The organism is Shimia aestuarii (assembly GCF_900114635.1).
Taxonomy (GTDB): Bacteria; Pseudomonadota; Alphaproteobacteria; order Rhodobacterales; family Rhodobacteraceae; genus Shimia; species Shimia aestuarii.
This window is the reverse complement of record NZ_FOTQ01000005.1, coordinates 53,872-110,321: the sequence shown is the minus strand read 5'-3', so window position 1 is coordinate 110,321 and position 56,450 is coordinate 53,872. Positions and strand designations below refer to the sequence as shown.

Here is a 56,450-nt window from a genome sequence, read left to right as displayed (position 1 = left end):
TGAGCTGGAGATCCAGCCCGTTGACCTCGCCCAGCAGCACGGCGCGCCCGTCACCCAGTTGCGGGTTCCAGTGGCCGAATTGGTGGCCTGCATAAAGCTGCGCCAGAGGCTCGGCGCCATCGGGCAGGCGGGAGCCGGAAAACACCTCTGCGAGCGTGGTGTCATCGTCGATCCCGGCTAGGCCAAGCTGGCTGGCAAGTGCGTGATTGAAGGCAACAAGGCGCGGTGCGCGGACGGGCGTGGGCTCTTGCCGCGCGAAAAGCTGTTCGGGTAGGCGGGCGTAGCTGTTGTCGAAGGGAATATGCAGATCCATGCCGCAAAAGATAACCCTTGCATGCAGGATTACCAGAGCCGGGTTAACATTGTGTCAAGCGCGCCTCATACCATGCGGCGCGACATCAGCATGAAGCGTTCGCGGGCCCGGAATCCAGCGCGCAGGTACAGCTTTTGGGCGGTGGTGTCATCGCGATCAACTTCGAGGTGAAAGGCGCGGATTCCGGCGTCGGCCAACGCCTTGGGGAGGGCAATCAACACGTCGCTTCCCACCCCGCGTCCCCGGATGGCCGGGCGGATGAATATCTCGTCGATAATGGCGTCCAGCCCGCCGAACTCAACCGACCAGCCAAAGGTGACAATGACATAGCCGATAGGCGCTCGGGCGGGGCCAAGGAGATAGGCGACACCGTAAGGGGAGCCCTCGAGGAGGGGGCGCAGGGCGGCTGCACGCGTGGCGTCGTCCTGTGCAATGTTCATCTCGCCATGGAAGGCCGCTACCAACCGGTCCAGTACGGCAAAATCGTCGGGTCCGGCAAGGTGCAAGGCGGTGCTCATAGGCGGGCAAGCCTTTCTGTCAGAAGGGAAAAGAAGCCGTCGGCATCCAAGTCGCCGATGAAAAGCGCATTGGGGGCGCGGTCGGTGACGCCCCACCAGTCCGCGACAGTCATGCCCATGGTCAGTTCCGAATGGGTTTCGATTTCCACATTGATGTGGCGGCCCGAGAAGAGATCGGGGTTGATCAGGTAGGCGGTGACGCAGGGATCATGCAGCGGAGCGCCCTCGGAGCCGTATTTCTCCTTGTCAAAGCGCTCAAAGAAATCAGTCATTTGCGCCACAGCAACGCCGACCTTGGTGCCCAATGCGCGGAACGCATCGTTTCGGGGTTTGGTCACGAGAGCCTTGTGCGTGACATCCAGGGGCATGACGACGATGGGCGCGCCGGAGCGGAAAACGATATTGGCGGCCTGAGGATCGACATAAATGTTGAATTCAGCCGCCGGGGTGATGTTGCCAACCTCGAAATAGGCGCCGCCCATCAGGACAATTTCCTGAACCTTTTCAATAATATCCGGGGCTTTCTCAAAAGCCATGGCGATGTTGGTCAGAGGGCCAAGCGGACAGAGCGTGACGGAGCCAGCGTCATGGCTGCGTAATGTGTCGATGATGAAATCGACCGCATGCTGCTCCTGAAGCGGCATGGCCGGGTCGGGCAGGTTCGGGCCGTCGAGCCCGGTCTTGCCATGCACATGTTCGGCAGTGACAAGGTCTCGTCCCAGCGGACGGTCGCACCCGGCAAAGATCTTTACATCAGCTTTGTCTGCCAACTCACAGACAATGCGAGCGTTTTTGCTTGTCAGAGCAAGTGGAACATTGCCTGCGACAGCAGTAATTCCAAGTACGTCGATATCCTCGGGGCTGGCCAGGGCCAGCAGGATTGCGACGGCGTCGTCCTGTCCCGGATCGGTGTCGATAATGATTTTGCGCGCGCTCATGTGGGTCCCTCGTGATGTGGGGGCACAGTGTCAATGGTTGCGCGCAATGGCAAGCGCCGCTCGGCTCAAGGGCGGAAATCCGCGTTCGGTATCACGTCGGTATAACGTCGGTATTGCGTCGGTATTCACATCGGACTCCGGCGCACTGACGAAAAAGGCGGCCCCCGAGAGGACCGCCTGCTGTTTCTTGCATGAGCAGGTTGTGATCAGCCGTCGAAATCAACTTCTTCGGTGATCTTGAGCGCGGTGGCGCGGTGGCCGGCCAGCGTCATCAGGTTGGTGTTGTCGGCAGTGAATTCACCCCAGCTTTCGACCAGCGGATCAGGCTTGGTACCCGGAGCGATCGGGTATTCGAAGTTGGCCTTCGCATAGATTTCCTGTGCTGCAGGCGAGGTCAGGAATTCCATCAGCTTCAGGGCGTTTTCCTTGTTGGGGGCGGATTTGGTCATGGCCACGCCCGAGATGTTCACGTGTGTCCCATTGCCTTCGAAGGTCGGGAAGACCACGTTCACGCTCTCGGCCCATTCTTTCTGTTCTTCGTCGGCCAGCATTTTGCCCATGTAATAGGTGTTGCCGATGGCGACGTCGCACTCCCCGGCCCAGATCGCCTTGACCTGAGCGCGGTCGTTACCCTGCGGTTTGCGTGCGAGGTTCGACTTGATGCCTTCGAGCCAAGCTTTGGCGCCTTCTTCGCCGTGGTGTTCGATCACGGCCGAGGTCAGGGCGATGTTATAGGCGTGGGTGCCCGAGCGGGTGCAGATGCGGCCTTTCCACTTGGGATCAGCGAGGTCTTCGTAGGTGGTGATTTCGCCATCCGCCACGCGATCCTTGGAGGCATAAACGATACGGGCGCGGGTGGTCAGGCCGTACCAGTGTCCTTCGGGGTCCTGGTATTGTGCCGGGACATTGGCCTTGAGCGTTGCGCTGTCGACGGGCTGGGTCAGACCGGCCTCGACGACGCCGGACAGGCGCGAGATGTCGACGGTCAGCACGACGTCGGCGGGCGAGCGTTTACCTTCGGCCTGCAGGCGCTCGACCATGCCCTTTGCAAGGTAGGCGACGTTCACGCGGATACCGGTTTCGGCGGTAAAGGCATCGGTCAGCGGCTTGATCAGCTCGGGCTGACGATAGGAGTAGATGTTGACCTCGTCGGCGAGGACAGGGGTGGCCACGGCAAGGGTTGCGGCGGCGAGGACGGTTGTTTTGATCGAGTCGAGCATTGCTGGTCTCTTGTAGTTGCAAATCAATTGCAGCGACATAAACCCGACTTTTTTACTTGGGTCAATACCTGAATAAAACATTCAGGAATTTGAGTCTGCTTTCTCCTCGGCCTTAACCTGATCCCAGAGCGCGTCCATTTCTTCGAGTGTCGACTCCTCGGGGCGTTTTCCGCGTGCGGCGAGGTGGGCTTCAACTGCTTCGAAACGCCGGATAAATTTCTGGTTCGTACGGCGCAGCGCGGCTTCGGGATCGACATTCATGTGGCGGGCCAAGTTGGCCATGACAAAAAGAAGGTCGCCAAATTCGTCTTCGATCTCGTCCTGAGACAGGCTGTCGCGGGCCTCGGCAAGCTCGTGTGCTTCTTCGGTGATCTTATCGAGCACATGGGTGGCATCGGGCCAGTCAAAGCCAACCCGGGCGGCGCGTTTTTGCAGCTTGAATGCGCGCAGCAGGGCAGGAAGACCCACGGCGACGCCGTCAAGGGTGCCTTTCTGTGCCTTTCCAGCGCGTTCGGCGGCCTTGATCGTCTCCCAGTCGCGGGTCTGCTGTTCGGCCGATTTGTCGCGCGATTCGTCGCCAAAGACATGCGGATGGCGGGCGACCATCTTGTCGGACATGGTGTCGGCCACTTCGTCAAAGGTGAAGAGCCCCTTCTCGGCGGCCATCTGCGCGTGAAACACCGATTGAAAAAGAAGATCGCCCAGTTCGCCCTTGAGTTCGTCCCATGCTTCGCGCTCGATCGCGTCGGCCACTTCATAGGCTTCTTCGATCGTGTAGGGCGCAATGGTCGAGAAATCCTGATCGATGTCCCATGGACAGCCATTCTCGGGATCACGCAGGCGGCGCATGATTTCCAAGAGGCGAGGCATGCCCCCGTGGGGATCAAGGATCAGCGGATTTTCGGCCATTGCAGTGCGCTCCTTTTTGGTTTCTGGTGCATGGATAGGAATGTTGCGAGGGGAGTCCAACCATGCCTGTTGTTAACCGGATTGCAGATTATGCGGAAGATATGAAGACTTGGCGCAGGTATCTGCACCAGCATCCGGAATTGATGTTCGAGTGCCACAAAACGGCGGACTTTGTGGTCGAGCGCCTGCGCGAATTCGGAGTTGATGAGATTCACGAGGGGATCGCCACCAGCGGGATCGTGGCCATCATCAACGGGCAGGGCGAGGGGCCGACGATTGGATTGCGTGCGGACATGGACGCCTTGCCGATGGATGAAACAACCGGGCTTGAACACGCCAGCACGGTGCCCGGGATGATGCATGCCTGCGGGCATGACGGACACACGACGATGCTTTTGGGGGCGGCGCGATACCTCGCGGAAACGCGCAAGTTCTCGGGGCGTGTGGCGTTGATTTTCCAACCTGCCGAGGAAGAAGGTGGCGGAGCCGACGTCATGGTACAGGAAGGCATCATGGACCGGTTCGACATTGGCGAGGTCTATGGAATCCACAACATTCCGGGCGTCGAGGCCGGGCATTTCCTGTCAACGCCGGGGCCGGTGATGGCGGCGGTGGATACGTTCGAGGTGTATATTCAGGGCCATGGTGGGCACGGGGCGTTTCCGCAGGATACGGTTGATCCGGTGGTGGCGGCGGTGGCTATGGTCAACGCGATCCAGACTATCGTCAGCCGCAACCACGATACGCGTCAGGAAGTGGTTGTTTCCGTGACACAGATCCACGCGGGAACTGTCAACAACGTGATCCCGGATACGGCCTATCTCAACGGCACGATCCGCACGTTCGACAAGGGGGTGCAGGAGATGGTGCACCGCCGTCTGCGCGAGGTCGTGGCCGGAACCGCTGCGGCCTATGGCGTGGAGGCGCGGACCGAAATCGAGATCGGATACCCCGCGACGGTCAATGATCCTGAAAAAAGCGCCTTTGCCGTCGGCGTGGCGCGCGAGATTTCAGGCGAGGACGCGGTGGACGCGGACGCACAGATGGAAATGGGCGCCGAGGACTTTTCCTACATGCTTGAGGCGCGCCCCGGGGCGTATCTTTTCCTTGGGACGGGCGAAGGGGCCGGACTGCACCACCCGAAATATGATTTCAACGACGAAGTGGCACCGGTAGGGGCGTCGTTCTTCGTGCGACTGGTCGAGACGGCACAGCCCGTCTGACGGAAGCCTGTGGCGGGGCGAGTGGGCCCCCGCCTGCTTGCGTGTTCGCCGGCCTGCATCCGAAGGGGCTTGACCTCTTTTCCCGTATATGAATAATTTGATCAAATTATCTGACTGGGAGTGCAAGTCATGGCGTTGGAGGATGCAAAGCACCAAGTGGACACGGCGTTCACACGGGAAAACCTTCGTGGGGCAAGCTTTGAAAACACGTTTGGCGGGGCAAACTCGTTCCTGCGCCGCAAGTATACGAAGGACCTTGAGGGCGTTGATATCGCGGTAACCGGGGTGCCGTTTGATCATTCCGTAACCAACCGCCCCGGTACCCGCCTTGGGCCGCGCGCCATACGAGAGGCGAGCGCCCTGCAGGCATTCGATCCGCCCTATGGCTGGGATTACGATGCATTGGAGGAACTGCTGATCGTGGACTATGGCGACCTCGCCTTTGATTATGCGCGGGTCAGCGATTTTCCCGACACGCTCACTAACCATATCCGGGGCATTCTCGAGGGCGGCGCGGCCAGCATCACCCTTGGGGGGGATCACTATATCAGCTTTCCGATCCTGAAAGCCTATGCCGAGAAATACGGGCCACTGAGCCTTTTGCAATTCGACGCGCATACGGACACCTGGCAGGACGATGACATGGATCGCATTGACCATGGCACCATGTTCTACAAGGCGGTGAAGCTTGGGCTGATCGACCCGAAGCGGTCGGTGCAGGTGGGCATTCGCACCCAGAACCCGGACACGCTGGGGATCAACATCATTGATGCACGCGAAGTGCACGAGACAGGTCCGGCCGCCGTGGCCAGGAAGATCAAGTCAATCCTGGGCGACAACCCGACCTATCTTAGCTTTGATATTGACGGGCTGGATCCGGCCTTTGCGCCCGGCACCGGCACTCCGGTCTGGGGCGGGCTGACCAGTGGACAGGCGAGCATCATCTTGCGGGATATCGCCGGGATCAATCTTGTGGGGGGCGACATTGTCGAGGTGTCCCCGCCTTATGACACGACGGGTGCAACGGCGATTGCCGGAGCGCATGTTGCGACCGAGATGATCTGTTTGTGGGGCTGGACACGGCGCAAGAACCGCAAACCTAACGCGGTGTAAGGCTTGATCCCGCACCCGGTTCCCGTGCAGTCTGCGCGCATAGATTGAAGGGAAAACGAGGTTTGCGCGCCATGTGGATTGTCTGGATCGTTCTGGGGCTTTTCGTGGCCCTGTTTGCCTATGTGCGGCTGGCCCCGAGTGACCCGGCGCGCTGGCACAGGGTTCCTGAAGTTGTCGGGGACAAGACATTCCGCAACGGGGCGACCCGGATCGTGACCATTGGCAAGGACGGGTTGCGACGTCTCGCAGCGGTGGCCGAGGGCGATCCGCGCACTCATGTTCTGGCCGGATCGGTGGAAGAGGGGATGATGACCTTTGTCACGCGCAGCCGCACCGTGGGCTTTCCCGATTACACGACGGTGTTTCAGGATGGTGAGGATCTTAAAATCCTCGCGAGGTCACGCTTTGGGCGGCGTGACATGGGGGTCAATGCCGCGCGGGTTGACCGTTGGATCGAGGCTTTGACCGCCTTTTAGATCGGAACTGACGCAACCGGGCGCAATCTCGCGCCAGATCGGCACATTCAGTGACATCTGGCATTGGGCCATGAACATGCGCCCGTCGACCTGAAGACAGATGGTTTCCCCGATTTCGATCCTCTGCCCCTTGGAATCGGTGCAATAGCAATCGATCGGCACACCGTTCATGAACCCGTCCGACAAGGCCGGGGTGGCGACAAGGCAGAGTGCTGCAAGAAGCTTGTTCATGCGCCGATGATACACCCTCAACGGCCCTTGACCAAGACTGCGGATTGTCCCACTTAACCGCATGGTTCCAATAGAGCGTCTTGAACAGATCACCCAGCGTTTCGAGTTTCTCGAGGCGCAGATGGCCGAGGGGGGCAGCGCCGATATCGCGGCGCTGGCCAAAGAGTATTCCGAGCTGAAGCCGGTGGTCGAACAGATCGCTGCCTATCGCCGTTTGCTGGGCGATATTGACGAGGCCGAAGAGATGTTGGCCGATCCGGATATGAAGGAACTGGCCGAAGAGGAACTTCCCGGGCTGCGCGCGGCGGTGCCGGACGCGGAACATGCGTTGCAGCTGGCGTTGTTGCCCAAGGACGCGGCGGATGCGCGGCCCGCGATCCTTGAAATCCGTCCCGGTACGGGCGGGGACGAAGCGGCATTGTTCGCCGGCGATCTGCTACGCATGTATCAACGCTATGCCGAGGCGCGGGGTTGGAAGCTTGAAATCCTCGAAGAGCAACAGACCGAGCTGGGCGGGATCAAGGAAGTGGTGGCCCACATCAAGGGTGAAAATGTCTTTGCCCGCATGAAGTACGAATCCGGTGTGCACCGGGTCCAGCGTGTGCCGACGACGGAAAGCGGCGGGCGAATTCACACGTCGGCGGCGACGGTGGCGGTGCTGCCCGAGGCCGAGGATGTGGACATCCAGATTGATGCCAATGATCTGCGGATTGATACGATGCGATCTTCGGGCGCGGGTGGCCAGCACGTGAACACCACGGATTCGGCGGTACGGATCACGCATTTGCCGACAGGGATTGTCGTGACCAGCTCGGAGAAATCTCAGCACCGCAACCGAGAGATCGCGATGCAGGTACTCAAAACGCGGCTTTATGATCTTGAGCGGCAACGGATCGACAGCGAACGCGCCGCCGACCGCGCGGGGCAGGTGGGATCGGGTGACCGGTCCGAACGGATACGGACCTATAACTTTCCACAGGGAAGGATGACGGATCACCGGATCAACCTGACGCTCTACAAGCTGGACCAGGTGATGCAGGGTGATCTGGACGAGATCATCGACGCGCTGACGGCGGATGCGCAGGCAACTGCGCTGGCGGAGATGGACGGGTGACCCTGCGCGAGGCGCTGGCGGCCAGTATCGCCCGGCTGAAGGACGCTGGGATCGAGGGCGCGGCACGCGATGCGCGGGCGCTGGTGGCCGAGGCCGCCGAGATCAAGCCGAGCATGGTAACGTTGGAAGCGGATATGGTCCTGGCCGACCCTGATGCGCTTGAGGCTTTGGTGGCGCGACGCGTTGCGGGAGAGCCTGTTTCCAAGATCATCGGGCGCCGGCAATTCTGGGGGCGGGATTTCGTGGTGACGCGGGATACGCTGGACCCACGCCCCGAGACAGAATGCCTGATCGCGGCGGCGCTGGACCTTGGTCCGGTGGCGCGCTTTGCCGATCTGGGGACCGGGACCGGGATCATCGCGATCTCTCTTTTAGCCGAGTGGCCAGAGGCAACGGCATTGGCAACAGATGTCAGTGGGCCTGCGATTGCGATTGCGGAGTTGAACGCCATTGGACAGGACGTGCGCAAGCGTCTTGAATTCTATCGTGTCCGTAAGGCGGGGGAGTGGCTGCCGGACGGGATCGGGATGTTTGACATGATCTTGTCGAATCCACCCTATATCTCGGTCCAGGAAATGGCCGAGTTGTCACGCGAGGTACATGACCACGATCCGCACGAAGCGCTTACTCCGGGCGGCGACGGGCTAATGCCCTATCGGGAGATTGCCGCCCGCGCCGGGGCGCATCTGAACGCGGGTGGACATGTGCTTGTAGAGATCGGATGGCGGCAGGGAGGCGACGTTGGGGCAATTTTCAAAGGCGCTGGATGGCGGGATGTGCGCGTTCTTCCTGACCTTGACGGGCGGGATCGCGTGGTTTCGGCAAGGAAACGCTGAGGAACTTGCGATATTTTTGCAAAATGGCGCCAAGAAGGACGAAATGCACTTGTGCCGGGTGGCAGGGGCGATTAGTCAGAAGGTGTCCTTTTGGTGGATGCCCTTGTTGGCGGTCCCATGGGACGCCAAGCCAGAAATTGTCGCAACCGGATTGAGCACACGAGGTGCAAGACAGGGTTAGCGACTGCAATTGACCAAGGCTGGATTGCAAGGATTATGAGATCTTCCAAGTCACGTTCGCGGAACAAGTCGAATCGTAACCGCCCCTCGGGCAACATTGTGAACCGCGTGTTCGACAGCTCCGGCCCCGAGGGCAAGGTGCGCGGCACGCCGCAGCAGATCATCGACAAGTACAACCAGTTGGCGCGGGACGCGCAGCTGGGCAATGACCGGGTTGCCACGGAAAACTTCCAGCAGCATGCCGAGCACTATCAGCGCATGCTGAATGAAGCGCAGCGCGAGCAGGAGGCCCGCCGCGAGGAACAGGACCGCCAGAACCGGGAACGCCAGGCAGAGCGGGATCGCGAACGTCGCGAGCGCATGGAGCGTCAGGAACGTGAATCCAACGGCGCGGATACGCCTCAGCAGGATGACGTAATCGATCCGTCGGAAGCGGATCAGCCTGACCTCTTGGTGGATGCCCCCGAAGCCGAGTTGGTGGAAACACCCGAGAGCAAGGTCGAGGATAAGCCGAAAGCGCCGCGCAAAACCACAACGCGCAAGCGGACATCTACTCCGCGCAAGAAAAAGACCGAGGACGCCCCGGCAGAGCCAGCCGCAGCTGCGCCCGAAGATAATGCCGCCGAATAATAGTGGTGCTCATGAATTGAAGAAGGCCCGTTCCGGTTGGAACGGGCCTTTTTTCCTTCAGGTGTCAAGTTCCCGGGCCAGTGCACAGAACTGTTCAAGACTGACCTGTTCGGCGCGCTCGGTAGGTTTGATCCCGGCGGCAATCAGGCGGTCCTCAATGTCAGGCGCCTGTCCCTTGAGCGCAGCGCGCAGCATCTTGCGGCGCTGATTGAACGCCGCGGCGACCACGCGGGACAGGGTCGATGCATTGGCCGGAAAGCGCGGTTCGGGCAGGGCCTTGAGATGCACCACGGCTGAGCTGACCTTGGGCGGCGGGGTGAAGGCGCCGGGGGGCAGGGACATCACGATCCGCGCCTCGGCCCGCCATTGCGCGAGGATGGCAAGGCGGCCATAGGCCTTGCTGCCCGGTTGGGCGACGATGCGCTCGGCCACTTCGCGTTGAAACATCAGGGTGAGGCTCTGCCAGAAAGGTGGCCATTCCGGCGGGGTCAGCCAGCGCACCAGAAGCTCGGTGCCGACATTGTAGGGCAGGTTGGCCGCGACGTGGATGGGCGGTGTCAGGTGGGCGAGCGGGTCGATCTCAAGCGCGTCGCCATTGATGACTTCGAGTCGTCCGGGATAGGCGTCGGCAATCTCGGCCAGCGCGGGCATGCAGCGGCTGTCTTTTTCGATGGCGAGCACCCGGCGCGCACCTTCGGCCAGAAGTCCGCGCGTGAGACCACCGGGACCGGGGCCGATTTCGAGCACGTCCGCCTCGCTCAGATCTCCGGCCTGTCGCGCAATCTTGGCAGTCAGGTTGAGGTCAAGAAGGAAGTTCTGCCCCAGAGACTTGCGGGCCGAAAGACCATGCGTTGCGATCACATCGCGCAGCGGGGGAAGGGAGTCGATGGCGCTCATGGAACGGGCCTCTGGCATGCTTGGGTTGGGCGGTTTTCGCACAGCGTTCGCGCGCATACAACGGGCAAGCGCGGATGGATTATTCCTGATACCACCAGAAAGCAGGCATCCATTCGGCCCCGTCGCCATAGATCGGAAGTGTGTCGGGGTAGCGCAGTTCCTTGCGATGGGCGATGCGACCGACGGCATAGGTCCAGATCGGAATCACGTGGCGCCCGGCCGTCAGAACACGGTCCAGCGCGCGGGTGGCGGCGGTGAATTCTTCCTGAGTTTCGGCGGTGAGCATGGCGTCGATCAGCCTATCCACCACTGGGGATTTGAGCCCCATCAGATTGCGCGACCCCGGTTGATCGGCGGCGTCGCTGCCCCAGTACAGATGTTGTTCATTGCCGGGGCTAAGTGACAATGCCCGGCGGAAATCGGTGAGGTCGAAATCGAAATTGCTCACCCGTTGGGTATATTGGGCGTTGTCCGTAAGCGTCACGGTCACCGTGATACCAAGGCGTTCGAGAGATTTGCGGTAGATGTCGATGATCGCTTTGTCCTGCGTGTCGCTCTGGCGCAAGAGGATGTCGAGGGTGAACGGATCACCCTGCGCGTGCTGCAATTGTCCGTCTACCACGTCCCAGCCTGCATCTTTGAGAAGTTTCATGGCGCGGCGCAGGTTCTTGCGGTTGCGCGCCGAGCCGTCCGATGCGGGCAGAGTGTAACCCGAAAGTGTATCGGGGGGCAGATCATCCGCGAAGGGCGTCAGGAGTTCGGCCACGCGCCCGGTGGCGTCGCCGGGTTGCATGGCAAGTTGCGAGCCCGAAAAGTAAGACGTGATCCGGGGTTGGCGCGCGCCGGTGAGCGTGTCGTTGATGAATTCGAAGTTAAAGGTGTGAATCAGCGCATCACGGACGCGGATGTCATCCAATGGGGCGCGCCGGGCGTTCATCACGAAGCCGGTCATGCCCGAGGGCTTCTGGTGCGGGATCTCGGATTTCACGACGTTGCCCGACAAAGCGTCCGGAAAGCCGTAACGATTGGCCCAGGCTTCTGCGTTGAACTCGCGCATGTAGGACAGGGCGCCTGCCTTGAATGCTTCGAAAAGCACGTCGCCATCGCCGTAGAAGTCGACGCGGATCTCGTCGAAATTGTGCGTGCCGCGTCGCAAGGGCAGATCCCGGCCCCAGTACGCCGGATTCCGGGTCAGGGTGACGTGGCGGCCCGCCTCGAAATCGGAAACGACGTAGGGGCCGGTGCCGATCGGAATGTCATTCAGGGTGGCGGCGGTGAAATCCCTGTCGGACCATTGCGCCTTTTGCAGGATCGGGCGCATGCCTGCGATCAGGGCGAGTTCGCGGTTGTCGGTGTTGAAGGTGAGGCGCACGCTGCGCGGACCCGTCGCCTCGATCCGGTCGACCTGGGTCCAGAAGCTGAGATAGCGGGGGTGACCCAGGGTGCCCAAGGTCTCATAGGACCAGATCACGTCTTCGACAGTGACTGGGCTGCCATCGGAAAAGCGGGCCTCAGGGCGCAGGGTAAATTCGACCCATGAGCGGTCAGGCGCAGTTTCCACGGTTTCGGCCAGAAGGCCGTAGAGGGCGAATGGTTCGTCCCAATTGCGTCCCATCAGCGACTCGTAGGAAAAGAATCGGAGCTGCCAGGGGGAGGTGCCTTTGCGCAGGAACGGGTTGAGCGAATCGAATCCCCCGGTGTTTCCGGTCACGATTCGTCCACCCTTGGGCGCGTCGGGGTTGGCATGGGGCAGTGCGGCAAACCCGGGCGGCAACGCGGGATCGCCGTACATTGCGATTCCATGGGCGGGTTCGCCGAAAGCCGGTGCAGCCAAGAAAACAACGGCTAAAGCTGCGCGGATGGCCCCTTGGAGGGGGAAACATACTGATGTCATTGCCCGAACAATCCTGCTTTGCCCTTGTTTTATTGCCCCCAGAAGTAACCGGGGATTCGTGGGTTATCAAACTTTTAGCTTGGAGGTCGGCACCGGATTGCTTATAAAGGAGTCACTGCTCGATAGGTTTCTTGCCTGTATGAAACCTGCCTCAATAACTTTACGCCCGCCTTGTGCGGGCGTTTTTTTTGTCCGTGCGCGAGGTTCCGTAAGACTACGTATCGCAGCGCTTTCCTCTTATTTTGCTGGTGCAGCATTGCTATGGTGCGCCAAATCATTTGAGGAAGGATGAGGCATGACGCTTTCTGGAAAAACGGCAATCATCACCGGGTCGAACTCGGGAATCGGTTTGGGAATCGCCCGCGAGATCGCCAGGGCCGGGGCCGCTGTGGTGTTGAACTCGTTCACGGACCGCAAAGAGGATCACGCGCTGGCCGCCGAGATCGCGCAGGAATTCGGTGTCGAGGCGCGCTATATCAAGGCGGACATGTCCAAGGGCGCGGAATGTCGGGACCTGATCGAACAGGCGGGCGGCTGCGATATCCTCGTCAACAACGCCGGGATTCAGCACGTTGCACCGATTGACGAATTTCCGGTGGACAAGTGGGACGCGATCATTGCGATCAACATGAATTCGGCCTTTCACACCATTGCTGCCGCGTTGCCGCACATGCGCAAGCGGGGCTGGGGGCGCGTGGTGAATATCGCCAGCGCGCATGGTTTGACCGCGTCGCCTTTCAAGGCCGCATATGTCGCCGCAAAGCACGGGGTTGTGGGGATGACCAAGACCGTGGCGCTGGAGACGGCGGAAGAGCCGATCACCTGCAACGCGATCTGCCCCGGCTATGTTCTGACGCCGTTGGTGGAGGCACAAATCCCGGACACGATGGAGAAATACAACATGGGGCGTGAAGAGGTGATCAAGAAGGTCATGCTCGAGCGCCAGCCGAGCCGGGAATTTGCCACGGTTGAGCAACTGGGCGGCACGACGGTGTTCCTGTGTTCGGACGCAGCGGCGCAGATCACCGGGACGACGATCTCGGTGGATGGTGGCTGGACCGCGCTCTAAGGGCGCAGGTCGGCGAAGGGGTGACGTGGGGGCCAGCCCCACCCCCCCGGGATATTTCAGGCAAAAGGAAGAATTGGGGGCAGGGCTTGGCCGAAAAGAAGCGGATCAACCTGGCACTGCAGGGTGGGGGCGCGCATGGTGCTTTTACCTGGGGGGTGTTGGACGTGCTGTTGCAGGACCCGGGGATCGAGATCGCGGCTATTTCGGGAACCTCAGCCGGGGCAATGAACGGGGCGGCGCTCAAGGCAGGATTACTGGAAGGCGGGCCGGAGGCGGCGCGGGCCAACCTGGAGTGGCTCTGGGGGCAGCTTGGCGCAGTGACTGCTCCGGGGGCCGAAGCGTGGTTGCGGGCCTTTGGGCCGGGGCCGGGGGCCGTCAGTCGGGCGCTTGAAGGCAGTTGGCCCTTCATGATGGCGGACCTGACGCAGCGGATGATGACGCCGTACGTCTATGGGCCGTTCTATGCGCATCCGCTGCGCCGTGTGGCGGAGCAGTTTCATTATGACAGGGTGTGCGACCTCCATGGGCCGCAGCTTTTCATATGCGCCACAAATGTGCGCAGCGGCAAGGCACGGGTGTTTTCCGGGGAAGAAATCAGCACGGACGTTCTTTTGGCGTCGGCCTGTCTGCCGACCCTGTTCCAGGCTGTGGAAATCGACGATCCAAAGACGGGGCGCCGTGAGGCGTTCTGGGACGGGGGCTATACGGGAAACCCGGCCTTGTGGCCTTTTTTCCGCCCCGAGTTGCCAGAAGATGTGGTGATCGTGAATATCAACCCACTTCAGCGGGCGGCCCTGCCGGTGACGCCTCAGCAAATCGCCAACCGGGTCAACGAGATCAGTTTCAACGCATCCTTGATGAGTGAGTTGCGCGCCATCGGGTTTGTTCAGCGCCTGATCGCCGAGGGGCGGTTGTCGCGTGATGAAAAGCGGGATGTGAAGGTGCACATGATCGCCGATGACGGGTTGATGAACGACTTGTCGGTCGCCACCAAGACCACGCCGGTTCCTTATGTATTGGCTGAATTGAAAGTCGCGGGACAGGACGCCGCGCGCGCTTTTCTCAAAGCGCATCGCGCGGACCTCAATCTTCGGGGCACAGTCGATCTTGCCGGGATGGTGGGCTGATCAGCTTTCGACCGGCTTTGTCGGATCCTTGGCATTGGGATAGACCAGCCCCGCCGAGATCACGAGCTTGGCCGCGTCTTCGACGGACATGTCGAGTTCGATCACGTCGTCCTTGGGAAAGAAAAGCAGGAAGCCGGAGGTCGGGTTTGGCGTGGTGGGGACAAAGACACTCATCAGCGCGCTGGATGTGGCCGCGGTTTCTGCCACCTCGCCTTTGGCATTGGTCGAGATAAAGCCAATCGCCCAGATACCTCGTCGTGGATATTCGATCAGGCAGGCTTTTTCGAAGCTGCGTTCGGTCTGGGCAAAGACGGTTTCGGCGATCTGCTTGGCGCCGGAATAGATCGAGCGCACCACGGGCATGCGATTGACCAGACCTTCGGCCCAGAGGATCAGTGAACGCCCGATCAGCCCCTTGGCCACCCAGCCGACAATGATCGTGAACACGAGGAAGATGATCACGCCGACACCGCGCAGGTTGATGCCGATGTATTTCTCGGGCTGGATCGTGTCGGGTACCAACGGCAGAACAAAACCGTCGACCCACCCCATCAGTGTCCAGATCAGCCAGATTGTCAGGCCGATGGGCAGGATCACAACAATCCCGGTCAGAAAGCTCGACCGAAGGCCGCCGAAGAAACCGGAGCGGTGCTTGGGAGGGGGTTGGTCGTCAAAGGGTGTGGTCATGGGCGGGTTCCCGGTAAGGCCTGTTTCTAGTTAGGGCTTTCCCGGGGCGTGTTCAACGGGATTGCGCATCCTTCAGCCGCGTGATTTCAGCGCGCTGATTTCATGGGCGATTTCGGCGGCGAGACGGGCGTTGTTGCGGACCAGTGCGATATTGGCGGTAAGAGAGCGCCCCTCGGTGAGTTCGAAGATGCGCTGGAGCAAATAGGGCGTCACGCCCTTGCCGGTGATGCCGTGTTCAACCGCGTCGGCGGTTGCGCGGGCGATAATCGGGGCCATGGTCTGTGTTGGAATCTCGTCGGCTGTGGGGATCGGGTTGGCGACCAGCTGGCCGCCGTGAAGACCGAGCTTGGAGCGCAATACATGCGCTTTGGCGATGCGGGTTGGGGTGTCCATGCGCAGGGGCGCGGTGAGATCGGATCGGGCCGACCAGAAGGCAGGAAAGCTGTCCTGTTGATAGGCGATGACCGGCACACCGTTGGTTTCGAGCATCTCAAGCGTTTTCGGTACATCGAGAATGGCCTTGGCGCCCGCGGCGACAACCGTCACAGGAGTCTGGGCCAGTTCGGAGAGGTCAGCGGAGATATCAAAGCTGTCTTCCGCGCCCTTGTGCACACCGCCGATGCCGCCAGTGGCAAAAACGTCGATCCCGGCAAGGTGGGCGGCGATCATGGTGGCGGCAACCGTGGTGGCGCCATTGCGCCCCTGTGCCATGCAAACGGCGAGGTCGGCGCGCGACAGCTTGGCGACGTTTTCGGCCTTGGCGAGCTGGTCAAGTTGGCCGTCGGTCAGACCGATATGCAACGTCCCGTTCAGAACCGCGATGGTCGCCGGGACAGCGCCTCTTTCTCGGATGTCGGCTTCAACCTGACGGGCGACCTGGACGTTTTGCGGGAACGGCATGCCGTGGGTGATGATCGTGCTTTCCAGCGCGACGACGGGGGTGCCATCGGCCAGAGCGGCAGCGACTTCGGGCGAAGGAGTGAAGAGGCTCATGTGGCGTGTTCTCCGGAAACATAGGCGGCGGCGGCTTGCAGAGCGCGCGAAAGGGCTTCGTCGCGCGCGCATCCGGCAGCTTCGGCGGCGATGTGGGCCGCCATGAACGTATCCCCGGCGCCGGTCACACGGGTGACCAGAACAGAGGGTGGGGTTTGAGTGAGTGCGCCGTCGGAAGTGGCATCAGAAGCCGAATTCCCGCCATCGGTCACGAGGGCGCGCCGGGCACCACGTGCGACCAGAGCCTGAGCGGCGTCACGCGAAGATGCGAATTCGGTTTGGCACAAGAGCCCGGCCTCTTCGAGATTTACATAAAGCACCGCGCGGGCGTGGGTGAGGAAGGGGAGCAGACGTTCGGCCTTGCCCGGAGAGGCGGGGGCGACGCGCAGGTCGGCGTTGTCAAACAGGGGTGAGCGCGCGATCTGATCCAGTAGGCGTTGGGTCAGGTTGCCGTCCAGCGCAATGAAGCCGGTATAGGGGCGTTCCTCGTCGCCCAGCATGCCGTTTTGCAATGGACGCAGGATCTTGTCGCCAGCGGCTTCGAGTGAATGGGCGTCAGCAATGGCCGCGATCAGCCCGTTGGCGCCTTCAACGGCCATGTATTTGTCGGTGGGCAGATCGTCGGAGCGGTAAACGTGATCCGTGATCATGCCCATCGCCTCACAGGCGCGCATTAGCTCGTGGCCCTCGTCATCCTGTCCGATCGCTGTCAGGAGCGCGGGGCGCAGGCCGTACCGGGCCAGTGTCATGGCGATATTCATGGCCACGCCGCCCGGCAGGCGCGTGATACGTCCCGGTACGTCGGAGCCTTGGCGCATGTGGCTGGGTGAGCGGCCAATCACGTCCCAGAGGACGGAGCCAATGCACAGGATATCAGGATCATGAGTCATGGGGTTGGTTATGATCGCAAATCGCGAGGCGGCGCAAGGCAGGAGATGCGGTCAAGTGCCAGGGCGTGAGAATGTCATACTTGCCCAGAGGGTTTCCCAGACAATGTTTGTGTCTTTGGTGCGCTCCTGCTCCGGGGGGCGCAGGATCACGGCGTTGAGCAAGTAGTCATGCCCCGGATTCAATGGCACCTCAACGATCCCGGAGGCATCGGTGCGCAAGTGGTGACGGGTGACCGTCCGGTCCGGCGCGCGTTCAAAGATGTCGACCTGTGTGTCGGCGCGTGGGGCATTGCGATAGAGCAGCTGCACGGGCAGGGTGGTGGCCTTTGTATCGGTGTAGGGGTTGGCAAGGGCGACCAGTTCAAACTCCATCCCCTTGTGGCTGTCTGCGCCCGCGCCGTTTCCGATCGCGACGAGCGACTTGACGAGCCGGGTGTAGCCTTCCTTGAATGGTGGGGCGGGCAGGGCGCGCGCATCATGAAGGGTGCGGGCATCCCCAAGGCCCTTTTCGGTGACAAAGGCGGCGAAAGTGTCCCAGTCCCGATAGGTCACGACGTTCTGGGTGGTTTCGTGCAAAATGATCATCAGGCCCGGTGTGGGCGCCGAAAGTGTCAGGGCCGGAACATCCCCCGCGCGCCCGGTGTTGGGGGTAATGGTGCCGTTCAGATGGTGTTCAGAGCGCAGCACGCGGCTGTCGAACCACGCAAATTCCGTGCCTTGGAAAGTCTGACCGTTCTTGAGGTCGGCAGAGAAAGTGACGCCGGGATCCACTTGAAAGATGTGTGGTTCGATCCAAAACTCGTGGCAGAGAGCGGGGCCGCTTGCTAGGAAGGCGATGCAACAGGCGAGCAACAGGCGGGGCAGGAGCATGAGAAAACCATTTGGTTGGACCCGGGTGAGGCTGCCTGTCGTGTTGGCTTTGTCAAGTCTGGTTTGGCTTTGGGCACAGCTTGCCAATGCCCATGAGGTTCTTCCGACGATTGCAGATCTGGAGGTTGCAAACGGCCAGGCGCAGTTGAGCCTGCGTATGAATGCAGAGGCTTTTGTGGCCGGGCTCAATCTGGATGAGATCACCGATACGGACGAAGTGACCGGGGGCAATGATTACGACGCGCTGCGGGCGCTATCGGTTGCCGACTTCGAGGCCCGTTTGCGCGCGGCCTTGCCGGATGTGCTGAAGGGGGTGACCCTTCGGGCTGGCGAATTGTCGGCGGTCTGGGAGGTTGTCGAGGTGCGGGTGGCACCGTTGGCGGATCTCGAACTTCCGCGCGCGACCGTCGTGGCACTGCGCACGGATGTTCCTTCGGGGACGCAGCAGGTGACGCTGGTCTGGCCCGAGGGGCATGGTGCGCTGGTGTTGCGGCAGGTCGGGGTAGAAGACCCCTATACCGGGTTTTTGAACGGGGGGGAGACCAGCCCGCCGATCTCGGTAATGGGGGGCGATGCCTTGTCGGGTTGGCAAAGCTTTCTTGCCTATGTGCCGGTGGGGTTCGATCATATCCTGCCCAAAGGGTTGGACCATATCCTGTTCGTATTAGGGCTGTTCTTCCTGTCATTGCATCTGCGTCCGCTGATCTGGCAGATCAGCGCCTTCACGCTCGCCCACACGGTGACGCTTGCGGCGGGCGCGCTTGGCTGGGTCAATGTGCCAAGCGCAATCGTCGAACCGCTGATCGCGGCCTCGATCAGCTTTGTGGCGATAGAAAACATCCTGAGCCGCGGGCTCAGCCCGTGGCGGCCGGTGGTTGTTTTTGGCTTTGGCCTGCTGCACGGGCTTGGGTTCGCCTCTGTGCTGGAAGAATTCGGGCTGCCTGAAGACACCTTCATCCCGGCCTTGTTGGGTTTCAACGTCGGTGTCGAGCTTGGGCAGTTGACCGTGATCGCGCTGGCCTTCTGCGCGGTCGGCTTCTGGTTCGGGAAAAAACCATGGTACCGGGCACGGATTGCCGTGCCCGCCTCGGCGGTGATTGCGCTTATTGGCGCGTGGTGGTTCGTGGAGCGCGTGTTTTTCTGAGGTGTCAGAACGCGGCCCGGAGAGCGCCGAGTGCGGCCACCGGATCGTCATGCCGCCAGATTTCCTCGCCAATGCCGAAAAAATCGGTGACGGGGGACAGGCGGGCAATGATGTCGCCGTCCAGCGCGCCTTCGGCGACGACGGGCACTTCGATCATCTGGGACCACCATTCGAACAGTTCGTGTTCGGCGCGGGTGCCGTCCCACAGCGGCGTTGCGCCGACCGGGCCGAAACTGATGTAGTCGCATCCCAGCTCGCCGGCGGTCATGCCGTCATGGCGCGACGCGCCGCAGAAGGCGCCGACGATGGCGTCATCCCCCAGATCCTTGCGGGTCTTGCGGACCGAGCGCGAACCGTCGGTCAGATGCACCCCGTCGAGACCCAGCCGTTCGGACAGCAGCACATGCTCAGAGATCACGATGGCCACGTCGCGGGCATGGGTCACTTCGCGCAGCGCATCCGCCGCGCGTGAGAGGCGGTCTTCGTCACGGGTGGCCAGCGCAAGGCGCACGCAGGCGATCTCGGTCGAGTCGAGCACCCGCGCCAACGCGTCGGGAAAACGGCTGAGTTCGATCTCGGGCGGGGTGATGAGATAGATCTGGGGCAGCTCGGTATCGGCCATCTTCGGGCTCCTTGAAAGGTCTTCGCGCCGCTATAGCGCGGATTCGCGGGCTTGGCTACTTGGCTGGCAGGCTGGTCACGAAATTCAGCGCCAAGGCCATGACTTGCCCGCGCCGTGTGTCGTCGGCCATCACGTCTTCATCCACATCGACCATCCCGCCCATCGGGCGCCCGGTAAAGGCCATTGGGCTTGCTCCCTCGATGGCGAGTGCGGCGGTATGGTTGTCCTTGCCCACCCGAAACATGCCGCCCCCCTTGTGCACACCACAGAGCATGTTGCCGTCGAGCATGAAGCAGAGCCCGCCGAACATTTTCTTTTCGGTCACGTTTTCGCGCTCGGCGAGGTCGTCGCGCAGGATGCTGGCAAGTCCTTCGTCATAGGCCATTGGTTGTGTCTCCTGTTTATACAGATGATTCTAGGCCTCCGGCGGGAGTATTTGTAGCAAAATGAAGGATGGGCGGGTTGTTTGTGGCGCGGACGGGCGGTATCAGCGGCCAGATTTTCGTGGAGAATGACATGCCGAGCGACACATCTCAGCCCGCCTTTGTTCTTGTGCGTCCCCAGATGGGGGAAAACATCGGTGGGGCGGCCCGTGCCATGTTGAATTTCGGGCTCGACCGGATGCGTGTGGTTGCGCCGCGCGATGGCTGGCCAAACGAACGGGCCGTGGCCATGGCCAGCGGCGCGGGGCGCCTTCTGGACGAGGCGATGTTGTGTGACACGACCGAGGAAGCGTTGCGTGACTGCCATTTTGTCTTTGCGACCACCGCGCGGGCGCGCGGATTGACCAAGCCGGTGGTGACACCGGAACGCGCCATGCAGATGGCGGCGGAAAAGATTGCCACTGGAGAGAAGGTCGCCGTGCTTTTCGGGCCGGAGCGGGCCGGGTTGGAAAACGAGGATATTGCGCGGGCAAGCGCGATCATCAACGTGCCGGTGAACCCGGAATATGCGTCGTTGAACCTTGCGCAATGCGTGTTGCTGACCGCCTATGAATGGCGCCGGGCCAGTGCAGAGATCGTGGCCGAACGGGTGGATATGGCCAAGACCGACTGGGCCAATGGCGCCGAGATGGAAGCCTTGCAGAGCCATTATGAAGATCGCCTGGAAGAGGCTGGGTTCTTTTTCCCACCAGAGAAGGCCGAAGGCATGAAGATCAACCTGCGCAACATGTGGAGCCGGATGCCGCTCACGCGGGCCGATGTGCAGATGTTGCATGGTGTCATGCGGCAGATGGTGCGTTGGAAAGACCGCGCGGATTAAACGCGTAAGGGGTGGTTGAAGGCGCGCCGGGTCGTGCCTAGTGTCGCTATCAAGTTCCGGGGAGATACCATGAGCCAGAAACGCAGTATTTTCGAAGAGGTCGGCAGCGAGGCGCCCAAGGAGGCCCCGAAGGCTGTTGGGGTGATCGACAAGGGCGCGCGTGGTGCGCGGCGTGGGATCCGGCTTTGGTTGATGGCGTTGTTTGCGCTGGTGGTGATCATGATCGCTGTGGGTGGGCTGACCCGTCTGACCGAGAGCGGCTTGTCCATCACCGAATGGCGCCCTGTGACCGGAGCCATTCCGCCGATGAACGCAGTGGATTGGCAGTCGGAATTCGACAAGTACAAGCAGATCGACCAGTGGCGGATCGAGAACCAGTGGATGACGCTGGCCGATTTCAAGACGATCTATTGGTGGGAATGGGGCCACCGTCAGTTGGGCCGGGTGATCGGCCTTGTCTGGGCGTTGGGGTTCCTCGGGTTTCTTGTCGCGCGCCAGATCCCGACGGGTTGGACCGGCCGGCTGTTCCTGATCGGGGCCTTGGGCGGCGTTCAGGGCGCCGTGGGCTGGTGGATGGTCGCATCAGGGGTAACCTCGGGAGAGGGTGTGACGACGGTCGCGAGTTATCGATTGGCAACACATCTCGGGCTGGCATTCGTTATCCTCGGGTTTATTGGCTGGTACATCCTTTTGCTGGGGCGGAGCGAACGGGATCTGATGCAGGCGCGACGCGGCAAGGAAGACAAGTTGTTTTCCATGTCTACGGGGCTCATGCACATGGGATTGATACAGATCCTATTGGGCGCGTTGGTGGCCGGGATTGATGCGGGGCGGTCCTATACGGATTGGCCGCTGATGGGCGGGCAGGTTTTCCCACCGGATGCCTTCATGATCGAGCCGGTTTGGCGCAACTTCTTTGAAAATCCGGGGTTGGTGCAGTTCATTCACCGGATCTGGGGTTATCTCTTCGTGATCTTTGCGGTTGTTGTCTGGCGGCGGAGCCGGGCGTCGGCCCATGCGGGAACCCAGTTCGCGTTCAATACGCTGGTGTCCGGAGTTGCGCTGCAACTCGTGATCGGGATCGCCACGGTGATCTATGCAGCCCCTGTCGAGATTGCGATCGTGCACCAGGTGATGGCAGTTCTGGTCTGGACCCTGATCCTCAAGGCGCGGTTCCTGGCGCATTACCCCGTTGCGACCTCTATTCGAAAAGGATGATCCATGTCTGCCTATGATGAGTTGATGGCATTCCAGCATCAGACCGAAGCGCTGGCGCAAGTGGCCGGGCGACTGGGCTGGGATCAGGAAACCATGATGCCCCGCGGGGCTTCCGAGCAGCGCGCCGAGGAAATGGCGGCGATGGAAGCCGTTCTGCATGCACGCCGGATGGACCCGAAAGTTGCCGATTGGCTGACTGCGATTGACGACGCCGCGCTGGACGTGGTTGGGCAGGCGCAGATGCGCCATATCCGCAAGAGCTTTGCCCGGACACGCAAGGTGCCCGGTGATCTGGCCGCCGAAATTGCCAAGGTGACAAGCCGGGCGCAGGGCCTATGGGCGCAGGCGCGGGCGGATGAGGACGTTGCCGCCTTTCTGCCGGTGCTGGACGAGGTGGTCCGTCTCAAGCGACTGGAGGGACAGGCGCTGGCGGATGGCGGTGATGTCTATGACGCCATGATCGACGATTACGAGCCGGACATGACGGCGGCGGAACTGGCTGCGATGTTTGATGCAATGCGGCCCCGTCTGGTGGCTTTGCGCGCAGCGGTTCTTGCCGCCGAAGCGCCCAGGGCACTTGAGGGGCATTTCCCGGCGGACAAGCAGATGAAGCTGACCCGGCAGCTGGCGCGCGCGTTTGGATATGACATGAGCCATGGACGCGTGGACAAGGCGGTGCACCCGTTCTCGTCGGGCTCTGGGTTGGATGTGCGGATCACCACGCGGACCAATGAGCTCGACCCGTTCAACTGTTTCTATTCGACGATCCATGAAGTTGGTCACGGGGCCTATGAGCAGGGGATCGACCGCGCCTATCTGCTGACTCCGCTGGGGCAGGGCGTGTCGATGGGTGTGCACGAGAGCCAGAGCCGGATTTATGAAAATCAGCTGGGCCGCAGCCGCGCCTTTACCGGGTGGCTATTCGGGCAGATGCGCGATGTTTTTGGCGAATTCGGCATCCCGGATGCGGAGGCATTTTACGGTACGGTGAACCGGGTCCACGACGGCTATATCCGAACCGAAGCGGACGAGGTACAATACAACCTGCACATCATGTTGCGTTTCGATCTTGAGCGGGCGCTGATGGCAGGGGATCTGTCGGTGGATGATCTGGAAGCCGCCTGGAACGATCGGTTCGCGGCGGATTTCGGCTATGCTGTGGACAAGCCAAGCAACGGCGTGTTGCAGGACGTTCATTGGTCGGTCGGGTTGTTTGGTTATTTCCCGACCTATTCGCTGGGCAATGTCTATGCGGGTTGTCTGCACGACACGTTGCGCCGGGCGGTGCCGGACCTGGATGCGCAATTGGCAACGGGAGATACGTCGGCGGCGACATGTTGGCTTCGGGAAAACCTGCAACGGCATGGCGGATTGCGGACACCGCGCGCAACGATTGAACATGCGAGCGGGATCGTGCCTTCGCCCGAGCCGTTGCTAAGCTATCTGGAAGAGAAGTTCAGCCGGATCTACGGGCTGTAGCGGGGTCTCATGGTGCGCCCTTGCGGGCGCGCAGGTTGGGCGCCCACGGCGTGGGGGGGCGCTGCCCCGTCGCGCGGCGCGGGACTCCCCGGGATATTTTTGGCAAAAGGAAAAACGGGTCTGCTAAGGTTGTCTTGGGAGGAGACCTCATGCAGCAGATCAGTCTGGAGAACCCGGTTTTTGCTACCTATGTGATCGCCTCTGCCATCATGGTGCTTAAGATCATGGGACAGGGGTGGATGACGGTATACCGGATGCTGAAAAGCGATTCCGGGTTGGCGAGTCCGGAGGATTTGCGTCAAACCCTCCTGAACAGGTCGCCGCGTCCTGAGCAGTTGGAGGTCAACGACTACGTGGATCGCTCGCGCCGGATGCATCGCAACGATCTTGAGAACATCCCCGGTTTCTGGATGGCGGGGTTTCTGTTTGTCATGGTGTCACCGCCACTGTGGCTGGCGCAGGTCTTGATGTACGGGTTCGTTGCAGCGCGGGCTGTGCATGCTGTGGGCTATGCCACCCGCCAGAACCATGAGTTCCGCGCGACTTTCTATACGATCGGGTCGCTGATCGTGATTTTCATGGCGCTCTATGTGCTGGGCGTGGTGATTTTCTGAATCTTTAGCGGGAGATGCAGACCATCGCCTTGCCGTCTGCGCGGGTCACAGTCAGTGACCCGTCGGGATTTTGTTCGACAATGCGTTCCGCTCCATAGCCGTCCGAGCTGAGGCGGCCGTTGGAGGTGATCTCGTACTCGGCTGCCACGGTCTTTCCACGAACAACCGCCGTGTAGCCCACGGTGGTGGCATCAGGCGAAATTTCTGAGACATGCCATTCCAAGGGGATTTGCCCCTGAACACAGTCGTAACTCTGGCCGCTAATCATGGTCAGCAGAACCGCGCCCGTAATTTCGTTGGCCATCACGGGAAAGGCACAGAAGCTCGCGCCGGTGAGGGCAAGGGAAAGGAGGCTGTGTTTCATGCGAGTACTCCAAAGAAAACAGGGGGCAGTGAATGCCCCCCGTCTTGTCAGCTTTCGTCTGACCCGTCGCCTTGACTTTCGTCATCTTCGGACTGTTCCGCGATCCATGCGACCGAGACGACTTCTTCGCCCTTACCGGTGTTGAACACCTTGACGCCCCCAGCGCTGCGCGAGCGGAAGGAAATGCCATCGACGGGCACCCGGATCGACTGGCCCTTGGAGGTGGCGAGCATGATCTGGTCGCCCATTTCCACGGGGAAGGAGGCGACGAGTTCGCCACCGCGCATGGCCTTGTCCATTGCGGCCACACCCTGACCGCCCCGTCCGCGCACGGGGTAGTCGTGGCTTGAGCTGAGCTTGCCCGCGCCACCGGAGGTGATCGTGAGGATCAGGTTCTCAGCGGCGGACATCTCGGCATAGTCGAATTCCACGGACCCGTCAGCGATGGTCTCCTCTTCGTCGACACCTTCGGCATCGTCCGTCAGACCCGCCATTGCGCGGCGCATCTTGAGATAGGCGGTGCGTTGCTCGGGTGTGTATTTCGAATGACGTATGATCGACATGGAGACGACCTCATCATCGCCCGCCAGCTTGATGCCGCGCACCCCAACAGAAGCGCGGCTGTTGAAAACGCGCACCTCAGTCGTCGGGAAGCGGATCGCGCGCCCCGAGCTGGTCACGAGCATGACATCGTCGTCTTCCGAACAGATGCGCGCATTGATCAGCTTGGTGGCTTCGTGTTCGCCCTCGAACTTCATCGCGATCTTGCCGTTGGATTTCACATTTGTGAAGTCTGACAGGCGGTTACGGCGCACAGTTCCAGCGGATGTTGCAAATACGATCTGAAGGTTCGCCCATTCGTCCTCGGGGACGTCCACAGGCATGATCGCCGCCACGGATACCCCCTGCGGGATCGGCAGAATGTTGACGATGGCTTTGCCCTTGGAGGTGCGTCCGCCCTGCGGCAGGCGCCATGTCTTGAGCTTATAAGCCATGCCGTCGGTCGTGAAGAACAGGAGCTGCGTGTGGGTATTAGCCACGAAGAGGGTCGTGACGACGTCCTCTTCCTTGGTCGCCATGCCCGACAGCCCCTTGCCGCCACGTTTCTGAGCGCGGAAATCGGCCAGCGGGGTGCGTTTGATATAGCCACCCGAGGTCACGGTCACGACCATGTCCTCGCGCTCGATCAAGTCCTCGTCTTCCATGTCGCCGGACCAGTCGACGATCTCGGTGCGGCGCGGCACGGCGAACTGGTCGCGCACTTCGCGAAGTTCGTCGGCAATCAGGCCCATGATGCGTTCGCGCGACCCGAGAATTTCGAGGTATTCCTTGATCTTGCCTGCCAGTTCCTCAAGCTCGTCGGTGACTTCCTTGACCCCAAGTTGGGTCAGGCGTTGAAGGCGCAGTTCCAGAATGGCGCGGGCCTGTGTTTCGGACAGGTTGTACGTACCATCGTCGTTCACTGGGTGCAGCGGATCATCAATCAGCTTGAGATATGGCACGATGTCGCCAGCTGGCCAGCGACGTTCCATCAGGCGCCGGCGCGCCTCGGCGGCGTCGGCAGACGACCGGATCGTGGCCACAACTTCGTCCACGTTCGACACGGCGACGGCCAGACCACAAAGGATGTGGCTGCGTTCACGGGCCTTGCGCAGGTCATGCGCGGTACGGCGCGCGACCACGTCTTCCCGGAAATCAATGAATGAGGTCAGGAACCGGCGGAGCGTCAGCTGTTCAGGCCGTCCGCCATTCAAGGCCAGCATGTTACAGCCGAAATGGGTTTGCATCGGCGTGAAGCGGAACAGTTGGTTCAGCACCACCTCGGCGGTCGCATCGCGCTTTAGCTCGACCACAACGCGCACACCATGACGGTCGGATTCGTCCTGAACATGAGCAATGCCTTCGATCCGCTTTTCGCGCGCGGCTTCGGCGATTTTTTCAATCATCGACGCCTTGTTCACCTGGTAAGGGATCTCGTCGATGACAATGGCGTAGCGGTCCTTGCGGATTTCTTCCACGCGGGTTTTCGAACGGATGATCACGCTGCCACGGCCTTCAAGATAGGCTTTGCGCGCGCCCGAACGACCCAGAAGGATCCCGCCGGTCGGGAAGTCGGGGCCCGGAACAAACTGGATCAGTTGTTCGCTGGTCAGGTCGGGATCATCGATCAGGGCAAGGGTTGCATCGACCACTTCGCCAAGGTTGTGCGGCGGAATGTTGGTTGCCATGCCGACGGCAATGCCACCCGCGCCGTTGACCAGCATGTTGGGAAAACGCGCCGGCAGCACGGTTGGCTCACGGTCCTTGCCATCATAGTTGTCTTGAAAATCGACGGTTTCTTTCTCGATGTCGGCCAGCATGAAGGCTGCCGGTTTGTCCATGCGGACCTCGGTATAGCGCATGGCAGCGGGGTTATCGCCATCCATCGAACCAAAGTTGCCCTGACCATCCAGAAGCGGCAGGGACATCGAGAAATCCTGAGCCATCCGCACAAGCGCATCATAGATCGCGCTGTCGCCGTGCGGGTGGTATTTACCCATGACGTCACCAACCGGGCGCGCCGACTTGCGGTAAGGCTTGTCGTGCGCGTTGTTAGTTTCATGCATGGCGTACAGGATACGCCGGTGCACGGGCTTCAACCCGTCGCGCAGATCGGGGATCGCGCGGCTGACGATCACGCTCATGGCGTAGTCGAGATAGGACGCGCGCATTTCCTCTTCGATCGTAACCGTCGGGCCGTCGTGCACCATCCGTTCGTGAATTGGATTTTCGTCTTCGTTTTCAGGGGTTTCCGGCGTGTCGCTCAAGTCCTGTGCTCGCTTCTTTGTGGCGGTCCATATGTTGTTGAGAAAACTATATCAGAGGCAGGATATGGGGTGCAATGGCACAAGTCCGAGAGTATTAGCACCGGTCGATGAATAGTGCTAATAGACTGTTTTTATTGAAAATTAAATCTTGTCGCGCCATCCTGTGTATACGAGCAAAAGGAGGCGCACAGAATGGAGATGTCCGAAACGGAAATGATGCTCAAAGGATATGGGCTGACCACGGCAGAGTTCTTTTATCACATGCCGGACCATATTCATGTTCTCAACAGTTATATCTGGCAGGAGTACGATCTTGCGCCGGACCATCCCAAGCTGTTTGAATTCATCGAATTCTGGCAGCGCGAGCTGGACGGTCCGCTGCATTCCGTCAGGTTCACGCACCGCAAGTTGGTGGCCGTCGGAGAATGGCGCAATGTTGTGGGTGAATTTCGAATACACTGACGCGCCGCTTTTCAGAAACCGCTTCCTATGCTCTGATGTTTGCGGAGATGGAGTGGGTGAAATAAATGTGGGAAAGACTTCTAGGTTGTGCCCTCGCGGTTGGTCTGTGCGGGCCCGGTCAGGCGGAAACCGCGTGGCAGAAGATCAAGAAGGGTGCCAAGGAAACCGGTGAGGCCATCGGCAAGGGCGCCGAAGCTGTGGGGAACACTGTTAGCGATGGCGCAGACGCCGTTGGGAAGACGCTCGATTCGACAGGGGAGCTGATTTCGAACGAGGAAACGCCCGAAGCCACCCGTGCACGGCTGGATGCGTCTTCCGAAAACATCATGGCGCGGTTGCTGACCGAGAATGCCAAGGCCAGGGCGCTTTATGAGCAAAGTGCCGGTTACGCGGTGTTCGATTCCCGGCGTGTCACCGTGTTTCCCGTGACAGCCGGGTACGGGCGGGGCGTCGCCGTTTCCCTACCCAAGGGCGAACGCACCTACATGAACATGAGCAGCGGCGGTGTAGGTGCGGCGATCGGGATCGGCGGATTCGTCAACCAGTTCGTGATCCTGTTCGAAACGCCGGCGGATTTCGAAGATTTCGTGGTCAACGGGTTAGATGCCAGCGCCGGGGGTGAAACAATGTCCGGCGAAGACCGCAGCGACGGGAATATCCGCTTTGTCGACGGGCGGTCGTTCTTTTTTCCCAGCAAGAAGGGGTGGCGTGTAGGGGCCACCGCCGAGGGGACGAAATATTGGCGCTCGCCTGAGCTTAACTGACTCGTGACGTGGCGTAGCGGCGGGAACGCGCGTTTGGGAGGCGGGTGCGGACGGCCTATGCTGTGACGACCAGCAACAGGGGAGCACGCCGCATGAAACGCATTCTGATAGACCAGGCCGAAATCAAGGCCACGACCATGGATGAAGTGGTTCGGACGTCATTGGAAAACGGGCAGGCGCGTTTGGCCCTGCGGCGGTTTGCGCTGACGGCGAACAACGTCACCTATGCGGCCACGGGTTTTGTGATCGGCTATTGGAAGTTCTTTCCGAGCGGTGTTGAAGGCAAAGGGTTGGTGCCCGTCTGGGGGTTTGCCGAGGTTGTGGAAAGCCGAACGGATTCAGTGACCGTGGGCGAACGTCTCTACGGCTTTTTCCCGTTGGCCGAGGAGTTGGTGATCACGCCCGAGGCGGTTGGGGGGGCTGTGATCGTGGATGCAGCCACGCATCGCGCCAACCTGCCGCCGGTCTATAACCGATACGTGCGCAGCCGGGAAAAATCTGCGCGGGACGAGGGGCTTCAGGCACTGTTGCAGCCCTTGCTGGCAACTTCATACTTGCTTTGCGACTGGTTGGAGGACAACGCGTTTTTTAATTCGGAACAGGTTGTTATCGGGAGTGCTTCATCCAAGACCGGGCTGGGTCTGTGCAAGTTTCTGGCCGAGTTGGCGCCACGCCCGGTAAAGATCGTTGGGCTGACATCGGAAGGCAACAAGGCTTTTGTCGAGGGGTTGGGCGCGTGTGACACAGTGCTGAGCTATGACGACATTGAACAGCTTGAACAGGTTCCGTCCGTTTATGTGGACATGGCCGGAAATGCCACGGTCAAGTCGCGTCTTCACACGCATCTGGACAACGTCTTGCGCCATTCCAGTGCTGTCGGGACCAGCCACTGGGACCAGTTCCAGCGGAAACAGGCGCTTGCCGGGCCGAAGCCAGAGTTCTTTTTTGCCCCGTCACAGATTGAAAAACGCCGTGCCGATTGGGGGCCGGGTGTGATCGAAGGCCGTATTTCCGACGCCTGGAAACGCATTGCCGAAGATGCAAGTTCATGGCTGGACCTGCGCGATCATTCTGGGTTGGACGCCGCGGCGGAAGTGTATGACGCCTTGGCGCGCGGCAAGGCCAATCCGCGTGACGGGCATGTCATTAGCCTTTGAGCCGGTCGTCAAGCCGAACAGGAGGCGCCGCCCAGCACGCAGAACTTGGCGCAATGCGGATGGTTGAGTTGCACCGAGCGCTCGGCGTCTTCCAGTGTGGCGCCTAGGTCGAATTGCGGATCGTAGGGCAACAGCGTGCAAGCAATCACCGAGGGTCCGTCCGCCCCTTTGTGCCGTACGACCATGCGAGAAGAAGCGCACATCACGTCATCAGGTGACTTATTGAGAATTCCCCAACAAGCTGTTGTGATTTCAGGAACTTCTACGGTTTCGTCCATCTCCGGAAACAGGACGGTCGTGGCCGGGTTGTTGGCGTCGATCGCGTATTTTTGCTCGGCATAGAGACGTGCATAGCCCTTTCGGGCTGCGCCATCGTCTTCCCCCCAGACCGTGCGCCCGGCGACAGTCATGCGGAACCCGTTGTCGCGTAGCCAGTTCATGCCCTCGATCGTGCGCGCGAAACTGCCTGCGCCGCGTTCCTTGTCATGCAGCTCTTCCGTCCAGTGATCAACGGAAACACGCAAAGTGAGCTTGTCCGCGAATGTGTCCCGCAATTCCAGAAGCCCAGCCCTGACCCGTTTGCGCATCATGGGCTGCATGGCATTGGTCAGGATCAGAACGTCATACCCCCGTTCAAGCGCGCGACGCGTCATCTCGATCATTTCGGGATTCATGAAGGGTTCGCCGCCGGTAAACCCGATCTCACGCACTTTCCAGCCGCGCGTATCGAGCTGATCGAGATAATCGGTCACCTCGTCGGCTGTCAGGTACACTAGCGCGTCATTCGTGGGAGAACTCAAAATATAGCAGTTCTCACATTCGATATTGCACAGGGTCCCGGTGTTGAACCAAAGCGTTTCCGGGTTGGACAGCGCAACTTGCGCACGGGTATCACCATCCGCCGTTACGAAGGGATCCAGAAATTTTGCGGTATTCGCCTGATCTTTCATGGGTTTGTCTTTCCACTGCGTTATGGTTTCCTATCCAATTCGTGGTTGCAGGAAAACTGCTTTGACGGACCCTGACAGAGTTGTGATGCCCGGTTGCGGTGATAAGATCGAAATGATAGAGCGTTTGTTAGCGCTAACGAAATCCGGTCCTTGCTGGGCCGCAAAATAGGGCGGGGCCATGGCATCGCGTATCATCCCGGTCGACACGTTCGATCTGGTCGTGTTTGGAGGTACGGGCGATCTTGCCCAGCGCAAGATCCTGCCCGCCCTGTTCAAGAGGTTTTGCGCCGGGCAGATGCCCCGGGGATCGCGCCTGATCGGCGCTGCGCGCACAACGATGGACGCGGCGGCCTATCGCGATTTCGTGCGCGGGGCGTTGTCGGAATTCGGCGGAGAGGCTGCGCTCGACCGATCCGCGGTCGATGCGTTCTGCGAAAAACTGACCTATGTTGCGATAGATGCCCGCGGGGATCAGGGCTGGGACACACTGTCGGGCATGATGGTGCCCGACCGGGTGTGTGCCTTTTACTACTCGGTTGGGCCGGGCCTGTTTTCGGATTTGTCACAGCGGCTGCACCGGCATGGGTTGGTGCATGCCAACACTCGGATCGTGGTAGAAAAACCATTTGGCCACGATCTGGATTCGGCACGTGCGCTCAACCGTGAGCTGTCGCAGCATTTCGAGGAAAGCCAGATCTACCGGATCGACCATTACCTTGGCAAGGAAACCGTGCAAAACCTGATGGTTGTACGATTCGGCAACATGCTTTTCGAACCGCTTTGGAATGCCCAGTATATCGACCATGTCCAGATCACAGTGGCCGAAACCGTTGGGGTACGCGGACGTGGAGAGTATTATGAAAACGCCGGCGCCATGCGGGACATGATGCAGAACCACCTGATGCAGCTGTTGTGTCTGACGGCGATGGAGCCGCCCGCGATGTTCGAGCCGGACGCGGTGCGCGACGAGAAACTCAAGGTGATCCGCGCGCTTGACGTGGTGCAGCCACACCATATCGTGCGTGGTCAGTACACGGCAGCGGACGGGCATTCCAGCTATCGCGAGGACGTGGACAACCCGCGGTCGAAAACCGAAAGCTTCATCGCGCTGAAATGCCATCTGAACAATTGGCGATGGGCGGGAACGCCATTTTACCTTCGTACCGGAAAAAGGTTAAAGGAGCGTGACAGCGAGATCACGGTGGTGTTCAAGGACACGCCGCATTCGATTTTTGGACCCGAGGCCGGACGCCATCGCAACGAGTTGACCATTCAGCTGCAGCCCGATGAGGGAATCACCCTTGGTGTCACCATCAAGGAGCCGGGGCCGGGCGGCATGCGGTTGATCGATGTGCCTTTGGACATGAGTTTCGCCGAGGCGCTGGGGCCGGATGCGGATTCGCCTGATGCCTATGAACGGCTGATCATGGACGTGATCCGAGGCAACCAGACCCTGTTCATGCGCAACGATGAGGTCGAGGCGGCCTGGGCCTGGACCGATCCGATCATTCGCGGCTGGGAAGCGCGTGGCGACGCCCCCAAGCCATATGATTCATTTTCCGCCGGACCGGACGATGCAGCCATGTTGATGCGACGGGACGGGCGCGAATGGAGAGGTATGAAGCATTGATCTTCAAGGAATATCCCGATTTCGACATGCTGGTTATGGATGTGGCCAGCGCGCTTGCCAACGATCTGAGCGAAGCACTGCATCACGAGGACAGGGTGCTGTTCGCGGTCCCCGGCGGAACGACGCCGGGTCCGGTATTCGATGCGCTGAGCGTGGCGGATCTGGATTGGGAGAGGGTGGATATTTGCCCGACGGATGAGCGATGGGTGCCGGAAATCAATCCGCGATCCAATGCCCGGTTGATCAAGGAGCGATTGCTGGTCAACCGCGCGATGGCGGCGCGGTTCCTGCCGCTTTATGCATCAGCCCTGCAGCCCGAAGACGTGTTGGCGGAGCTGGAGGCCATGATTGCCCCAAAGCTGCCCCTTGCGGTGGCGCTTTTGGGAATGGGTGCGGACATGCACACGGCGTCTTTGTTTCCCAAGGCACAGGGGCTTGAAAAAGCTTTGTCCGAGAATGCACCGATCCTCGTGCCGGTGCGGCGCGAGGACCTGCCTGAGACGCGCGTAACTCTGTCCGCGCGTGTGCTCGACGGAGCGATGCGAAAACACCTGTTGATACAGGGTGAGGACAAGCGCATAGCGCTTGAAAAGGCGCGCAAGCTGCGCGCCAAGGAGGCGCCGATACAATCCGTTCTGGATGGTGCAAATGTTCACTGGACGGTGTGATCCCATGTGGAAAGCGTTTGAGGATCTGCGCGCCGGCGCTGTGGAAACAAGGATAAGCGACCTGTTTGGACTCAATCCGAACAGAGCGGCGGATTTCACGGTGTGTTCTGATGGTCTTTGGTTCGACTATTCCAAAACCACGATTGACGGGCCCGCGCGGGCGAGTTTGATCGCTGTAGCGCAAGAGGCGGGTGTTGCGGCGTGTCGGGATGCCATGTTCCGTGGTGAAAGGATCAACAAAACCGAAGACCGTGCAGTGTTGCACACAGCGCTGCGCCGACGGGACGATGAACCGGTCCTTGTCGAAGGGGTGGATGTGTTGACCGAGGTCTCGGACACCCGCGCGCGAATGGCAACGTTTTGCCGCGCCGTGCGGGATGGGAGCTTTCCCGGCCACGGCATGCGTATCACCGACGTTGTCAATATCGGCATCGGGGGGTCCGACCTTGGCCCGCTGATGGCCGTGATGGCGCTTGCGCCGTATCATGAAGGGCCGCGTTGCCATTTCATTTCGAACGTAGATGGGGCCGACCTGACGGATACGCTTGCACCGCTGGACCCCGAAACGACGCTATTCATCGTGGCATCCAAGACTTTCACCACGCAGGAAACCATGCTGAACGCCCGATCGGCGCTGCAATGGGCCGGTGGGGACAAGGCATTGCAGCGGTTTGTCGCCATCTCCACGGCGGTCGACAAGTGCCAGGAGTTTGGCATTCCCGAAGAGCGGGTTTTTGGATTTGGCGATTGGGTTGGTGGGCGGTTTTCGGTTTGGGGACCGATCGGGCTGTCACTGATGCTCGCTATTGGTCCCGCCGCCTTTGATGGGTTTCTCGATGGCGGGCAGGCCATGGATCGGCATTTCCAAACGGCGCCATTCGAGGAGAACATGCCGGTTCTTCTTGCCCTTGTCGGATTATGGAACCAACAGGTTTGCGGGTACCCTACGCGTGCGGTTTTGCCTTATGAACAAAGGCTTGCGCGACTTCCAGCCTATCTGCAGCAGCTCGAGATGGAGTCCAACGGCAAGCGTGTTGCCATGAATGGCGAGACTCTTCCGGGTGTTGCCGGACCGATTGTCTGGGGCGAACCGGGTACCAACGGGCAACACGCCTTTTATCAGCTCATTCATCAGGGCCAGCAGGTGGTGCCGTGCGAATTCCTTGTCGGCGCGCAGGGGCATGAACCTGCATTGGCCGAACATCACCGCGCGCTTGTCGCCAATTGCCTTGCCCAGTCCGAGGCGCTTCTGAAGGGGCGCAGCGAAGCGGAAGCCCGCGCGCAGTTGGCGGCGCAAGGCGTGTCAGGACCGGAGCTTGAGAGATTGGCCAAACACAAAGTCTTTCCGGGCAACCGCCCGTCGACAACCTTGGTCTATCCCAAGCTAACCCCTTATGTTCTTGGGCAAATCATCGCCTTGTATGAACATCGCGTATTTGTTGAAGGGGTGATCTACGGGATCAATTCCTTTGACCAGTGGGGGGTGGAACTGGGCAAGGAACTAGCCGGGGGGCTTGTTCCGGCGATGGCGGGCATGGCACCGCCGGAAGGCACGAGTGCGTCAACGCGCGCTCTTCTGGCGCATGTTCTGAGCTTTGTGCATTGAGCATGACCAAACCGCACCCGTTCGGTGATGTGGCAATCCGAATTTGAGGAGGGGTGGAGCGGGTGAAGGGAATCGAACCCTCGTATGCAGCTTGGGAAGCTGCCGTTCTACCATTGAACTACACCCGCAGCGACGCTTTAGGTAAATGAGCCGCGCGCGGGGGTCAAGCAGGGAAAATGCGCGCTTTCCAGATTTGGGTGCGAATCGAAGGTTAACACACTGAAAAAAGGCGAAAATGGCGGTTCGGTATCGCGTCGGTTTTACGTCGGTATTACGTCGGTATCGGATCGGCGAAATCCCGGCGTTACCGCGGCGCGCGGTGGAGAAAGGCGGCGTCAACGCTTGCGCGAGAGGCCGCCTGTTTGTCACCCTGATCTGGTCGAGGTGGCGCGTGTCAGCCACGCCGACGGCGTCGACGTCCGCCGCCTGCGGCCTCGCCGCTGCCGCCGGTGTTGAAGCTTGGCTCGGGGAGGGTCAAGACGCTGCGCAGTACGGGGTAGGGTTCGACCGCATTGGGCATGGCCGACGCGTTGACAAAATGCTCCTGGAAGCGCGGCTCGACGGCGGTTTCGACTTTTTCGATCTTGCGCACGAGGGTTTCGATCTGCGTGCGCGCTGCGCGGTTCAAAAGCGCGATACGCGCGCCGGTGCCAGCGGCGTTGCCCGCAGAGGTGACCTTGTCGAGCGGGCAATCGGGGATCATGCCCAGAACCATCGCGTGTTTGGCCGAGATATGCGCGCCAAAGGCCCCGGCAAGAACCACGCGATCCACGGTATCCACGCCGCGCTTGTCCATCAGCAGGCGTGCTCCCGAATAGAGCGCGGCCTTGGCCATCTGGATCGCACGAATATCGCCGTTGGTGATGGTGATCGGGCCGTGATCGGCGTCGCCGTCCCACAGGCGATAGGAATGGGTGCGCCCGTCCGCGAAACAGCGCGACGTGCCGGTTTGCTCTGCCGAGCCGATCAGGCCGCTGGCATCGACAATCCCGGCCATGCGCATTTCGGCAATGACCTCGATAATGCCCGAGCCACAGATGCCGGTCACACCGGTGGCGCCAATGGCCGCGTCAAACCCGTCTTCGTCGGACCAGAGATCGACGCCGATGACGCGGAAGCGGGGTTCCTTGGTGACGGGATCGATTTCCACGCGCTCGATGGCGCCGGGGGCGGCGCGCTGTCCGGCGCTTATCTGGGCGCCTTCAAAGGCGGGACCGGTCGGCGAGGAACAGGCCTGAACCCCGTTGCGGTCGCCCAGTAGGATTTCGGCGTTGGTGCCGACATCGACCACGAGGACGAGGTCTTCGGACCTGTCGGGGGCTTCGGAGAGCGCGACGCCCGCGGCATCTGCACCAACATGCCCCGCGATACAGGGCAGGATATAGGCGCGGGTGCCGGGGGCGATGTCGAGACCGATGTCTGTGGCGTTCAGCGACAGCGCATCCGAGGTGGCCAGTGCGAAGGGGGCCTGTCCGAGTTCGAACGGGTCGATGCCAAGGAACAGGTGGTGCATGACCGGGTTCATCACAAAGACCGCGTCCAGAATCTGGGATTTGTCGGCCCCGGCCTCGGACGCGATGTCGGTCACAAGCTGGTTCAGACCGGCGCGCACGGCCCCGGTCATCTCATGGTCGCCGCCCTTGTTCATCATCGCATAGGATACCCGGCTCATCAGGTCTTCGCCAAAGCGGATTTGCGGGTTCATCAACCCAGATGAGGCCACGACCTCGCCGGTGGAGAGGTTACAGAGGTGCCCCGCGATGGTGGTCGAACCAAGATCCACGGCCAGACCGTAGACCGGGCCGTCGAAATAACCCGGCCAGAGGGCGATCACACGCGGCGTCGCGCCGTCGCGACCGCGGTGAATGGCGGCGGTCACGGTCCAGTTGCCCTTGCGCAGGATCGGCTGTAGCGGGCGCAGAAGGTGGGTGTCGAGTTCGATATTGTTTTCGCCCGTGGCGACGCGCAGCGCCTGCAACAGGCGCTCAAGATCGCCCGAGGGTTTGTGCATGTCCGGTTCAACCACCTCGACATAGGTCAGGTGCACGGTGGGATCGAGAGTGATCTCGCGGACCTCGGCGCGTTTGCGCACCACTTGCTTGTGAACCTGGCTTTCGGGGGGGACGTCGATCACGACATCGCCCTGAACCGTCGCCTGACACCCGAGACGCCGCCCCTTGGGCAGGCCGCGTTTCTGGTCATAGCGTTCTTCCACGGCGTTCCACTCGGAAAGCGCGGTGTCGTGTACCGTCACCCCGTGTTTGGGAAATTCGCCATAGGACGGCGTGATCTGGCATTTCGAGCAGATGCCACGGCCACCACAGACCGAGTCCAGATCGACGCCAAGCTGACGGGCGGCGGTGAGGATCGGGGTGCCAACCGGGAAATGCCCACGCTTGCCCGAAGGCGTGAAGATCACGAGGGGATCACTGCTCATGGAACGGTCCTTGGATAGGTGGTTTCTGTTCGCGTGTTTCGACCATATCTGGCGCGGGCATTAAGGAAAGGCAAGGCGCGGCACAGTTTGCTCTGGAAGCGGCATCTGACCCGCCAATCCCGCGATTTTGCGCCCAGATGCCCCGATGCGCGCTGGCAAGGGGCGATTTAGGGGTTTTCCACAAGGCACACCCATGTAATAGGGAGGCGTCAAACGAGGTTCCCCCAAGGAGATGTGTGATGGAGATTCGTGAGGCGCTTACTTTCGATGATGTTCTGCTGGTTCCGGCCGCTTCGGCGGTGCTGCCGTCTACGGCGGATACGCGCACTCATGTGACAAAATCCATCGCGTTGAACATCCCGCTTCTGAGCTCGGCCATGGACACTGTCACCGAGAGCCGCATGGCGATTGCCATGGCACAGGCCGGGGGCATGGGGGTCATTCACAAGAACCTTGATGTCGAGGCCCAGGCCCGCGAAGTGCGCCGGGTGAAGCGGTTTGAATCCGGGATTGTTTACAACCCCGTCACGCTGCGCGCGGATCAGACGCTGGCCGACGCCAAGGCGCTGATCGAGCGGTACAACTTCACGGGGTTCCCGGTGGTGGATGACAAGGGTCATGTGGTCGGCATCGTGACCAACCGTGACATGCGCTTTGCCAGCTCGGATGACACGCCGGTGCACGCGATGATGACCAGCAATGACCTCGCGATGCTGGCGGAACCGGCGGATCTTGAAGAAGCCAAGAGCCTGATGCGGGCGCGCCGGATCGAAAAGCTGCTTGTGCATAACGGCAAGGGCAAGCTGACCGGGCTTTTGACCCTCAAGGATACGGAACAGGCCGTTCTGAACCCGACCGCCTGCAAAGACGATCTGGGCCGGTTGCGGGTGGCTGCGGCGAGTTCGGTTGGGGATTCGGGCTTTGAGCGCTCAGAGGCGCTGATCGATGCGGGCGTGGATATCGTGGTGGTGGACACGGCGCACGGCCATTCCGAAGGCGTGATCGAAGCCGTCAAGCGCATCAAGGCGCAGTCCAACCAGGTGCAGGTGATCGCGGGCAACGTGGCCACCAGCGAGGCGACCAAGGCGTTGATTGATGCCGGGGCCGATGCGGTCAAGGTGGGGATCGGGCCGGGTTCGATCTGTACGACGCGCATGGTGGCTGGTGTTGGTGTGCCGCAACTCACCGCGATCAGCGATTGTGCCAAGGCGGCCGGGGATGTGCCGGTGATCGCCGATGGCGGGATCAAGTTCTCGGGCGATTTTGCCAAGGCCATTGCCGCGGGCGCAAGCTGTGCCATGGTGGGTTCGATGATCGCAGGCACCGATGAAAGCCCCGGAGAAGTTATTCTTTATCAAGGCCGTAGCTTTAAGAGCTACCGTGGCATGGGCTCGCTTGGGGCGATGGCGCGTGGCTCGGCGGATCGCTATTTCCAGAAGGACGCGGCCAGCGACAAGCTTGTGCCGGAAGGGATCGAGGGGCAGGTGCCCTATAAGGGGCCAGCAGGCACGGTGATCCACCAGCTTGTCGGGGGCTTGCGCGCCGCGATGGGGTACACCGGCAACGCGACGGTGGCAGACATGCGCAGGAATTGCCAGTTCGTGAAGATCACGGGGGCGGGGCTCAAGGAAAGCCACGTGCATGACGTGCAGATCACCCGCGAGAGCCCGAACTACCGGATCGGCTGATGTGATGACACCGGCGGCGCGGGTTCAGACGGCGATTGAGCTTCTGGACGACATTCTCGCAGGGACTCCGGCGGAAAAGGCCCTGACAGGCTGGGCGCGGCGGAGCCGGTTTGCTGGGTCGAAGGACCGCGCGGCGGTGCGCGATCATGTCTTTGACGCGCTGCGCCGCCGCAACTCTGCCGCAGCGCAGGGCGGCAGCCTGACGGGGCGCGGGCTGATGATCGGGGTTCTGCGTCAGGATGGCGTGGACGTCCCGACGATTTTTACCGGACAGACCTATGCGCCCGCCGTGCTGAGTGATGGCGAAGCGTCTGATAATGTTGGTGAATATTCCGAAGATGTGCCGGAGTGGATTCTGCCTTTCATGAGATCTGGCCTTGGATCGTCGTTTGAAACCAGCCTTGACCATTTGCGTCGGCGCGCGCCGGTGGCGCTTCGCGTGAACCTGCGCAAAGGAAGCGTGGCGTCGGCCCGTCGGAAATTGCAGGACGAACGTATTGAGACCCGAGGCAGCGATCTTGCAGCGACGGCCCTGATCGTGGAAAGCGGCGCGCGCAAGGTCGCGCAGAGCGCTGCCTATCGCGACGGTCTTGTGGAATTGCAGGATGCGTCGAGCCAAGCGGCCGTTGCCGCGCTGCCGCTCGAAAATGATATGCGCGTTCTGGACTATTGCGCCGGGGGCGGGGGCAAGGTTCTGGCCATGGCGGGACGGGCAAAGGCGCGGTTTTTTGCCCATGATGCTGATCCCGGGCGTATGCGCGATCTGCCTGCACGCGCAGCCAGGGCGGGCGTGACTGTGACGCAAACCGAGGCGCCCGCAGGACAGGCGCCCTATGATCTTGTGCTGTGTGATGTGCCCTGTTCAGGCAGCGGAACATGGCGCCGTACGCCGGATGCGAAATGGCGGTTTCAACCGGCGGACCTTGACCGTCTTGTCGGTATCCAGGCCGGCATTCTGGACACAGCGTCTGAATTTGTCGCCAAGGGTGGTGTGCTTGCCTATGCCACCTGTTCGGTGCTGCCACAGGAAAACAGGGATCAGATCGCGGATTTCCTGAGCAGACATGAAGATTGGCGCTGTGAGACGCAAACGCAATTGCCGGTAAGCCGGGATGGCGACGGGTTCTTCTTTGCGGTGTTGACGCGAAATACCTGACTCGGTATTCAACCTTTGGTAGTTCTTCCAGTTGTTAAGGTGCTGTTAAGCAACCTTTGCGACCCTGCGCTACAAACAAGGGTGTAGAAGGACACGGGTTCACAGGTGTCTCGATCAGTTTCAGAACAGGTGATCGGCGCCACGGATGGGATGTGGCGCATTTCCGGCGCGTTGATCGCGACCGGTCTCGGGGCGCTGGCCATGGCCGCGATCCTAGGGCAGGGTTCTGCACGCGATGTATTCCTTCTTGTGGGCAGTGTGCTTGGCTTTCTACTAATTGGGACCGCCGGTGCACGAGGATGGGCACGATGGCGCAGGGCGCGCGACGTCGCATCGTTTCGTACGATGATGCTGCACGACCCCGAAGCGCGTTGGCTTAGCACCGCATCGGGGGACATTCTTCATGCAAACCCAAAGGCCATCACCCTCTTCGGAACGTTGCCGGATGTGCCCAATATGCGCCTGTTGTTCGATCAACTGCTTGCCGGCCGCGGTGATGTCGTGTCCGAGTTGCTTCAAGACAACTGTATACATGAGTTTACAGAGCGGGAATTTGATCTTCAAAACAATATTCTACGGGTAACAGTCCACCCGATTGAGCGCGCTTTGTTTTGCTGGTCGATGACGACAGAGAAATTTCGGAGCGATCATGGCGGTGAAGGCGAGCTGGCTCAGGTGCCAGCGTTGAGCGTGAAAGCCTCCGGTGACATCCTGTTCATGAACAAGGCGGCGCGGGCGCTTCTGGGTGAGGAAAAGACGCATGTCTCGCAGGTGCTGAGGGACGCGTTAATCGATCAGGCGGATACGCGGACGGTCATGACGGCTGGCGGAGAAAGGCAATGTCTGGTCGGGGCATTCGATCAGGTCGAGGGGCGGCGCGCAATCTATCTTCTGCCGACCGAAGTGCCGACCGTGCAAAAAGGCGTGATCCAGTTCGATGAATTGCCGGTGGCCTTGCTCAAAGTGCGCAGGGACGGGCGGGTCGAAATGGCCAACCGGGCCGCGCGCCGCTTGATCCATATGGAAATAGGTTCGGAGACCAACGTTGGCGATCTCATGGAGGGTTTGGGGCGGTCGATCCGGGATTGGCTGAACGAAGCTGCAACCGGGCACGGTTCGAATCATTCAGAGTTCCTGCGCCTGAAGCGGAGTGACCGGGAGGTTTTCGTGCAGGTGGGCCTGAATCGTGTCATTGAGGGTGATACCAGTTCGCTGATTGCGGTGTTGAGTGACGCGACCGAACTCAAGACCCTTGAAGCGCAATTCGTGCAAAGCCAGAAGATGCAGGCCATCGGCCAGCTAGCGGGCGGCGTGGCGCATGACTTCAACAATCTTTTGACTGCAATATCAGGGCATTGCGACCTGTTGTTGTTGCGACACGATCAAGGAGATCCCGATTTTGGCGATCTCGTGCAGATCAACCAGAATGCCAACCGCGCCGCGGCCTTGGTGGGGCAGCTTCTGGCGTTTTCGCGCAAACAGAACCTGCGGCCCGAGGTTCTCGACCTGCGCAATACACTGTCGGACCTGACGCATCTACTTAACCGTTTGGTGGGGGAGCGGGTCAGTCTCATTCTCTCCAATGATCCGGAACTGCCCACGATCCGCGCCGACAAGCGGCAGCTCGAACAGGTGTTGATGAACCTCGTTGTGAACGCCCGCGACGCCATGCCTGGCGGGGGCGAGATCCGTATCCTGACCGAGAAACTTGTCCTTTCCACGCCGCTGGAGCGGGATCGCGTGACGGTGCCCAAGGGGGAGTATGTCAGCGTCAAGGTTGCGGATGACGGAACAGGAATCGCGCCTGACAAACTGCAGAAAGTGTTTGAACCCTTTTACACGACCAAGCGCACCGGTGAGGGCACAGGGCTGGGGCTCTCCACGGCCTATGGCATCGTGAAGCAGACGGGCGGGTATATCTTTGTCGATAGCACGATCGGGATCGGCACGATCTTTACGCTGTTGTTTCCAATTCATGAATTCAGCGGTTCAGAAGTTGCGGCACCACAGGCCGAGCGCCTCGAACCCAACGCATATTCAGCCCAGAAGGACGGCGTCGTTCTGTTGGTGGAAGACGAGGCACCCGTGCGCTCGTTTGCGTCTCGCGCCCTGCGGCTGCGGGGCTTTACCGTTCTGGAGGCCGGTTCCGGGGAAGAGGCGCTGGACCTGCTGAAAAACGAGGCGCCGGTCGTTGATCTTTTTGTGACGGATGTGATCATGCCGGGGCTGGACGGGCCTGGCTGGGTGCGCCAGGCGCGCCGTGATTATCCGCAGACGCCGGTGATTTTTGTGTCGGGTTATGCTGAGGACAGCTTCTCTGACGATCAGTCGCAGATAGAGAACTCGAGCTTCCTTCCAAAACCGTTTTCCCTGTCCGATCTCACAAAAGCGGTTCAGGAGCAGGTGGGATTGGCTCAGGAGACGCTTTCATAAAGCTCAAACTCGCTCTGGAATTTGCGTCGGAACCGCGCCTCGGTTTCGGGAGACAGGTCAAGATCGGCACGTGGCGAGATATTGTGGCGCTCGATTTGAACTGGGTGGCCAAGCCGGTCTTCCAGAAAGGCCAGCAGTCGTGGTTGATTCTCATATCGGAAAAGGTGGTCCACGCGCAGACCGTTGGGGCGCGGTTCAAGGAATTTCGATTGCCGGCCTACATTGGCATGTGGCGGCTGATCACCCCGCATGTAGTCCTGTACAAATGCATCAAAGCTGATGCCGTGCGTGGAATTGGGCCTCCCTTTCATGAAATCACGCTGCCGATAACGATACCAACTCGACAACCAGCTGATCGGTTCGCGCACAACAGCCATGGTTTCAAGGTCGGTCGTGTTACAGGCCCGTTCGAACATGGGGCGGAAAAACCGGTTGTAGCGGTAGAGCGGCGCGTGCTTGAGCTCGGGCGGGTTGGACACCACAATGTCGGCGAATGGCGCCAGCGCCGCCTCAATTGCGGTTGTCCCGGTCTTGGGCACCGATAGGAACACCAGCTTTTTGTTCCAGAACACAAGCATTTGCACGGCCTCATACACAGGTTTTGTCAGTTATTCTTGAGGCATAAACTACTCCTTAACACTTCGAGGCAAAAGCTGTTTGGGTAAAATTCTATTGAAATGTTCTCTTTTTGATCTCATAAGGATTGAGAACAAGAGGTGAACGCAGGCAATGATTGCCGCCCGTCGACGGGTGTGGAATAAGGAAGCAAGCAAATGGCAACGGCAGATCTATTAACGATGAGCAGCAAATCTTCCACGGATAAACAAAAGGCGCTGGACAGCGCACTGGCCCAGATCGAACGGCAGTTCGGCAAGGGGTCGATCATGAAACTGGGCGCGGACAATCCGATCCAGGAGATCGAGGCGACCTCGACCGGATCGCTGAGCCTTGACATCGCGCTGGGTATTGGCGGCCTGCCCAAGGGGCGGATCATCGAGATTTACGGGCCGGAAAGCTCGGGCAAGACCACGCTGACGTTGCACTGTATTGCCGAGGAGCAGAAGAAGGGCGGCGTTTGCGCCTTTGTCGACGCGGAACACGCGCTGGACCCGCAATATGCCAAGCGGCTGGGTGTGAACCTGGACGAGTTGCTGATTTCGCAGCCCGACACTGGCGAACAGGCGCTTGAGATCACTGACACGCTGGTGCGGTCAGGGGCGGTGAACATGGTGGTGGTCGATTCGGTTGCCGCGCTCACCCCCAAATCGGAACTGGAAGGTGACATGGGCGATAGCAGTGTCGGCGTGCAGGCCCGACTGATGAGCCAGGCCATGCGCAAGCTGACCGGATCGATCGCGCGCTCCAACTGCATGGTGATCTTCATCAACCAGATCCGCATGAAGATCGGCGTGATGTTTGGCTCACCGGAAACCACGACCGGGGGCAATGCTCTCAAGTTCTATAGCTCGGTGCGCCTTGATATCCGCCGGATCGGCTCGATCAAGGACCGGGACGAGATCGTGGGCAACCAGACCCGTGTCAAGGTGGTCAAGAACAAGGTGGCGCCGCCGTTCAAACAGGTCGAGTTCGACATCATGTATGGTGATGGCATTTCGAAGACCGGCGAGCTTCTGGATCTTGGTGTGAAGGCGGGTATCGTGGCCAAATCCGGATCCTGGTTCAGCTATGGGGATGAGCGGATCGGTCAGGGGCGAGAAAATGCCAAGACCTTCCTCAAGGAAAACAACCGAGTGGCGCTTGAGATCGAAGACAAGATCCGTGCGGCGCACGGTCTTGATTTCGACATGCCGCCGGGAAGCGCCGAGGATGACGACGCGCTTCTGGAAGGCTGACGGCCTGTGTCGCATGTGACGCTAGACGAATTGATGCGGGCATTGCCCGAGGTGATGGCCGCTCTGAAAGACGGGGCGGCCATTGACATGTTGTGTCTGCGCCCTGCACGGAACCAGCGCAGGTTCGTGGATGAAATGACCCTGACCCGTGCGGAGGGTATTCCGGGCGAACGCTGGAAATCCGAACCTTGGCTGCGCACAGACGACGGCGCGCCGCATCCCGGTATTCAGGTCTCGATCCTGCCACGTCGGGTGCTGGACCTTGTCTGGCGCGATCGGGAAAATGTTCTGCATCCCGGAGACACGTTTGTCGCGGATATGGACATGTCACTGGAGAACCTGCCCGTCGGACAGTTGCTCGACGTCGGGACGGCGGTGCTCCGGGTTTCGGACGTGTTCAATGACGGATGCGTCAAGTGGAAGGCACGCTATGGCGCGGCGGCCAAGGACTGGATTACAGCGCCGGGGCACCCCGCGCTGCGCTTGCGTGGCATATTGTGCAGTATCGAGCAGGACGGGGTGATCCGGACGGGCGATATCCTGAAAAAGCGCGAGGCGGATTGAGCCAGCGGGACGCGCGCGCGCTTTGACATGTGGACAGGCGCGGGCAGGGGCATTAAACCCGCACGCACACGAATTCCTTCCGCGAGAGATCCCGAGAACATGCCCATCCTGAACGACATCCGGTCGACCTTTCTGAACTACTTTGCCAAACAGGGCCACGAGGTGGTGCAATCCTCTCCGCTCGTGCCGCGCAATGACCCGACGCTCATGTTCACCAACTCTGGCATGGTTCAGTTCAAGAACCTGTTTACCGGGGTCGAACACCGCGATTACAAGCGCGCCACGACCAGCCAGAAATGCGTGCGCGCCGGGGGCAAGCATAACGACCTCGACAACGTGGGTTACACGGCGCGCCACCACACGTTTTTCGAGATGCTCGGCAACTTTTCCTTTGGTGACTACTTCAAGGATGACGCGATCCCCTTTGCGTGGGAATTGATCACCAAGGATTTCGGCATCGACAAAAGCCGCCTTTACACGACGGTCTATCACACCGACGACGAAGCCTTTGAAATCTGGAAGAAAGTGGGTGTTCCGGAGGACCGGATCATCCGGATCGCGACGTCGGACAATTTCTGGCAGATGGGGCCGACAGGTCCGTGCGGTCCGTGCACCGAGATCTTCTATGACCATGGCGATCACATCTGGGGTGGCCCTCCGGGCAGCCCGGAAGAGGATGGCGACCGATTCATCGAGATATGGAACATCGTTTTCATGCAGAACGAGCAGTTCGAGGACGGCTCGATGCGCGCGTTGGACATGCAGTCGATCGACACGGGCATGGGGCTCGAACGGATTGGCGCGCTGTTGCAAGGGTCGCATGACAACTATGACACCGACCTGTTCAAGTCGCTGATCGAGGCGTCTGCCAATGCGACGTCGACTGATCCTTATGGCGATCAGAACGTGCATCACCGCGTCATTGCCGACCACCTGCGTTCGACCTCGTTCCTGATTGCGGACGGGGTAATGCCGTCCAATGACGGGCGCGGCTATGTTTTGCGCCGGATCATGCGCCGCGCCATGCGTCACGCGCATCTTCTGGGCGCAAAGGATCCGGTCATGCACCGGCTGGTGCCGTCGCTGGTCAGCCAGATGGGCGCAGCCTATCCCGAGCTTGGACAGGCGCAGGCGTTGATCGAGGAAACACTGCGGCTCGAAGAGACCCGGTTCAAGCAGACGCTGGATCGGGGGCTGAAACTGCTGGACGACGAATTGGCGGGTCTTGAAGAAGGCGCGCCGCTGGCCGGGGAAGCCGCGTTCAAGCTTTACGACACTTACGGGTTCCCGCTGGATCTCACGCAGGACGCGCTGCGCGAAAAGGGGCGCGAGGTGGACACCGACGGGTTCGACGCGGCCATGGCCGAACAGAAAGCCAAGGCGCGTGCCGCATGGGCTGGTTCGGGCGAAGCGGCGGACAGCACGATCTGGTTCGACATTGCCGAGCACAAGGGAACCACGGATTTCCTAGGCTATGACACCGAGACCGCCGAAGGGCAGGTTACTGCGCTGGTCAAGGACGGGGCCGAGGTGGACAAGGCCGTGAAAGGTGACACGGTTCAAATCGTTCTGAACCAATCGCCGTTCTATGCCGAGAGCGGCGGTCAGGTGGGCGACACCGGCACGGTAAAAACCGAGGGTGGTTTGGCCGAGGTCACGGATACTCGCAAGGCGGCCGGTGTATTCATCCATGTTGCAGAAGTTGTCGAAGGCGAGATCGAAGTGGGCGCCGGAGCGGTTCTTGAGGTGGATCATGCGCGCCGCACGGCCATTCGGGCCAACCACTCGGCCACACACCTGCTGCACGAAGCGCTTCGCGAAACGCTGGGAGATCACGTGGCGCAGCGCGGCTCGCTCAATGCAGATGACCGTCTGCGGTTTGACTTCAGCCATGCCAAGGCGTTGACGGCGGAAGAACTGCACAAGGTCGGCACCGATGTGAACGCCTATATCCGTCAGAATGCGCCGGTGGAAACCCGGATCATGACCCCGGATGATGCGCGCGAGATCGGGGCGCAGGCCCTGTTCGGTGAAAAATACGGCGACGAAGTGCGCGTGGTGTCGATGGGCCGTGCCGATACCGGCAAAGGGCTGGATGGGATGACCTATTCGATCGAACTTTGCGGCGGCACGCATGTCAAACAGACCGGCGATATCGGGGTGTTTGTACTCTTGGGCGACAGCGCGTCGTCGGCTGGTGTGCGCCGGATCGAAGCGCTGACCGGAGCCGCGGCGTTTGAACATCTGGAGCGTGAAGCACGCCGGATGGGCGAGGTGGCCGGGGCGCTCAAGGCACAGCCCGAGGACGTGCTTGACCGCCTCAAAGCGCTGATGGATGAGCGCAAGACGCTGCAGAACGAAGTGGCGCAGCTGCGGCGCGAGCTGGCGATGGCCGGCGGTGCCGGGCAGGGTGCCGCGCCCGAGGACAAGCAGATCGCGGGCATCAAGTTCTTTGCGCAGGTTCTGTCGGGGGTGACGGGCAAAGACCTGCCGCCGCTGATCGACGAGCACAAGGCGCGTATGGAAAGCGGTGCGGTCTTGCTGATAGCCGATGCAGGCGACAAGGTGGCCGTGGCCGCCGGGGTGACCCAGGACCTCACCGGGGCAGTTTCGGCTGTTGATCTGGTGCGCGCCGCAGTCGAGGCCCTTGGCGGCAAGGGCGGCGGTGGTCGCCCGGACATGGCGCAGGGTGGCGCCAAGGATGCAAGCAATGCCGAGGCCGCTGTCGCAGCCGCCGAGGCCGTGATCGGAGGATAAGGATATGGGTGCACTCTGGATTGCCCACGTGACCGTGACGGATGACGAAGCCTATGGCAAATACGCAGCCCTTGCGGGGCCGGCCATTGCCAAGCACGGTGGCAAGTTCATCGCGCGCGGTGGCCGTTTCGTGCAGCTAGAGGGTAAGGAACGCCCGCGCAATGTCGTGGCGACCTTCCCGGACGTCGATACGGCGGTGGCCTGCTATCACAGCCCGGAATACCAAGAGGCGCTGAACCACGCGCGCGGGGCATCCGAACGTGAGTTGATGGTGGTGGAAACCACCGAATAAGCTTGAACAAACAACGATTCAGGGGCCGTGGGGTAATCTCTCGCGGCCCCTTTTTTTGCGGCGCTCAGATCAGGTAGAACCGGACCGCCCAGAACAGGAACCCGAGATACATCAGCGGATAGACCCAGACGATCAGGTACATGTCGATTTTGCGGGCCAGCACCTCGCGATCCATCAGCTTGAGACGTCGCAGAGCAATATTCACGAGCACCATGGACCCGGTAATGATGAACATGCCGACCAGCAGCATATCCATGAAGGTCAGGTAACCAAGCTTGGGCAGGGTGGTCGAGATGGCGAAGTTGAAGGCCACGAACACGAGCAGGTTGGCGTTCGCCATGTCGATCCGGCGCCTGTACTCTTCGAGAAAGAAGGTCGCCCACGACACGAAAAGAATGATGATCAGCGGCAGCATGAAGCGCAAAAGGTAGTATTGAACGTGGCGCTTGGCCTCAAAGGACAGCTGCACCTGAGAGGATTCCTGTCCGGTAAGGCCTTCGACCATGGTTGCCGAAATGCGCGGGCTGTGCATGATCCATTCTTCTTCGCCAAGAAGATCGCCCAGACCGGAGAGATCCTCCAAAGGATGATACTCAACATATCTCAGCGGGAAGATCGAAGAAACTTCTATGAAAAACTTTTGACTATCAAAGGGATATTTCTTGAAGTTAAAGTACGGCGCCTGAAAAGTGGCAGAGAAGCGTTCGACAAACGTCACATTGCCTTCGTTGCTGACCACCAGTTGTGACTGTTGGACGAAACGCCGCCCCTGTTGGTTCCGGATCAGGAAAATCGGAACCAGGGCTTTTTTCTCGTGAGCGTAGTTGCGGAAATCGTCGACGTTGAAGCTGCGCAGGGAATAGCCGTGTTCGGCCGCATCAAAAGCAAGTGCGGGATCGGTGTAGCGCATGACGAGGGTGCCGACGGCGCCAAAGTTCTCCGCTTGCTGGTCGACAAAGGTGATCTGGTCAATCTTGATTGCGACATCTACGTCAAGCTTGCCCACGGTCTGCTCCGCGATTTCGGCAGTAATACTGCCGAGACCTTCGGCTTGGGCGCGTTGGAACGGGCCGCCAACAAGACAGAGAACAAGGAAAAACACGGAAAAAAGTCGCATGGGCAGGTCATTTGGCAGCAAACAATTAGGTGCAGCTTCAACCAGAACCGTTTTTCAAGCAACCCGGCGGGCAAAAGAAAAGGCCACCGAAGCGGTGGCCTTTGGAGTTTACTGGGCAGATTTGGCCATGCGTTTGCGCTCGTGCGGGTCGAGATAGCGTTTGCGCAGGCGCACCGCGTTGGGCGTCACCTCGACCAGTTCGTCGTCGTTGATATAGGCAATCGCCTCTTCAAGGCTCAGCGTCATCGGCGTGGTCAGGCGCACCGCTTCGTCGGTGCCGCTGGCGCGCACGTTGGTCAGTTTCTTGCCTTTCAGCGGGTTCACCTCAAGATCGTTGTCGCGGCTATGTTCACCGATGATCATGCCGGTATAGACCGGGGCCTGTGCGCCGATCATCATCTTACCGCGATCTTCGAGGTTCCACAGAGCATAGGCCACAGCCTCGCCGTTTTCCATCGAGATCAGAACACCCGCGCGTCGGCCCGGAATGGGGCCCTTGTAAGGGGTCCAGCCGTGGAAAACACGGTTCAGCACCCCGGTGCCACGCGTATCCGTGAGGAATTCGCCGTGATAGCCGATCAGGCCGCGCGACGGCACGTGGGCAATGATGCGGGTTTTGCCGGCGCCAGCAGGGCGCATCTCGACCAGTTCGCCTTTGCGTGAGCCGGTCAGTTTTTCGATCACGGCACCGGAATATTCGTCATCCACGTCGATCGTGGCCTCTTCGACCGGCTCCATGCGCTGGCCGTTTTCTTCGCGCATGATGACCTGCGGGCGTGAGATCGACAGCTCAAAACCTTCGCGTCGCATGTTTTCAATCAGAACACCCATCTGGAGTTCGCCGCGGCCCGAAACTTCGAAGGCTTCGCCACCGGGGGTGTCGGCAATCTTGATCGCGACGTTGGATTCGGCCTCTTTCATGAGACGGTCGCGGATTACGCGCGATTGCACCTTTTTACCGTCACGACCCGCCAGCGGGCTGTCGTTGATGCCAAAGGTCACGGTGATCGTGGGCGGATCGATCGGCTGTGCTTCGAGCGGTTCGTCCACAGCGAGGGCACAGATCGTGTCGGCTACGGTGGCCTTGGACATACCCGCGATAGACACAATGTCCCCGGCCTGCGCCTCTTCGATGTCCTGCTGGGCAAGGCCACGGAACGCCTGAATTTTCGTCACGCGGAATTGTTCGATCTTCTGGCCGATACGGGAAATCGCCTGAACGGTTGCCCCAACCTTGAGCTTGCCGCTTTCGACGCGTCCGGTGAGGATGCGGCCCACAAAGGGGTCGGCCCCCAGCGTTGTGGCCAGCATGCGGAAGTCTTCGTCCTGATGCGCAATCTGCTTGGGCGCCGGGACGTGGTTCACGATCAGGTTGAACAGGGCGTGCAAATCCTTGCGCGGCCCGTCGAGTTCGGCATCGGCCCAGCCGTTGCGCCCCGAGGCATACATGTGCGGGAAGTCCAGCTGATCTTCGTCGGCGTCAAGCGAGGCGAAGAGGTCGAAGCATTCATCCAGCGCGCGATCGGGTTCGGCGTCGGGCTTGTCGACCTTGTTCAGCACCACGATCGGGCGCAGGCCCAGCGCCAACGCCTTGGAGGTCACGAACTTGGTTTGCGGCATCGGGCCTTCGGCGGCGTCCACCAGCAGAACCACGCCATCTACCATCGACAGAATGCGCTCGACCTCGCCGCCGAAATCGGCGTGGCCGGGCGTGTCCACGATGTTGATGCGGGTGCCTTTCCATTCAACCGAGGTCGGCTTGGCAAAAATGGTGATGCCGCGCTCGCGTTCGAGGTCGTTGGAGTCCATGGCGCGTTCGGCCACGTCCTGGTTTTCGCGGAATGCGCCGGACTGTTTCAGCAGCTCGTCCACAAGGGTGGTTTTGCCGTGGTCAACGTGCGCGATGATCGCAATATTACGAAGGTCCATGAGGTATCTCTTTTCCTGTTCGCGCCCGCCCTATACGGGGTTGCGCAAAAAGGCCAGAGGTGAATGCGCCCGCCCGCGCGGAAATCCGCATCAGGGCGAATTCGCCCCTTGCAAGCCTGCGAAACTTGGCGCTTTGCTGCGCCAAACAATGTGAGGGACGTACCATGTGCCGCTGGGCCGCCTATCTTGGCAAACCGATCTTTCTGGAAGAGGTCATCACCAAGCCCGCGCATTCTCTGGTCATCCAGAGCCAGGATGCAACCAAGGCCAAGACCGCGATCAATGCCGACGGGTTCGGTATTGCGTGGTATGGCGAGCGCGCGGAGCCGGGGTTGTATCGCGATATCTATCCGGCATGGTCCGATCCGAACCTGCGGGCGCTGGCGCACCAGGTCCGCTCGGGGCTGTTTCTCGCGCATGTGCGGGCCTCGACCGGCACCGCGACCAGCCGCAACAATTGCCACCCGTTCACCTGTGGCGAATGGAGCTTCATGCACAACGGCCAGATTGGCGGTTTCGAAGGGTTCCGCAAGAAAGCTGATATGGCAATCCCCGACGCGCTTTACGCCCATCGCAAGGGGGCCACTGACAGCGAGGTTTTGTTCCTGTTGATGCTGGGGCAGGGGATGGAGGATCCGGCAGCCGCGCTTGCCGCCTCGGTACGTCAGTTGCGCGGCCTGTCCAAAACATATGGCGCGACGCCTCATATGCGGCTTTCCTCGGCCTTTTCAGATGGCACATCGCTCTGGGCTGCCCGCTATTCCTCTGACGAGATCGCCCCGTCTGTGTTCTATCGCTGGAGCGAGAGCCGGGCAGGGTGGGCGGTGGTGTCAGAACCGCTGGAAACCAGCGAAGGCGGCTGGAGCGAGCTTGCGGCGGGCACGATTGCGCGATTCACGCAGGATGGTGTTGAGGTGATGTCCTTCGAACCTTGAGGGGGGTTAGTGAACGGCCGATTTGGAAAAGAGGTGGATGATCAGGATGCCGCCAAGGATCATCGCCATCCCGACGATCGCGGGCCAATCGAGCCGTTGCCCGAAGACCACGAAACCAATGGCCGCGATCAGCACGATGCCAAGGCCGGACCAGATTGCATAGGTGATCCCGACGGGCAGATAGCGCAGCACAATGGCCATGAAAAAGAAGGACGCGGCATAGGCGGTCACGACGATCATCGACGGGACGAGGCGCGAGAATTGCTGACTGGCTTGCAGCGCAGAGGTGCCGATGGTTTCGAAAACGACGGCTATGAGCAGGTAGAAATAAGCCATGAACAGGGGTCTCCTCAGCGCGCGATGTACCGGTCGCGGCGGTGGTTGGTGGCGACCATGACATTGGTCACAGCCGCTCCGATAAGGGAATAGACCACCATGCGCCCGTCAAAAAGCGACCACGCAAGGCCAAAGACGCAGAGGTCGAAGCCAAGCTGGACCCAGCCGGCCTTGATCCCGCGCGTATCCTGCAGCCAGACCGCGACAATCCCAACGCCGCCCAGCGTGGCCCCGTGCCGGAACAGCACGATCAGCCCGGCGCCCGACGTGACCCCGGCCAGAATGGCGGCGGCCCCGACGTGAAGGTCGGCAAATTGCATCACTTGCGGCAAGAAAAAGGTCCACGCGGTCATCAACCCGACGGCGGCAAAGGTTTTGAGCGTAAACGCCCAGCCCATGCGCAGAAGGGCGACGGCGTAAAACGGCAGATTCAAAAGGAAGAACACCAGACCAAAGGCAAATCCCCCAGCATAGGCGATGGTCAGAGACAAACCGGCGATCTGCCCGGTGATGAGCCCGCCGCCCTGCAGGAACTGCACGCTGAGCGCCATCAGCAACGTACCGACGACGATGCCTTGGGCATCTTCGAGAAGGCTGTGCCTGTCTGTTGTGGAGGGTTCGAGAAAACTGACCATGGGAGGGAAGTGTCAGAGGCGCCCGGAAATGTCCAGACGCCCCGAAAGATTGCGTGACGGGTCCTAACCTGCAAGGGCCTTGTTCAGGTTCTCGTCGATCTTTTCGAGGAAGCCCATGGTGGTCAGCCAGCCCTGATCCGGACCAACCAGCAAGGCGAGGTCCTTGGTCATCGAGCCGCTTTCCACGGTATCCACGATCACCCTTTCCAGCATCTCGGCAAAGTTGGCCAGCGCCGCGTTATCGTCGAGCTTGGCGCGGTGTTTCAGCCCGCCGGTCCAGGCATAGATTGAGGCGATCGAGTTGGTCGAGGTCGCTTCGCCCGCCTGATGCTGGCGGTAATGGCGGGTGACGGTGCCGTGGGCGGCCTCGGCCTCGACGATCTTGCCATCCGGCGTCATCAGTTGCGAGGTCATGAGACCCAAAGAGCCAAAACCCTGCGCCACGGTGTCGGACTGCACGTCGCCGTCGTAGTTCTTGCAGGCCCAGACGAATTTCCCGTTCCATTTCATCGCGCAGGCGACCATGTCGTCGATCAGGCGGTGTTCGTACCAGATGCCCTTGGCCTTGAATTGTTCCTCGAACTCTTCCTCGTAGACCTTCTGGAACAGGTCCTTGAACCGCCCGTCATAGGCCTTGAGGATGGTGTTCTTGGTCGAGAGGTACACCGGCCAGCCAAGGTTCAGGCCGTAGTTGAACGAGGCGCGGGCGAAATCGAGGATGGAGCTGTCGAGGTTGTACATCGCCTGGTAGACGCCCGCGGACGGCGCGTCATAGACTTCGCGCTCGATAACGGTACCGTCTTCGCCTTCGAATTTCATGGTCAGCTTGCCAGCGCCGGGGAAGGTGAAATCGGTGGCTTTATACTGGTCGCCAAATGCATGACGCCCAACGACGATGGGGCTGGTCCAGCCGGGCACAAGCCGGGGCACGTTGCGACAGATGATCGGTTGACGGAACACCACGCCACCAAGGATGTTGCGGATCGTTCCATTGGGGCTGCGCCACATCTTCTTGAGCCCGAATTCCTCGACGCGGGCCTCATCAGGTGTGATCGTGGCACATTTCACGGCAACGCCCACTTCCTTGGTCTTTTCGGCGGCATCAATCGTGATCTGATCTTCGGTGCGGTCGCGTTCCTCGATCCCGAGATCGTAATACAGCAGGTCGATATCGAGATAGGGCAGGATCAATTTTTCCTTGATGAACTGCCACATGATACGGGTCATTTCATCACCGTCCATCTCGACGATGGGGTTCGTTACCTTGATCTTGGTCATGGGGTGTCTCCTGACATCCGAGTCGTTTGCACGGGCCGCTTTTAGCGCAGATCGCGGGCCATGAGAAGGGTATGTATGCAATGGTATACAATTATTCCCGCTTTTGAATGTCACGTCCTGTGTTGGGAGTCGACGCCAGCGCGCCCAGCCCCTAGTCTGACCCCATTGGAACAGGAGATTGCGCGTGACTGAAAGTATTCGAGAGGTTCTGGCCGCATTTAGCGCTGCATGGCAGCTGAGATGGCGGCTTTTGGCGGTGCACGTGGCCTTTAACGCGGTGCTGGCCGTCATTCTGGTTCCACTGATGGCCCTAACCGTGCGTTTGGCGCTTTGGTTTGCGGGGCAGCCCGCATTGTCGGATTTCGACATTGCCTTTTTCTTGCTGTCCCCGGTCGGTTTCCTGTGTTTCCTGATCATCGCCGGATTGGCGGTGTTCATATATGTGCTGGACGTGGCCTGCATGATGGCTCTGGCTGGTCGGTCCCGAAACAAAGGGCGGGTCACCGGGCTTGACGGATTGTGGGAGATCCTGCCACAGGCGCCCCGGTTGATTGATCTTGGAGCGCGGCTGACTTTGCGGGTGCTGGTCCTCTGCCTGCCTTTTGTCGTGGTGGCGGGCGGGCTCTACCTTTTGTGGCTGACCGAGTATGACATCAACTACTACCTGAGCAACAAACCCCCGGAATTCATGCGGGCGGTGGTCGTGATCGGGGCCGTGCTCGCAGTTATGGCGCTGGTGTTGCTGCGTGCTCTGATCGGTTGGGCGCTTATCTTGCCGCTGGTCCTGTTTGATGGTGTCAGGCCCCGCGACGCGTTTGTCCAAAGCCGCCAGCGCATGCGGGGAAAAGCTTTCACGCTTCTGAGCAACATATTGATATGGCTTGGTATTTCATTTATTCTGAGTGCGGTTCTTCTTGGAGTTGTCGGCGCTTTGGCGGATCTGATCCTGCCGATGATGGGGGACAGCCTGCGCCGAATTGCGGCGGTTCTGCTGGTGTTCGGCGGGCTTGGGGCGCTGGCGAACCTGCTGGTGGTTACGCTTACCACCGGGGCGCTGGCGGTGATCCTGATGACGCTGGCACAGTGGCCGGAGCGGCTTGCCACGTCCAAAGCGGCATTACCGCGCGGATTGCTTATCGGAACGCTGGTGGCGGTTGCCGCTGCGGCTGTGTTCAGCGTTCTGGGGCTGGTGGACCTAGCGCGGGTCAAGGCCGATCCGAACGTTCAGATCATAGCGCATCGGGGCGCGGCGGGAAGTCGGCCGGAGAACACCATGGCTGCCTTTGAAAAGGCGCTTGAGGACGGCACGGACTGGATCGAACTGGATGTGCAGGAATCTGCGGAAGGGGAGGTTATCGTCGTCCATGACAGCGATTTCATGAAGATCGCCGGGGTCAACCTCAAGGCCTGGGACGCGACCGCGGCCGATCTGGCGGACATCGACATTGGCGGCTGGTTCGACCCGGCTTACGCCGATCAGCGTACGCCGCTTTTGCGTGACGCTCTGATATTGGCCAAGGGCAAGGCGGGCGTGGTGATCGAGCTGAAATACTATGGTCATGACGAAAAGCTTGAAGAGCGCGTCGCGGGCATCGTGGAAGAGTTGGAGATGCAGGATCAGGTCCGGATCATGTCGCTGAAATACGGGGCGATCCAGAAAATGCGCGCCCTGCGCCCGGATTGGAACATGGGGCTCTTGGCGACCGCGTCGCTGGGGCGGATGTGGGAGTTGGACGTCGATTTCCTTGCCGTCAATCAGGCAGCGGCGTCGCATCGCATGGTCCGCGAGACCCGCAAGGCAGGCAAGGAGCTGTTCGTGTGGACCGTCAATGATGCCTTGTCTATGTCACATATGGTGTCTTTGGGGGTGAGTGGGTTGATCACGGATGAACCCGCGCTGGCACGGCAAGTGCTGTCCGAGCGGCGGGACCTCAATACCATCGAACGTATGATCATCGGGCTGGCCGGGTCCATCGGGCTTGATGTAGAAAACCGGAGCTATCGCGATGAATCGCCTTAAATGCGCTTCGCTTCTGTTGATCCTGGGTGGCTCTTCGGTTGGCGCAGAGGAGGTCGACCTCGGGCCGACCGCGCGTTTGGAAGTGTGGCGGCATGCGCGGCTGGAAGCTACCCGTACCGCCCCTGACGCGGTTCTTGCGCCTTT

General features: G+C 60.5%; 53 protein-coding genes and 1 tRNA gene (2 of these 54 only partly in view). 29 read left to right on the top strand and 25 right to left on the bottom strand.

Annotation, left to right across the window (positions count from 1 at the left end):
• From BMZ35_RS13050 to mazG, 5 genes are all read right to left on the bottom strand, one after another.
• Window positions 1–313: the 5' end (the start) of a protein adenylyltransferase SelO gene (locus BMZ35_RS13050; protein WP_093094298.1), read on the bottom strand. The gene continues 1,097 nt to the left of window position 1, outside the view; only the first 313 of its 1,410 coding nucleotides appear in the window; its start codon is at window positions 311–313; the stop codon falls past the left edge of the window.
• 65 nt (window positions 314–378) lie between these two features.
• Entirely contained in the window at window positions 379–831 is a 453-nt protein-coding gene (locus BMZ35_RS13045) for a GNAT family N-acetyltransferase (protein ID WP_093094297.1), read from the bottom strand.
• A complete protein-coding gene (locus BMZ35_RS13040) occupies window positions 828–1,769 on the bottom strand; it encodes a nucleoside hydrolase (protein WP_093094296.1) in 942 nt (313 codons plus the stop codon). The genes BMZ35_RS13045 and BMZ35_RS13040 overlap by 4 nt, the downstream gene beginning before the upstream one ends.
• Window positions 1,770–1,975: 206 nt before the next feature.
• Entirely contained in the window at window positions 1,976–2,989 is a 1,014-nt protein-coding gene (locus BMZ35_RS13035) for a Fe(3+) ABC transporter substrate-binding protein (protein WP_093094295.1), read from the bottom strand.
• A gap of 81 nt (window positions 2,990–3,070) precedes the next feature.
• Window positions 3,071–3,898, bottom strand: coding sequence for a nucleoside triphosphate pyrophosphohydrolase (mazG, locus tag BMZ35_RS13030; RefSeq protein ID WP_093094294.1), 828 nt, complete (start codon window positions 3,896–3,898; stop codon window positions 3,071–3,073).
• A 62-nt stretch (window positions 3,899–3,960) separates the two neighbouring features.
• On the opposite strand from mazG, the gene BMZ35_RS13025 reads away from it, so the two are divergent.
• The 3 genes from BMZ35_RS13025 (at window position 3,961) to BMZ35_RS13015 (ending at window position 6,710) form a co-directional block, all read left to right on the top strand.
• Complete coding sequence (locus tag BMZ35_RS13025) at window positions 3,961–5,121, top strand: M20 aminoacylase family protein (protein ID WP_093094293.1); 1,161 nt, start codon at window positions 3,961–3,963, stop codon at window positions 5,119–5,121.
• A gap of 129 nt (window positions 5,122–5,250) precedes the next feature.
• Window positions 5,251–6,234: an agmatinase gene (gene speB / locus BMZ35_RS13020; protein WP_093094292.1), complete on the top strand. Its 984-nt coding sequence runs from the start codon at window positions 5,251–5,253 to the stop codon at window positions 6,232–6,234.
• Window positions 6,235–6,305: 71 nt separating this feature from the next.
• Window positions 6,306–6,710 (top strand): DUF1499 domain-containing protein, encoded by a 405-nt coding sequence (locus tag BMZ35_RS13015; protein ID WP_093094291.1) that lies wholly within the window; start codon window positions 6,306–6,308, stop codon window positions 6,708–6,710.
• On the opposite strand, the gene BMZ35_RS13010 is transcribed toward BMZ35_RS13015, so the two are convergent.
• On the bottom strand, window positions 6,633–6,941 hold the full coding sequence (locus BMZ35_RS13010; RefSeq protein ID WP_093094290.1) for a hypothetical protein: 309 nt from the start codon (window positions 6,939–6,941) through the stop codon (window positions 6,633–6,635). The genes BMZ35_RS13015 and BMZ35_RS13010 overlap by 78 nt on opposite strands.
• A gap of 61 nt (window positions 6,942–7,002) precedes the next feature.
• On the opposite strand from BMZ35_RS13010, the gene prfA reads away from it, so the two are divergent.
• The 3 genes from prfA to BMZ35_RS12995 all read left to right on the top strand — a co-directional run bounded on the left by prfA (window position 7,003) and on the right by BMZ35_RS12995 (window position 9,701).
• Entirely contained in the window at window positions 7,003–8,055 is a 1,053-nt protein-coding gene (gene prfA, locus BMZ35_RS13005) for a peptide chain release factor 1 (protein WP_093094289.1), read from the top strand.
• Entirely contained in the window at window positions 8,052–8,891 is an 840-nt protein-coding gene (gene prmC / locus BMZ35_RS13000) for a peptide chain release factor N(5)-glutamine methyltransferase (protein WP_093094288.1), read from the top strand. The genes prfA and prmC overlap by 4 nt, the downstream gene beginning before the upstream one ends.
• A 216-nt stretch (window positions 8,892–9,107) precedes the next feature.
• Window positions 9,108–9,701 carry a DUF4167 domain-containing protein gene (locus tag BMZ35_RS12995; protein ID WP_093094287.1) on the top strand — a complete coding sequence of 198 codons (594 nt, stop codon included), beginning with the start codon at window positions 9,108–9,110 and terminating at the stop codon, window positions 9,699–9,701.
• A 57-nt stretch (window positions 9,702–9,758) separates the two neighbouring features.
• Here BMZ35_RS12995 and rsmA read toward each other — a convergent pair whose 3' ends face one another.
• A complete protein-coding gene (gene rsmA / locus BMZ35_RS12990) occupies window positions 9,759–10,598 on the bottom strand; it encodes a 16S rRNA (adenine(1518)-N(6)/adenine(1519)-N(6))-dimethyltransferase RsmA (RefSeq protein WP_093094286.1) in 840 nt (279 codons plus the stop codon).
• A gap of 79 nt (window positions 10,599–10,677) precedes the next feature.
• Window positions 10,678–12,492, bottom strand: coding sequence for an extracellular solute-binding protein (locus tag BMZ35_RS12985; RefSeq protein ID WP_093094285.1), 1,815 nt, complete (start codon window positions 12,490–12,492; stop codon window positions 10,678–10,680).
• Window positions 12,493–12,787: 295 nt separating this feature from the next.
• Here BMZ35_RS12985 and BMZ35_RS12980 point away from each other — a divergent pair, with 295 nt between their 5' ends.
• Together BMZ35_RS12980 and BMZ35_RS12975 are read left to right on the top strand one after the other, a co-directional pair.
• On the top strand, window positions 12,788–13,561 hold the full coding sequence (locus BMZ35_RS12980; RefSeq protein WP_093094284.1) for a 3-hydroxybutyrate dehydrogenase: 774 nt from the start codon (window positions 12,788–12,790) through the stop codon (window positions 13,559–13,561).
• A gap of 86 nt (window positions 13,562–13,647) precedes the next feature.
• On the top strand, window positions 13,648–14,688 hold the full coding sequence (locus BMZ35_RS12975) for a patatin-like phospholipase family protein (RefSeq protein ID WP_093094283.1): 1,041 nt from the start codon (window positions 13,648–13,650) through the stop codon (window positions 14,686–14,688).
• On the opposite strand, the gene BMZ35_RS12970 is transcribed toward BMZ35_RS12975, so the two are convergent.
• The 4 genes from BMZ35_RS12970 to BMZ35_RS12955 form a co-directional block, all read right to left on the bottom strand.
• Window positions 14,689–15,375 (bottom strand): DUF502 domain-containing protein, encoded by a 687-nt coding sequence (locus tag BMZ35_RS12970; RefSeq protein ID WP_093094282.1) that lies wholly within the window; start codon window positions 15,373–15,375, stop codon window positions 14,689–14,691.
• Window positions 15,376–15,447: 72 nt separating this feature from the next.
• Window positions 15,448–16,368, bottom strand: a complete 921-nt coding sequence (locus tag BMZ35_RS12965) for a pseudouridine-5'-phosphate glycosidase (RefSeq protein ID WP_093094281.1) — start codon at window positions 16,366–16,368, stop codon at window positions 15,448–15,450.
• The gene (locus tag BMZ35_RS12960; RefSeq protein WP_093094280.1) at window positions 16,365–17,258 is read right to left on the bottom strand and encodes a PfkB family carbohydrate kinase; all 894 of its coding nucleotides are present in this window, start codon (window positions 17,256–17,258) and stop codon (window positions 16,365–16,367) included. The genes BMZ35_RS12965 and BMZ35_RS12960 overlap by 4 nt, the downstream gene beginning before the upstream one ends.
• Window positions 17,259–17,309: 51 nt before the next feature.
• Window positions 17,310–18,128 (bottom strand): DUF4198 domain-containing protein, encoded by an 819-nt coding sequence (locus BMZ35_RS12955; RefSeq protein WP_093094279.1) that lies wholly within the window; start codon window positions 18,126–18,128, stop codon window positions 17,310–17,312.
• Window positions 18,129–18,168: 40 nt separating this feature from the next.
• On the opposite strand from BMZ35_RS12955, the gene BMZ35_RS12950 reads away from it, so the two are divergent.
• Window positions 18,169–19,272: a HupE/UreJ family protein gene (locus tag BMZ35_RS12950; protein WP_341350637.1), complete on the top strand. Its 1,104-nt coding sequence runs from the start codon at window positions 18,169–18,171 to the stop codon at window positions 19,270–19,272.
• A gap of 4 nt (window positions 19,273–19,276) precedes the next feature.
• On the opposite strand, the gene BMZ35_RS12945 is transcribed toward BMZ35_RS12950, so the two are convergent.
• The gene (locus BMZ35_RS12945) at window positions 19,277–19,894 is read right to left on the bottom strand and encodes a thiamine phosphate synthase (protein ID WP_093094277.1); all 618 of its coding nucleotides are present in this window, start codon (window positions 19,892–19,894) and stop codon (window positions 19,277–19,279) included.
• Between the two features lie 55 nt (window positions 19,895–19,949).
• Window positions 19,950–20,279 carry a TfoX/Sxy family protein gene (locus BMZ35_RS12940; protein ID WP_093094276.1) on the bottom strand — a complete coding sequence of 110 codons (330 nt, stop codon included), beginning with the start codon at window positions 20,277–20,279 and terminating at the stop codon, window positions 19,950–19,952.
• Between the two features lie 131 nt (window positions 20,280–20,410).
• Here BMZ35_RS12940 and BMZ35_RS12935 point away from each other — a divergent pair, with 131 nt between their 5' ends.
• The 4 genes from BMZ35_RS12935 (at window position 20,411) to BMZ35_RS12920 (ending at window position 24,468) form a co-directional block, all read left to right on the top strand.
• On the top strand, window positions 20,411–21,157 hold the full coding sequence (locus BMZ35_RS12935) for an RNA methyltransferase (protein ID WP_093094467.1): 747 nt from the start codon (window positions 20,411–20,413) through the stop codon (window positions 21,155–21,157).
• 69 nt (window positions 21,158–21,226) lie between these two features.
• Complete coding sequence (ctaA, locus tag BMZ35_RS12930; protein WP_093094275.1) at window positions 21,227–22,375, top strand: heme A synthase; 1,149 nt, start codon at window positions 21,227–21,229, stop codon at window positions 22,373–22,375.
• 3 nt (window positions 22,376–22,378) lie between these two features.
• Window positions 22,379–23,854 carry a carboxypeptidase M32 gene (locus BMZ35_RS12925; RefSeq protein WP_093094274.1) on the top strand — a complete coding sequence of 492 codons (1,476 nt, stop codon included), beginning with the start codon at window positions 22,379–22,381 and terminating at the stop codon, window positions 23,852–23,854.
• Window positions 23,855–24,003: 149 nt separating this feature from the next.
• Window positions 24,004–24,468 carry an MAPEG family protein gene (locus BMZ35_RS12920; protein WP_093094273.1) on the top strand — a complete coding sequence of 155 codons (465 nt, stop codon included), beginning with the start codon at window positions 24,004–24,006 and terminating at the stop codon, window positions 24,466–24,468.
• A 4-nt stretch (window positions 24,469–24,472) separates the two neighbouring features.
• Here the strand turns inward: BMZ35_RS12920 and BMZ35_RS12915 are convergent, their stop codons facing one another.
• Together BMZ35_RS12915 and gyrA are read right to left on the bottom strand one after the other, a co-directional pair.
• The gene (locus BMZ35_RS12915) at window positions 24,473–24,832 is read right to left on the bottom strand and encodes a hypothetical protein (RefSeq protein WP_093094272.1); all 360 of its coding nucleotides are present in this window, start codon (window positions 24,830–24,832) and stop codon (window positions 24,473–24,475) included.
• A gap of 47 nt (window positions 24,833–24,879) precedes the next feature.
• The gene (gene gyrA / locus BMZ35_RS12910) at window positions 24,880–27,639 is read right to left on the bottom strand and encodes a DNA gyrase subunit A (protein ID WP_093094271.1); all 2,760 of its coding nucleotides are present in this window, start codon (window positions 27,637–27,639) and stop codon (window positions 24,880–24,882) included.
• A gap of 192 nt (window positions 27,640–27,831) precedes the next feature.
• Here gyrA and BMZ35_RS12905 point away from each other — a divergent pair, with 192 nt between their 5' ends.
• The 3 genes from BMZ35_RS12905 to BMZ35_RS12895 all read left to right on the top strand — a co-directional run bounded on the left by BMZ35_RS12905 (window position 27,832) and on the right by BMZ35_RS12895 (window position 30,022).
• A complete protein-coding gene (locus BMZ35_RS12905) occupies window positions 27,832–28,101 on the top strand; it encodes an usg protein (protein ID WP_093094270.1) in 270 nt (89 codons plus the stop codon).
• Window positions 28,102–28,166: 65 nt separating this feature from the next.
• Window positions 28,167–28,865: a lipid-binding SYLF domain-containing protein gene (locus tag BMZ35_RS12900; protein ID WP_093094269.1), complete on the top strand. Its 699-nt coding sequence runs from the start codon at window positions 28,167–28,169 to the stop codon at window positions 28,863–28,865.
• Between the two features lie 92 nt (window positions 28,866–28,957).
• On the top strand, window positions 28,958–30,022 hold the full coding sequence (locus BMZ35_RS12895; protein ID WP_093094268.1) for a DUF2855 family protein: 1,065 nt from the start codon (window positions 28,958–28,960) through the stop codon (window positions 30,020–30,022).
• Window positions 30,023–30,030: 8 nt separating this feature from the next.
• Here the strand turns inward: BMZ35_RS12895 and BMZ35_RS12890 are convergent, their stop codons facing one another.
• Window positions 30,031–30,972 carry a radical SAM protein gene (locus BMZ35_RS12890; protein ID WP_093094267.1) on the bottom strand — a complete coding sequence of 314 codons (942 nt, stop codon included), beginning with the start codon at window positions 30,970–30,972 and terminating at the stop codon, window positions 30,031–30,033.
• A 178-nt stretch (window positions 30,973–31,150) separates the two neighbouring features.
• Here BMZ35_RS12890 and zwf point away from each other — a divergent pair, with 178 nt between their 5' ends.
• From zwf to pgi, 3 genes are read left to right on the top strand one after another with little or no spacing between them, the layout of a single operon-like run.
• Window positions 31,151–32,602 (top strand): glucose-6-phosphate dehydrogenase, encoded by a 1,452-nt coding sequence (gene zwf, locus BMZ35_RS12885; RefSeq protein ID WP_093094266.1) that lies wholly within the window; start codon window positions 31,151–31,153, stop codon window positions 32,600–32,602.
• Window positions 32,581–33,270, top strand: a complete 690-nt coding sequence (pgl, locus tag BMZ35_RS12880; protein ID WP_242654791.1) for a 6-phosphogluconolactonase — start codon at window positions 32,581–32,583, stop codon at window positions 33,268–33,270. Before zwf ends, pgl begins: the two co-directional genes overlap by 22 nt.
• Window positions 33,271–33,274: 4 nt before the next feature.
• Window positions 33,275–34,876 carry a glucose-6-phosphate isomerase gene (pgi, locus tag BMZ35_RS12875; RefSeq protein ID WP_093094264.1) on the top strand — a complete coding sequence of 534 codons (1,602 nt, stop codon included), beginning with the start codon at window positions 33,275–33,277 and terminating at the stop codon, window positions 34,874–34,876.
• Window positions 34,877–34,930: 54 nt separating this feature from the next.
• Here the strand turns inward: pgi and BMZ35_RS12870 are convergent.
• A tRNA-Gly gene (locus tag BMZ35_RS12870) sits at window positions 34,931–35,004 on the bottom strand.
• Between the two features lie 266 nt (window positions 35,005–35,270).
• On the bottom strand, window positions 35,271–37,313 hold the full coding sequence (locus BMZ35_RS12865) for an ASKHA domain-containing protein (RefSeq protein WP_093094263.1): 2,043 nt from the start codon (window positions 37,311–37,313) through the stop codon (window positions 35,271–35,273).
• A 239-nt stretch (window positions 37,314–37,552) separates the two neighbouring features.
• On the opposite strand from BMZ35_RS12865, the gene guaB reads away from it, so the two are divergent.
• The 3 genes from guaB to BMZ35_RS12850 all read left to right on the top strand — a co-directional run bounded on the left by guaB (window position 37,553) and on the right by BMZ35_RS12850 (window position 42,590).
• Window positions 37,553–39,001: an IMP dehydrogenase gene (guaB, locus tag BMZ35_RS12860; RefSeq protein ID WP_093094262.1), complete on the top strand. Its 1,449-nt coding sequence runs from the start codon at window positions 37,553–37,555 to the stop codon at window positions 38,999–39,001.
• Between the two features lie 4 nt (window positions 39,002–39,005).
• Window positions 39,006–40,157 carry an RsmB/NOP family class I SAM-dependent RNA methyltransferase gene (locus BMZ35_RS12855; protein WP_093094261.1) on the top strand — a complete coding sequence of 384 codons (1,152 nt, stop codon included), beginning with the start codon at window positions 39,006–39,008 and terminating at the stop codon, window positions 40,155–40,157.
• Between the two features lie 150 nt (window positions 40,158–40,307).
• Window positions 40,308–42,590, top strand: coding sequence for an ATP-binding protein (locus BMZ35_RS12850; RefSeq protein ID WP_093094466.1), 2,283 nt, complete (start codon window positions 40,308–40,310; stop codon window positions 42,588–42,590).
• Here the strand turns inward: BMZ35_RS12850 and BMZ35_RS12845 are convergent.
• The gene (locus BMZ35_RS12845; protein ID WP_093094465.1) at window positions 42,572–43,168 is read right to left on the bottom strand and encodes a sulfotransferase family 2 domain-containing protein; all 597 of its coding nucleotides are present in this window, start codon (window positions 43,166–43,168) and stop codon (window positions 42,572–42,574) included. The two genes, BMZ35_RS12850 and BMZ35_RS12845, sit on opposite strands and share 19 nt — an antisense overlap.
• A gap of 195 nt (window positions 43,169–43,363) precedes the next feature.
• On the opposite strand from BMZ35_RS12845, the gene recA reads away from it, so the two are divergent.
• The 4 genes from recA to BMZ35_RS12825 all read left to right on the top strand — a co-directional run bounded on the left by recA (window position 43,364) and on the right by BMZ35_RS12825 (window position 48,056).
• Window positions 43,364–44,443, top strand: coding sequence for a recombinase RecA (recA, locus tag BMZ35_RS12840; protein ID WP_093094260.1), 1,080 nt, complete (start codon window positions 43,364–43,366; stop codon window positions 44,441–44,443).
• Between the two features lie 33 nt (window positions 44,444–44,476).
• A complete protein-coding gene (locus tag BMZ35_RS12835; RefSeq protein ID WP_093094464.1) occupies window positions 44,477–45,007 on the top strand; it encodes an MOSC domain-containing protein in 531 nt (176 codons plus the stop codon).
• 99 nt (window positions 45,008–45,106) lie between these two features.
• Entirely contained in the window at window positions 45,107–47,764 is a 2,658-nt protein-coding gene (alaS, locus tag BMZ35_RS12830; protein ID WP_093094259.1) for an alanine--tRNA ligase, read from the top strand.
• Between the two features lie 4 nt (window positions 47,765–47,768).
• Complete coding sequence (locus BMZ35_RS12825; protein ID WP_093094258.1) at window positions 47,769–48,056, top strand: DUF1330 domain-containing protein; 288 nt, start codon at window positions 47,769–47,771, stop codon at window positions 48,054–48,056.
• A 64-nt stretch (window positions 48,057–48,120) separates the two neighbouring features.
• On the opposite strand, the gene BMZ35_RS12820 is transcribed toward BMZ35_RS12825, so the two are convergent.
• Window positions 48,121–49,173, bottom strand: coding sequence for a ligand-gated ion channel (locus tag BMZ35_RS12820; RefSeq protein WP_093094257.1), 1,053 nt, complete (start codon window positions 49,171–49,173; stop codon window positions 48,121–48,123).
• A gap of 108 nt (window positions 49,174–49,281) precedes the next feature.
• On the bottom strand, window positions 49,282–51,102 hold the full coding sequence (gene typA / locus BMZ35_RS12815) for a translational GTPase TypA (protein WP_093094256.1): 1,821 nt from the start codon (window positions 51,100–51,102) through the stop codon (window positions 49,282–49,284).
• Between the two features lie 164 nt (window positions 51,103–51,266).
• On the opposite strand from typA, the gene BMZ35_RS12810 reads away from it, so the two are divergent.
• A complete protein-coding gene (locus BMZ35_RS12810) occupies window positions 51,267–52,037 on the top strand; it encodes a class II glutamine amidotransferase (protein WP_093094463.1) in 771 nt (256 codons plus the stop codon).
• Window positions 52,038–52,043: 6 nt separating this feature from the next.
• On the opposite strand, the gene BMZ35_RS12805 is transcribed toward BMZ35_RS12810, so the two are convergent.
• The 3 genes from BMZ35_RS12805 to BMZ35_RS12795 form a co-directional block, all read right to left on the bottom strand.
• Window positions 52,044–52,373 carry a DMT family transporter gene (locus BMZ35_RS12805; RefSeq protein ID WP_093094255.1) on the bottom strand — a complete coding sequence of 110 codons (330 nt, stop codon included), beginning with the start codon at window positions 52,371–52,373 and terminating at the stop codon, window positions 52,044–52,046.
• A gap of 14 nt (window positions 52,374–52,387) precedes the next feature.
• Complete coding sequence (locus BMZ35_RS12800; protein ID WP_093094254.1) at window positions 52,388–53,008, bottom strand: YitT family protein; 621 nt, start codon at window positions 53,006–53,008, stop codon at window positions 52,388–52,390.
• 63 nt (window positions 53,009–53,071) lie between these two features.
• Window positions 53,072–54,286: an NADP-dependent isocitrate dehydrogenase gene (locus tag BMZ35_RS12795; protein WP_093094253.1), complete on the bottom strand. Its 1,215-nt coding sequence runs from the start codon at window positions 54,284–54,286 to the stop codon at window positions 53,072–53,074.
• A gap of 184 nt (window positions 54,287–54,470) precedes the next feature.
• On the opposite strand from BMZ35_RS12795, the gene BMZ35_RS12790 reads away from it, so the two are divergent.
• Together BMZ35_RS12790 and BMZ35_RS12785 are read left to right on the top strand one after the other, a co-directional pair.
• Window positions 54,471–56,306, top strand: a complete 1,836-nt coding sequence (locus tag BMZ35_RS12790) for a glycerophosphodiester phosphodiesterase family protein (RefSeq protein ID WP_165610077.1) — start codon at window positions 54,471–54,473, stop codon at window positions 56,304–56,306.
• Window positions 56,293–56,450, top strand: the 5' end (the start) of a protein-coding gene (locus BMZ35_RS12785) for a hypothetical protein (RefSeq protein ID WP_242654786.1). Its footprint extends 394 nt past the window's final position; the window shows 158 of its 552 coding nt (coding positions 1–158); its start codon is at window positions 56,293–56,295; its stop codon lies beyond the right edge, outside the window. Before BMZ35_RS12790 ends, BMZ35_RS12785 begins: the two co-directional genes overlap by 14 nt.

Coding starts and splice junctions, on each gene's coding strand:
- BMZ35_RS12900 (WP_093094269.1), top strand. CDS start 28,167: ATGTGGGAAAGACTTCTAGGTTGTGCCCTCGCGGTTGGTCTGTGCGGG.
- BMZ35_RS12940 (WP_093094276.1), bottom strand. CDS start 20,279: ATGGCCTATGACGAAGGACTTGCCAGCATCCTGCGCGACGACCTCGCC.
- BMZ35_RS13015 (WP_093094291.1), top strand. CDS start 6,306: ATGTGGATTGTCTGGATCGTTCTGGGGCTTTTCGTGGCCCTGTTTGCC.
- BMZ35_RS12925 (WP_093094274.1), top strand. CDS start 22,379: ATGTCTGCCTATGATGAGTTGATGGCATTCCAGCATCAGACCGAAGCG.
- BMZ35_RS13025 (WP_093094293.1), top strand. CDS start 3,961: ATGCCTGTTGTTAACCGGATTGCAGATTATGCGGAAGATATGAAGACT.
- BMZ35_RS12895 (WP_093094268.1), top strand. CDS start 28,958: ATGAAACGCATTCTGATAGACCAGGCCGAAATCAAGGCCACGACCATG.
- rsmA (WP_093094286.1), bottom strand. CDS start 10,598: ATGAGCGCCATCGACTCCCTTCCCCCGCTGCGCGATGTGATCGCAACG.
- BMZ35_RS12965 (WP_093094281.1), bottom strand. CDS start 16,368: ATGAGCCTCTTCACTCCTTCGCCCGAAGTCGCTGCCGCTCTGGCCGAT.
- BMZ35_RS12905 (WP_093094270.1), top strand. CDS start 27,832: ATGGAGATGTCCGAAACGGAAATGATGCTCAAAGGATATGGGCTGACC.
- BMZ35_RS12945 (WP_093094277.1), bottom strand. CDS start 19,894: ATGGCCGATACCGAGCTGCCCCAGATCTATCTCATCACCCCGCCCGAG.
- BMZ35_RS12855 (WP_093094261.1), top strand. CDS start 39,006: ATGACACCGGCGGCGCGGGTTCAGACGGCGATTGAGCTTCTGGACGAC.
- BMZ35_RS12960 (WP_093094280.1), bottom strand. CDS start 17,258: ATGACTCATGATCCTGATATCCTGTGCATTGGCTCCGTCCTCTGGGAC.
- BMZ35_RS13040 (WP_093094296.1), bottom strand. CDS start 1,769: ATGAGCGCGCGCAAAATCATTATCGACACCGATCCGGGACAGGACGAC.
- BMZ35_RS12820 (WP_093094257.1), bottom strand. CDS start 49,173: ATGCGACTTTTTTCCGTGTTTTTCCTTGTTCTCTGTCTTGTTGGCGGC.
- prfA (WP_093094289.1), top strand. CDS start 7,003: ATGGTTCCAATAGAGCGTCTTGAACAGATCACCCAGCGTTTCGAGTTT.
- guaB (WP_093094262.1), top strand. CDS start 37,553: ATGGAGATTCGTGAGGCGCTTACTTTCGATGATGTTCTGCTGGTTCCG.
- ctaA (WP_093094275.1), top strand. CDS start 21,227: ATGAGCCAGAAACGCAGTATTTTCGAAGAGGTCGGCAGCGAGGCGCCC.
- BMZ35_RS12845 (WP_093094465.1), bottom strand. CDS start 43,168: ATGCTTGTGTTCTGGAACAAAAAGCTGGTGTTCCTATCGGTGCCCAAG.
- BMZ35_RS12810 (WP_093094463.1), top strand. CDS start 51,267: ATGTGCCGCTGGGCCGCCTATCTTGGCAAACCGATCTTTCTGGAAGAG.
- BMZ35_RS12825 (WP_093094258.1), top strand. CDS start 47,769: ATGGGTGCACTCTGGATTGCCCACGTGACCGTGACGGATGACGAAGCC.
- BMZ35_RS12850 (WP_093094466.1), top strand. CDS start 40,308: ATGTGGCGCATTTCCGGCGCGTTGATCGCGACCGGTCTCGGGGCGCTG.
- BMZ35_RS12985 (WP_093094285.1), bottom strand. CDS start 12,492: ATGACATCAGTATGTTTCCCCCTCCAAGGGGCCATCCGCGCAGCTTTA.
- speB (WP_093094292.1), top strand. CDS start 5,251: ATGGCGTTGGAGGATGCAAAGCACCAAGTGGACACGGCGTTCACACGG.
- BMZ35_RS13045 (WP_093094297.1), bottom strand. CDS start 831: ATGAGCACCGCCTTGCACCTTGCCGGACCCGACGATTTTGCCGTACTG.
- zwf (WP_093094266.1), top strand. CDS start 31,151: ATGGCATCGCGTATCATCCCGGTCGACACGTTCGATCTGGTCGTGTTT.
- mazG (WP_093094294.1), bottom strand. CDS start 3,898: ATGGCCGAAAATCCGCTGATCCTTGATCCCCACGGGGGCATGCCTCGC.
- recA (WP_093094260.1), top strand. CDS start 43,364: ATGGCAACGGCAGATCTATTAACGATGAGCAGCAAATCTTCCACGGAT.
- BMZ35_RS12805 (WP_093094255.1), bottom strand. CDS start 52,373: ATGGCTTATTTCTACCTGCTCATAGCCGTCGTTTTCGAAACCATCGGC.
- BMZ35_RS12865 (WP_093094263.1), bottom strand. CDS start 37,313: ATGAGCAGTGATCCCCTCGTGATCTTCACGCCTTCGGGCAAGCGTGGG.
- BMZ35_RS12800 (WP_093094254.1), bottom strand. CDS start 53,008: ATGGTCAGTTTTCTCGAACCCTCCACAACAGACAGGCACAGCCTTCTC.
- pgi (WP_093094264.1), top strand. CDS start 33,275: ATGTGGAAAGCGTTTGAGGATCTGCGCGCCGGCGCTGTGGAAACAAGG.
- BMZ35_RS12995 (WP_093094287.1), top strand. CDS start 9,108: ATGAGATCTTCCAAGTCACGTTCGCGGAACAAGTCGAATCGTAACCGC.
- BMZ35_RS13035 (WP_093094295.1), bottom strand. CDS start 2,989: ATGCTCGACTCGATCAAAACAACCGTCCTCGCCGCCGCAACCCTTGCC.
- BMZ35_RS12935 (WP_093094467.1), top strand. CDS start 20,411: ATGCCGAGCGACACATCTCAGCCCGCCTTTGTTCTTGTGCGTCCCCAG.
- BMZ35_RS12970 (WP_093094282.1), bottom strand. CDS start 15,375: ATGACCACACCCTTTGACGACCAACCCCCTCCCAAGCACCGCTCCGGT.
- BMZ35_RS13010 (WP_093094290.1), bottom strand. CDS start 6,941: ATGAACAAGCTTCTTGCAGCACTCTGCCTTGTCGCCACCCCGGCCTTG.
- BMZ35_RS12915 (WP_093094272.1), bottom strand. CDS start 24,832: ATGAAACACAGCCTCCTTTCCCTTGCCCTCACCGGCGCGAGCTTCTGT.
- BMZ35_RS12955 (WP_093094279.1), bottom strand. CDS start 18,128: ATGCTCCTGCCCCGCCTGTTGCTCGCCTGTTGCATCGCCTTCCTAGCA.
- BMZ35_RS12835 (WP_093094464.1), top strand. CDS start 44,477: ATGCGGGCATTGCCCGAGGTGATGGCCGCTCTGAAAGACGGGGCGGCC.
- typA (WP_093094256.1), bottom strand. CDS start 51,102: ATGGACCTTCGTAATATTGCGATCATCGCGCACGTTGACCACGGCAAA.
- BMZ35_RS12980 (WP_093094284.1), top strand. CDS start 12,788: ATGACGCTTTCTGGAAAAACGGCAATCATCACCGGGTCGAACTCGGGA.
- BMZ35_RS12890 (WP_093094267.1), bottom strand. CDS start 30,972: ATGAAAGATCAGGCGAATACCGCAAAATTTCTGGATCCCTTCGTAACG.
- BMZ35_RS12920 (WP_093094273.1), top strand. CDS start 24,004: ATGCAGCAGATCAGTCTGGAGAACCCGGTTTTTGCTACCTATGTGATC.
- BMZ35_RS12795 (WP_093094253.1), bottom strand. CDS start 54,286: ATGACCAAGATCAAGGTAACGAACCCCATCGTCGAGATGGACGGTGAT.
- alaS (WP_093094259.1), top strand. CDS start 45,107: ATGCCCATCCTGAACGACATCCGGTCGACCTTTCTGAACTACTTTGCC.
- pgl (WP_242654791.1), top strand. CDS start 32,581: ATGGAGAGGTATGAAGCATTGATCTTCAAGGAATATCCCGATTTCGAC.